General features: G+C 53.9%; 55 protein-coding genes (1 of these 55 running past the window's edge). 22 read left to right on the top strand and 33 right to left on the bottom strand.

What is annotated here, in order from left to right; genetic code table 11:
* Positions 1 to 207: the end of a shikimate dehydrogenase gene (gene aroE, locus PHF39_RS09705; protein ID WP_300223412.1), read on the top strand. It extends 1,185 nt beyond the left edge of the window; 207 of the gene's 1,392 nt are visible here — the last part of the coding sequence; its start codon lies beyond the left edge, outside the window; the stop codon is at positions 205 to 207.
* A complete protein-coding gene (aroC, locus tag PHF39_RS09700) occupies positions 204 to 1,193 on the top strand; it encodes a chorismate synthase (RefSeq protein WP_300223411.1) in 990 nt (329 codons plus the stop codon). The genes aroE and aroC overlap by 4 nt, the downstream gene beginning before the upstream one ends.
* Positions 1,194 to 1,562: 369 nt before the next feature.
* On the opposite strand, the gene PHF39_RS09695 is transcribed toward aroC, so the two are convergent.
* Together PHF39_RS09695 and PHF39_RS09690 are read right to left on the bottom strand one after the other, a co-directional pair.
* Positions 1,563 to 2,054 (bottom strand): hypothetical protein, encoded by a 492-nt coding sequence (locus PHF39_RS09695; RefSeq protein WP_300223410.1) that lies wholly within the window; start codon positions 2,052 to 2,054, stop codon positions 1,563 to 1,565.
* Positions 2,055 to 2,122: 68 nt separating this feature from the next.
* Complete coding sequence (locus PHF39_RS09690; protein WP_300223409.1) at positions 2,123 to 2,755, bottom strand: type I 3-dehydroquinate dehydratase; 633 nt, start codon at positions 2,753 to 2,755, stop codon at positions 2,123 to 2,125.
* A 176-nt stretch (positions 2,756 to 2,931) separates the two neighbouring features.
* Between PHF39_RS09690 and PHF39_RS09685 the strand changes: the two genes are divergently transcribed.
* The 3 genes from PHF39_RS09685 (at position 2,932) to tpiA (ending at position 6,875) form a co-directional block, all read left to right on the top strand.
* Entirely contained in the window at positions 2,932 to 3,474 is a 543-nt protein-coding gene (locus PHF39_RS09685; RefSeq protein ID WP_300223408.1) for a small multi-drug export protein, read from the top strand.
* A gap of 6 nt (positions 3,475 to 3,480) precedes the next feature.
* Complete coding sequence (locus PHF39_RS09680; protein ID WP_300223407.1) at positions 3,481 to 6,108, top strand: DUF3656 domain-containing protein; 2,628 nt, start codon at positions 3,481 to 3,483, stop codon at positions 6,106 to 6,108.
* Between the two features lie 98 nt (positions 6,109 to 6,206).
* Positions 6,207 to 6,875, top strand: a complete 669-nt coding sequence (tpiA, locus tag PHF39_RS09675; protein WP_300223406.1) for a triose-phosphate isomerase — start codon at positions 6,207 to 6,209, stop codon at positions 6,873 to 6,875.
* 264 nt (positions 6,876 to 7,139) lie between these two features.
* Here tpiA and PHF39_RS09670 read toward each other — a convergent pair whose 3' ends face one another.
* The gene (locus tag PHF39_RS09670) at positions 7,140 to 7,694 is read right to left on the bottom strand and encodes a CBS domain-containing protein (protein WP_300223405.1); all 555 of its coding nucleotides are present in this window, start codon (positions 7,692 to 7,694) and stop codon (positions 7,140 to 7,142) included.
* Between the two features lie 402 nt (positions 7,695 to 8,096).
* On the opposite strand from PHF39_RS09670, the gene PHF39_RS09665 reads away from it, so the two are divergent.
* From PHF39_RS09665 to PHF39_RS09645, 5 genes are all read left to right on the top strand, one after another.
* Positions 8,097 to 8,900 carry a RimK-like ATPgrasp N-terminal domain-containing protein gene (locus PHF39_RS09665; protein ID WP_300223404.1) on the top strand — a complete coding sequence of 268 codons (804 nt, stop codon included), beginning with the start codon at positions 8,097 to 8,099 and terminating at the stop codon, positions 8,898 to 8,900.
* The gene (locus PHF39_RS09660) at positions 8,897 to 9,766 is read left to right on the top strand and encodes a RimK family alpha-L-glutamate ligase (protein WP_300223403.1); all 870 of its coding nucleotides are present in this window, start codon (positions 8,897 to 8,899) and stop codon (positions 9,764 to 9,766) included. Before PHF39_RS09665 ends, PHF39_RS09660 begins: the two co-directional genes overlap by 4 nt.
* A gap of 7 nt (positions 9,767 to 9,773) precedes the next feature.
* Positions 9,774 to 10,283, top strand: a complete 510-nt coding sequence (locus tag PHF39_RS09655; RefSeq protein ID WP_300223401.1) for a YkgJ family cysteine cluster protein — start codon at positions 9,774 to 9,776, stop codon at positions 10,281 to 10,283.
* Positions 10,267 to 11,376 carry a glutamate-cysteine ligase family protein gene (locus PHF39_RS09650; RefSeq protein WP_300223399.1) on the top strand — a complete coding sequence of 370 codons (1,110 nt, stop codon included), beginning with the start codon at positions 10,267 to 10,269 and terminating at the stop codon, positions 11,374 to 11,376. Before PHF39_RS09655 ends, PHF39_RS09650 begins: the two co-directional genes overlap by 17 nt.
* Before the next feature lie 74 nt (positions 11,377 to 11,450).
* Entirely contained in the window at positions 11,451 to 13,517 is a 2,067-nt protein-coding gene (locus tag PHF39_RS09645; protein ID WP_300223397.1) for an acetate--CoA ligase family protein, read from the top strand.
* A 316-nt stretch (positions 13,518 to 13,833) separates the two neighbouring features.
* Here PHF39_RS09645 and PHF39_RS09640 read toward each other — a convergent pair whose 3' ends face one another.
* From PHF39_RS09640 to PHF39_RS09610, 7 genes are all read right to left on the bottom strand, one after another.
* Positions 13,834 to 15,516, bottom strand: coding sequence for a PAS domain S-box protein (locus tag PHF39_RS09640; RefSeq protein ID WP_300223395.1), 1,683 nt, complete (start codon positions 15,514 to 15,516; stop codon positions 13,834 to 13,836).
* Between the two features lie 181 nt (positions 15,517 to 15,697).
* Entirely contained in the window at positions 15,698 to 16,030 is a 333-nt protein-coding gene (locus tag PHF39_RS09635) for a MarR family transcriptional regulator (RefSeq protein WP_300223416.1), read from the bottom strand.
* 176 nt (positions 16,031 to 16,206) lie between these two features.
* Positions 16,207 to 16,443: an LSM domain-containing protein gene (locus PHF39_RS09630; RefSeq protein WP_300223393.1), complete on the bottom strand. Its 237-nt coding sequence runs from the start codon at positions 16,441 to 16,443 to the stop codon at positions 16,207 to 16,209.
* A 264-nt stretch (positions 16,444 to 16,707) separates the two neighbouring features.
* Positions 16,708 to 17,847: a class II fructose-bisphosphate aldolase gene (locus PHF39_RS09625; protein WP_300223392.1), complete on the bottom strand. Its 1,140-nt coding sequence runs from the start codon at positions 17,845 to 17,847 to the stop codon at positions 16,708 to 16,710.
* Between the two features lie 39 nt (positions 17,848 to 17,886).
* Complete coding sequence (locus PHF39_RS09620; protein WP_300223390.1) at positions 17,887 to 18,792, bottom strand: class 1 fructose-bisphosphatase; 906 nt, start codon at positions 18,790 to 18,792, stop codon at positions 17,887 to 17,889.
* A gap of 331 nt (positions 18,793 to 19,123) precedes the next feature.
* Complete coding sequence (locus tag PHF39_RS09615) at positions 19,124 to 19,585, bottom strand: Hsp20/alpha crystallin family protein (protein ID WP_300223388.1); 462 nt, start codon at positions 19,583 to 19,585, stop codon at positions 19,124 to 19,126.
* 22 nt (positions 19,586 to 19,607) lie between these two features.
* Positions 19,608 to 21,998, bottom strand: coding sequence for a CDC48 family AAA ATPase (locus tag PHF39_RS09610; RefSeq protein WP_300223386.1), 2,391 nt, complete (start codon positions 21,996 to 21,998; stop codon positions 19,608 to 19,610).
* A 256-nt stretch (positions 21,999 to 22,254) separates the two neighbouring features.
* On the opposite strand from PHF39_RS09610, the gene thiC reads away from it, so the two are divergent.
* The 8 genes from thiC (at position 22,255) to PHF39_RS09570 (ending at position 29,396) form a co-directional block, all read left to right on the top strand.
* Positions 22,255 to 23,532 (top strand): phosphomethylpyrimidine synthase ThiC, encoded by a 1,278-nt coding sequence (thiC, locus tag PHF39_RS09605; protein ID WP_300223384.1) that lies wholly within the window; start codon positions 22,255 to 22,257, stop codon positions 23,530 to 23,532.
* A 116-nt stretch (positions 23,533 to 23,648) separates the two neighbouring features.
* Positions 23,649 to 24,467, top strand: a complete 819-nt coding sequence (locus PHF39_RS09600; protein ID WP_300223382.1) for an anaerobic ribonucleoside-triphosphate reductase activating protein — start codon at positions 23,649 to 23,651, stop codon at positions 24,465 to 24,467.
* Entirely contained in the window at positions 24,421 to 24,969 is a 549-nt protein-coding gene (locus PHF39_RS09595) for a dephospho-CoA kinase (protein ID WP_300223380.1), read from the top strand. The genes PHF39_RS09600 and PHF39_RS09595 overlap by 47 nt, the downstream gene beginning before the upstream one ends.
* On the top strand, positions 24,966 to 25,742 hold the full coding sequence (locus PHF39_RS09590; protein WP_300223378.1) for a sugar phosphate isomerase/epimerase family protein: 777 nt from the start codon (positions 24,966 to 24,968) through the stop codon (positions 25,740 to 25,742). The genes PHF39_RS09595 and PHF39_RS09590 overlap by 4 nt, the downstream gene beginning before the upstream one ends.
* A gap of 13 nt (positions 25,743 to 25,755) precedes the next feature.
* Positions 25,756 to 26,694 (top strand): ribonuclease Z, encoded by a 939-nt coding sequence (gene rnz, locus PHF39_RS09585; protein WP_300223376.1) that lies wholly within the window; start codon positions 25,756 to 25,758, stop codon positions 26,692 to 26,694.
* 161 nt (positions 26,695 to 26,855) lie between these two features.
* Positions 26,856 to 28,706: an OB-fold nucleic acid binding domain-containing protein gene (locus tag PHF39_RS09580; protein WP_300223374.1), complete on the top strand. Its 1,851-nt coding sequence runs from the start codon at positions 26,856 to 26,858 to the stop codon at positions 28,704 to 28,706.
* 220 nt (positions 28,707 to 28,926) lie between these two features.
* The gene (locus PHF39_RS09575) at positions 28,927 to 29,178 is read left to right on the top strand and encodes a hypothetical protein (protein ID WP_015285620.1); all 252 of its coding nucleotides are present in this window, start codon (positions 28,927 to 28,929) and stop codon (positions 29,176 to 29,178) included.
* Positions 29,179 to 29,207: 29 nt separating this feature from the next.
* Positions 29,208 to 29,396: a hypothetical protein gene (locus tag PHF39_RS09570; protein ID WP_300223371.1), complete on the top strand. Its 189-nt coding sequence runs from the start codon at positions 29,208 to 29,210 to the stop codon at positions 29,394 to 29,396.
* 57 nt (positions 29,397 to 29,453) lie between these two features.
* Here PHF39_RS09570 and PHF39_RS09565 read toward each other — a convergent pair whose 3' ends face one another.
* Positions 29,454 to 30,122 (bottom strand): hypothetical protein, encoded by a 669-nt coding sequence (locus PHF39_RS09565; protein WP_300223370.1) that lies wholly within the window; start codon positions 30,120 to 30,122, stop codon positions 29,454 to 29,456.
* A 173-nt stretch (positions 30,123 to 30,295) separates the two neighbouring features.
* Between PHF39_RS09565 and PHF39_RS09560 the strand changes: the two genes are divergently transcribed.
* Positions 30,296 to 30,553 carry a hypothetical protein gene (locus tag PHF39_RS09560; RefSeq protein ID WP_300223368.1) on the top strand — a complete coding sequence of 86 codons (258 nt, stop codon included), beginning with the start codon at positions 30,296 to 30,298 and terminating at the stop codon, positions 30,551 to 30,553.
* 11 nt (positions 30,554 to 30,564) lie between these two features.
* Here the strand turns inward: PHF39_RS09560 and PHF39_RS09555 are convergent, their stop codons facing one another.
* The 5 genes from PHF39_RS09555 to PHF39_RS09535 all read right to left on the bottom strand — a co-directional run bounded on the left by PHF39_RS09555 (position 30,565) and on the right by PHF39_RS09535 (position 37,916).
* Positions 30,565 to 31,365, bottom strand: coding sequence for a protein-glutamate O-methyltransferase CheR (locus PHF39_RS09555; RefSeq protein ID WP_300223366.1), 801 nt, complete (start codon positions 31,363 to 31,365; stop codon positions 30,565 to 30,567).
* A gap of 81 nt (positions 31,366 to 31,446) precedes the next feature.
* On the bottom strand, positions 31,447 to 34,062 hold the full coding sequence (locus tag PHF39_RS09550) for a methyl-accepting chemotaxis protein (protein ID WP_300223364.1): 2,616 nt from the start codon (positions 34,060 to 34,062) through the stop codon (positions 31,447 to 31,449).
* Between the two features lie 59 nt (positions 34,063 to 34,121).
* Positions 34,122 to 34,595 carry a chemotaxis protein CheW gene (locus PHF39_RS09545; protein ID WP_300223362.1) on the bottom strand — a complete coding sequence of 158 codons (474 nt, stop codon included), beginning with the start codon at positions 34,593 to 34,595 and terminating at the stop codon, positions 34,122 to 34,124.
* Positions 34,596 to 34,599: 4 nt separating this feature from the next.
* Positions 34,600 to 36,963: a PAS domain-containing methyl-accepting chemotaxis protein gene (locus tag PHF39_RS09540; RefSeq protein ID WP_300223360.1), complete on the bottom strand. Its 2,364-nt coding sequence runs from the start codon at positions 36,961 to 36,963 to the stop codon at positions 34,600 to 34,602.
* Complete coding sequence (locus tag PHF39_RS09535; protein ID WP_300223358.1) at positions 36,954 to 37,916, bottom strand: AAA family ATPase; 963 nt, start codon at positions 37,914 to 37,916, stop codon at positions 36,954 to 36,956. Before PHF39_RS09535 ends, PHF39_RS09540 begins: the two co-directional genes overlap by 10 nt.
* A 230-nt stretch (positions 37,917 to 38,146) precedes the next feature.
* Between PHF39_RS09535 and PHF39_RS09530 the strand changes: the two genes are divergently transcribed.
* Together PHF39_RS09530 and ade are read left to right on the top strand one after the other, a co-directional pair.
* On the top strand, positions 38,147 to 38,509 hold the full coding sequence (locus PHF39_RS09530) for a hypothetical protein (RefSeq protein ID WP_300223356.1): 363 nt from the start codon (positions 38,147 to 38,149) through the stop codon (positions 38,507 to 38,509).
* 5 nt (positions 38,510 to 38,514) lie between these two features.
* Entirely contained in the window at positions 38,515 to 40,182 is a 1,668-nt protein-coding gene (ade, locus tag PHF39_RS09525; protein WP_300223354.1) for an adenine deaminase, read from the top strand.
* On the opposite strand, the gene PHF39_RS09520 is transcribed toward ade, so the two are convergent.
* The 6 genes from PHF39_RS09520 to PHF39_RS09495 all read right to left on the bottom strand — a co-directional run bounded on the left by PHF39_RS09520 (position 40,183) and on the right by PHF39_RS09495 (position 44,879).
* A complete protein-coding gene (locus PHF39_RS09520) occupies positions 40,183 to 41,103 on the bottom strand; it encodes a DMT family transporter (RefSeq protein ID WP_300223352.1) in 921 nt (306 codons plus the stop codon).
* Positions 41,104 to 41,109: 6 nt separating this feature from the next.
* The gene (locus PHF39_RS09515; protein ID WP_300223350.1) at positions 41,110 to 41,670 is read right to left on the bottom strand and encodes a cysteine hydrolase family protein; all 561 of its coding nucleotides are present in this window, start codon (positions 41,668 to 41,670) and stop codon (positions 41,110 to 41,112) included.
* Positions 41,667 to 42,152: a GNAT family protein gene (locus tag PHF39_RS09510; protein WP_300223348.1), complete on the bottom strand. Its 486-nt coding sequence runs from the start codon at positions 42,150 to 42,152 to the stop codon at positions 41,667 to 41,669. Before PHF39_RS09510 ends, PHF39_RS09515 begins: the two co-directional genes overlap by 4 nt.
* Positions 42,153 to 42,200: 48 nt before the next feature.
* A complete protein-coding gene (locus PHF39_RS09505) occupies positions 42,201 to 43,067 on the bottom strand; it encodes a hypothetical protein (protein WP_300223346.1) in 867 nt (288 codons plus the stop codon).
* A 258-nt stretch (positions 43,068 to 43,325) separates the two neighbouring features.
* On the bottom strand, positions 43,326 to 43,826 hold the full coding sequence (locus PHF39_RS09500; RefSeq protein ID WP_300223344.1) for a hypothetical protein: 501 nt from the start codon (positions 43,824 to 43,826) through the stop codon (positions 43,326 to 43,328).
* 9 nt (positions 43,827 to 43,835) lie between these two features.
* Positions 43,836 to 44,879: an XRE family transcriptional regulator gene (locus PHF39_RS09495; protein WP_300223342.1), complete on the bottom strand. Its 1,044-nt coding sequence runs from the start codon at positions 44,877 to 44,879 to the stop codon at positions 43,836 to 43,838.
* Between the two features lie 236 nt (positions 44,880 to 45,115).
* On the opposite strand from PHF39_RS09495, the gene PHF39_RS09490 reads away from it, so the two are divergent.
* Positions 45,116 to 45,409, top strand: coding sequence for a hypothetical protein (locus tag PHF39_RS09490; protein ID WP_300223340.1), 294 nt, complete (start codon positions 45,116 to 45,118; stop codon positions 45,407 to 45,409).
* 202 nt (positions 45,410 to 45,611) lie between these two features.
* Here the strand turns inward: PHF39_RS09490 and PHF39_RS09485 are convergent, their stop codons facing one another.
* The 11 genes from PHF39_RS09485 to PHF39_RS09435 all read right to left on the bottom strand — a co-directional run bounded on the left by PHF39_RS09485 (position 45,612) and on the right by PHF39_RS09435 (position 56,995).
* Complete coding sequence (locus tag PHF39_RS09485) at positions 45,612 to 45,815, bottom strand: hypothetical protein (protein WP_300223338.1); 204 nt, start codon at positions 45,813 to 45,815, stop codon at positions 45,612 to 45,614.
* On the bottom strand, positions 45,812 to 47,134 hold the full coding sequence (locus tag PHF39_RS09480; protein WP_300223336.1) for a DUF262 domain-containing protein: 1,323 nt from the start codon (positions 47,132 to 47,134) through the stop codon (positions 45,812 to 45,814). Before PHF39_RS09480 ends, PHF39_RS09485 begins: the two co-directional genes overlap by 4 nt.
* A 4-nt stretch (positions 47,135 to 47,138) precedes the next feature.
* Entirely contained in the window at positions 47,139 to 47,282 is a 144-nt protein-coding gene (locus PHF39_RS09475; RefSeq protein WP_300223334.1) for a hypothetical protein, read from the bottom strand.
* 199 nt (positions 47,283 to 47,481) lie between these two features.
* Positions 47,482 to 47,724, bottom strand: coding sequence for a type II toxin-antitoxin system MqsA family antitoxin (locus tag PHF39_RS09470; protein WP_300223332.1), 243 nt, complete (start codon positions 47,722 to 47,724; stop codon positions 47,482 to 47,484).
* A complete protein-coding gene (locus PHF39_RS09465) occupies positions 47,721 to 48,023 on the bottom strand; it encodes a DUF4258 domain-containing protein (RefSeq protein WP_300223330.1) in 303 nt (100 codons plus the stop codon). Before PHF39_RS09465 ends, PHF39_RS09470 begins: the two co-directional genes overlap by 4 nt.
* A 58-nt stretch (positions 48,024 to 48,081) precedes the next feature.
* Positions 48,082 to 48,369 carry a hypothetical protein gene (locus tag PHF39_RS09460; RefSeq protein WP_300223328.1) on the bottom strand — a complete coding sequence of 96 codons (288 nt, stop codon included), beginning with the start codon at positions 48,367 to 48,369 and terminating at the stop codon, positions 48,082 to 48,084.
* 37 nt (positions 48,370 to 48,406) lie between these two features.
* Positions 48,407 to 49,480, bottom strand: a complete 1,074-nt coding sequence (locus PHF39_RS09455; RefSeq protein WP_300223326.1) for a virulence RhuM family protein — start codon at positions 49,478 to 49,480, stop codon at positions 48,407 to 48,409.
* Between the two features lie 56 nt (positions 49,481 to 49,536).
* Entirely contained in the window at positions 49,537 to 50,247 is a 711-nt protein-coding gene (locus PHF39_RS09450) for a hypothetical protein (protein ID WP_300223324.1), read from the bottom strand.
* The gene (locus tag PHF39_RS09445; protein WP_300223322.1) at positions 50,247 to 52,610 is read right to left on the bottom strand and encodes a ThiF family adenylyltransferase; all 2,364 of its coding nucleotides are present in this window, start codon (positions 52,608 to 52,610) and stop codon (positions 50,247 to 50,249) included. The genes PHF39_RS09450 and PHF39_RS09445 overlap by 1 nt, the downstream gene beginning before the upstream one ends.
* Entirely contained in the window at positions 52,603 to 53,757 is a 1,155-nt protein-coding gene (locus PHF39_RS09440) for a hypothetical protein (RefSeq protein WP_300223320.1), read from the bottom strand. The genes PHF39_RS09445 and PHF39_RS09440 overlap by 8 nt, the downstream gene beginning before the upstream one ends.
* 97 nt (positions 53,758 to 53,854) lie before the next feature.
* Positions 53,855 to 56,995, bottom strand: coding sequence for an N-6 DNA methylase (locus PHF39_RS09435; protein WP_300223318.1), 3,141 nt, complete (start codon positions 56,993 to 56,995; stop codon positions 53,855 to 53,857).
* Positions 56,996 to 57,671 lie beyond the last annotated feature (676 nt).

Below are 57,671 nucleotides of genomic sequence, written 5' to 3'. Positions count from 1 at the left end.
CTCGCAGAGAGCCAGCTCTATCCCGATCTCACGGTCTATGACCTCGTGTACACGCCTCCCATCACCCCGCTCATCGAAATGGCGCGGGCGAAAGGCTGTACGACCATCACGGGCACAGGACTCTTCCTGGAACAGGCAAAAGAGCAGTTCTATCTCTGGTTCGGGATCGATGTCCCCGAAGAAACGATGAGGAAGTATCTCCCATGAACACCTTTGGAACCAATTTCCGTATCACCACGTTTGGCGAGAGCCACGGGGCCGCTGTTGGCGTTGTCATTGACGGCTGCCCCCCGGGCATGACCCTTTCCGAATCGGATATCCAGCCGGCCCTTGACCGGAGAAAGCCGGGCACCTCCCCGCTCGTCTCGCCCCGGCAGGAGAGCGACAAGGTCGAGATCCTCTCCGGGGTCTTTGACGGAAAGACCACGGGCACGCCCATCGCCCTCCTTGTGAGGAACCATGATGCGCACTCACATGACTACGAAGAGATGAAGAACCTCTTCCGGCCGGGCCACGCGGACTTCACCTTCCAGCAGAAGTACGGGATCCGCGATTACCGCGGCGGCGGCAGAAGCTCGGGGCGCGAGACCATCGGGCGTGTCGCGGCCGGTGCCGTTGCGGAGAAATACCTCAAATCACTAGGGATCACGGTCAAGGGACATATCGTCTCCGTCCACGGAAAGGCAGGAGCACAGGAGATCGAATCCGAGATCCTTGCAGCAAAGAACGCAGGCGACTCGGTTGGCGGCATTGCCGAGATCGCGGCAAAGGGCTGTCCCGCAGGGCTTGGCGATCCGGTCTTTTCCAAACTCGACGCGGCAATCGCGGGCGCTATGATGGGTATCGGCGCCGTGAAGGGCGTGGAGATCGGGGCCGGCTTTGCCGTGGCCGGCCGGTTCGGCAGCGAGAACAATGATCCGATCACAAAGAGCGGATTCCTCTCCAACAACGCGGGAGGTATCCTAGGGGGCATCTCGTCCGGGCAGGAGATCGTTGTCCGTATTGCGGTGAAACCCACGGCATCCATTGCAAAGCCCCAGAAGACGATCGATGCACGCAGGAACGATGCATCCATCACGGTAAAAGGGCGTCATGATCCCTGCATCGTCCCGCGGATCATCCCGGTGGCAGAGGCGATGCTGGCGCTGGTGCTGGTGGATGCGGTGCTGGAGCAGAGGAAGTACCGGGAGTAAAATTTATAATAAGAATTCAGGATTTTTCATTTTTCGTATCATAGTTGCCCCCCCTTTGCGCCATCCCAGCCCCCGAGGGGGCAGGGGGCGCAGATGATGCCTTCGTATTACCTGTACGAGAATTATTGTATAGAACCTTGCCCAGCGAGCACCCGATAGGAATCGAGCGTCACATCAGTGAGGTTCAATTGGAGAAGCCATCGGGCTTCGAATCGTGCGAGCGACTCCCCGCATCAGCGGGGAGGGGGTGGAATCGTGATTTCTGCGTTTTTGCATCTAGGCATTTCGAAGATATCGTAATGTTGTAGATATTCCCAAAAGCGTCAATATTCTGAAAAATTTCAAAATAAGAATATTGGATTCAATCCCTCAGATATCCGAGTACATCTTCTTGTCAATCACTTTGTACACGACACCACCGGACGTAACAAACACCACGCACCGGTCACCGCCCCGGGTCCCTTTGGCAACAATCTCATCGCCTGCAACAGGCCGCTTGCCATTGCTCATGAGATATTCCTGGTAGGAGCCGTCTTCATTATAGACCCACATCACGATCTTCTGGGTAAACTGGATCCCCGGGCCGCCCTGGTAGAGCAGGTGCAGTTCCGAGGTCGGGCGGTTCTTCGTGAGCTCAAGGGTGACTGCCTGCGCCGGCGGGGGCACATCGATGGGGACATCGGCGGGGCTGGTCGGCGTTGGCGTTGGTGTTGGTGTCGGGGCCTGCGTTGTCGGCTCGGGGGTTGCGGTGGTGACCGGAACGGGTGTTTCCGGCGCGGTCCCGCTATCTGAGGTGCAGCCGGCGAGGAGCACGGAGAGCACGACCAGCAGGCCGGCTAAGAGATTTGCAGATGGCTTCATACCGGAAGGTCTGCTGTTGCCTGTTTTATGGTTTACGCTGGGATCCTGATGGAAAAGAGTAACGGATGTCAGCAGCCCAGGATCTTCCGGAGCTGCACGAACTCCTCAACCGAGTACTGCCCCTCTGCCGTGGTGTCGCCCATGTGGCAGTACACGAACTCGGAGCCAACAAGCGGGAGCATGGCCCTCGCGTGGCGGAACTGCGCGCCCATGACACCGGTGCAGATCGGTTTGTTTGCTGCCTGTGTGAAGGTGAGGAGTTCGATCACATCCGCATCGCCCTGCGGGGTGACCACGATCTTGGGGATGTCGCCGTACGTCCGGAGATCGCGCTCCATGGCGAAGAGTTCGCAGAGTGGGACCATCCGGGCCGTATGATACGAGGCGATGATCTTCTTTCCCGCTTCACGAATCAGGGGGGCAGCTTGCGCGAAGGGCTGCTCGACATCAACATAGTCCGCGAAGGGAAGGAGCGGCTCAACTTTCTTCAACCACTCTTCAGCGGTTCCGAAGAAACGCCCGCCTTCCTGCGCGGAGCGGAGCGTGAGGATAACGGGAAGCGATGTTGCTGCTTTCGCGTCCCTGACCTGCGGCAAAAGATCGCCCTCGTAAAGGTCGACGCGCAGTTCCACCAGATCGGCACCCTGCTGTTCTGCCAGAGCTGCTTTCGCGGGGTCCGTGAGGGCGGCAACGATCTTCATGATGTTATCATTCTCTTGTCCCTTCACCCACAAAAGCGTACCGGAGTGAGGGCGCAACCTTTGGCCATCAAAGGGATTTCATGGATGCTGAACAGGAGAAAACCGGCACACCCGGGACATTTATGACGAAGATAACTGTTAATGGGAATGCACAGCAAATCCATTATCAGCAGCCCATGGATGACAAAAGCCCGACCCGCTTCTCCTTGCACAATACCGGTACGCTTGCAGTATCCGCAGCCATCGTTATCCTCCTCCCCCTCCCCGTTGCCTTCATCACCGGCCAGTCCCTGATGGTCACACTGGCCCTGATGGCGAGCACCTTCATCATCGAGTACGGGGCCGCACCGGTCGGGATCTTCGGCGGCCTTGACCGTATCTTCGTCCTCTTCGTGCTCTCCTGCATAGCACTCGGGGTCACTCTCCTCCTTTTCTGTCTTTGCGGAGCCCTGGAGGAGCGCTGGCCACGGGTTGCCCGCTTCCTGGAAAAGAGCAGGAGCAGGGCACAGTCATCCCCGTTTCTCGCAAAATACGGCATCGTTGGCCTCGTCCCCCTGGTGATAGTACTGGGATTCTATGTCTGCGCCCCGGCAGCATGCATTCTCGGGTGGCGGCGGGACCACGCAACGGCCCTTATCATGGCGGGGTACATTATCGCGAGCATCGTGACCATTCTTTTGACCCATGGTGCAACCATGGTGTTCCTTCCCGTGGCCTGATACGCTGTGTCTCCCCATGCCGGCTCCACAAAAACCGTATTACCCGAGCTCCTTGCCCCGGCAGGTTCTCCCGAAGCCTTCCGGGCGGCAGTTGCTGCCAGTGCCGATGCCGTGTACCTGAGCGGGAAACGGTTCGGGGCACGGAAGTACGCTGCCAATTTCTCGGACAAGGAGATTGAGGAGGCGGTGAGATACGCCCATTCGTACGGGATCCGCGTGTACGTCACGATCAACACGCTCATCCATGACCGCGAGCTCGACGGGGTGCTTGAGTACATGTCGTGGCTCTGGTCCATTGGCGTTGATGCGGTCCTGGTGCAGGACACCGGGCTTGCCGCGCTGGCACGCGAGTACCTCCCCCGCCTCACCCTCCATGCATCGACCCAGATGACGATCCACAACAGCGATGGAGTGCGGTGGGCCGCGGAGCAGGGGCTGTCACGGGTCGTTCTTGCCCGGGAACTTTCGCTGTACGAGGTGGAACGGATCGCGGAGGAGACACGTGACACCGGCACCGGGCTCGAGGTCTTCGCCCACGGCGCGCTCTGCTACGGGTACTCGGGCCAGTGCCTCCTCTCGTCCGTTATCGGGGGACGGAGCGGGAACCGGGGCATGTGCGCCCAGCCATGCCGGAAGCCCTATGCTCTTGTACAGGGGGAGACCGATGCGTATGGCAGGCCGGAGAAACTGACAGACGTCGCGCTGAAGGAGAAGTATCTCCTCTCGCCAAAAGACCTCTGCACGTACCAGCACCTGCCGGAACTGGTCAAGTCACTGGTCGCATCGCTGAAGATCGAGGGGCGGATGAAGTCGCCGGAATACGTCGCCATGGTCGTTTCCACGTACCGGCGGGCTCTCGATGCTATCGCGACAGGAACCTGGGAACCGTCCCGGGAAGCGTACCGCGATCTCCTCATGGCGTTCAACCGGGAGTTCACGGACGGGTACCTGTTCGGCGACCGCTACAGGAAACTGATGGGACGGGATGCACCGGACAACCGCGGCCTTGCTGTTGGCCGGGTAGAACGGTACGACGGGAAGAGCAAAACGGCATTTATCCGGCCGTCCTGTCCCGTTACTCCCGTGCCCGGAGACGGCCTTCTCATCACCCTGCCCGGGGAGGCGGGCCGCGAGCTCGGGTTTGCACTGAATGCTGCTGCAAAACCTTCCCCCCGGGGGTACCTGCTCCCCGTCCCGGCACCGGTGCCGGAAGGCGCACTCGTGTACCTCACCTCCTCTCCCGGCTTCGATGCCCGGGCACGGAGGATCATCGCGAAACCCCCCGCTGATGTGCTGCGCCCGCTGCCTGCCGACCTCGAAATCACGGTCAGCAGCAGCGGATCTGTTTCCATTGACGGCATGGTGACGCGCCCCGATGGCAGAACCATCCCGGTCTCGTACCGGCCCGAACAGGCACTGGAACCGGCTACAACCCGCCCCCTCACGGCGGGCCAGCTGGAGGAGCAGTTCAGAAAGACCGGGGGGACGCCGTTTGTTGTCCGGACATGCACCATCCGGTATGATGGCGGCCTGTTCGCTCCCATGGCCCTCCTCAATGAGATGCGGCGGGAGTTCTTCCACAAGGCCGGCGAACTGCTCGGTGCCTCGTACCGCCCGTCTCCTGAAGATGTCACGAAGGTACAAAACGCCCTGAAGGCCAGAAAATCCGGTCGTTCCCATCCTGCACAGAACGTTCGCGAAGCTGCTGGCAGGCTGCGGGTTGCGGTAATCACTGATACACCAGACAGCGTCATTGCCGCACGGGACGGAGGCGCTGATGCAATCCTGTTCGAACCCGCTATCCCATCGGACCGGCACACCTGCGGGAACAGGCTCCCTCACGATCTCCTCCGCATGCAGATCCGGGAAGCTTTAGATGCCTGCCGGAATACCAATGCCCGGTTCGTCCTGAAACTCCCCCGTATCCTGCACGATGGCGAGCTGGAAAGAATCCTTGTTGAGATCCGGGATGCAGAGCACAATGGACTTGCTTTCTGCATGTCCGAAAATTCCGGCACCTCGCACGCAATCGCCCGGGCTTTTCCCGGCATGACTCTCCATGGCGGTGCCGGGCTGAATATCTTCAACCATGCTGCAGCCACCCGGGGCGCACCGAAGTACAGTCTCCTCACGCTCTCGTCCGAGTTGTCCCGTACGGACATTGCGGAACTAACAACATCAGCCAAAATCTATGGGGAAGTTTCTGAGTTTGCCCTCATCGTGCAGGGGAGCAGCGAGGCTCTGGTAACAGAGGACTGCATCCCCCGGCTGGTGCGCCAGTGCCGCGGGGACCGGGGCAGGCTGTTTGCGCTCCGGGATGAGACCGGGCGGGTCTTCCCCATCCATCAAGCCGCGGACTGCCGGACACGGATCGCGAATGCTGCCGAGCTCTGCCTCATCGATCTTCTCCCGGAAATCCGCGATGCGGGCATAACGGAGATTGTCATTGACGCACGGTTCCGGCCGTCAGCGTACACTGCCGCGATGACCCGCCTGTACCGCGAGGCTGTCGATGTGCTCGGAGAACCCGGCTCGCACAGGGATGGAAAACTGCGGGACCTGAAGGAGCGGGTAAAAGCCCTCTCGCTTGGCGGCATCACCGCAGGCCACTTCCTCCGCGGGCTCAAGGAGTAACCTGGCGGAACCACCGGTCCCTGCAGCAATTCCAAATATTCATCATTCCCCAGCCAAAAGGTGTTATTATTCCCCTGAAAAAGCGGAGGACGTTTGGCATGTCATCACCACTGATTCTTGTTAACTTAAAGACGTACAAGGAAGGGATGGGTAACCGGGCCCATATGATCGCACAGGCTGCACAGGCCGTCAGCCAGGAGAGCGGGGTGAGCATCGGGGTTGCCCCGGGATACATCGACCTCCACCCCCTCTGCCACCACTTCTCCATCCCGGTCTATGCCCAGCATGTCGACGGCTGCGAGCCGGGCGCGAACACCGGGCATACCACGGTCGAAGCCATCCGTGCAGCCGGTGCGGCCGGGTCCCTCGTTAACCATTCCGAACGGCGCCTGACCATTGCCGACATCGAGGCAGCGGTCCGGGGCCTCCGCAGCCAGAAACTCATCTCCGTTGTCTGCTCGAACAACGAGAGCACGAGCGCAGGGGCGGCGGCCCTTGCCCCCGATTACGTTGCCATCGAACCCCCGGAACTGATCGGCAGCGGGGTCTCGGTTTCAAAGGCGAATCCTGATATTATCAAACGGTCCGTGGCTGCCGTCCATGCCGTGAACCCGAATGTCAAAGTGCTCACCGGGGCCGGCATCCAGTCGGGAGAGTGCGTGAAGATCGCCGTTGACCTGGGAACGGACGGTGTCCTCCTTGCATCAAGCGTGGTAAAATCAAAAGAACCGGCCGCGGTCCTCCGCGACCTTGTATCAAAACTCTGATCTTTTTTCACAAAGTTACTTCAGGAAGAGATACCAGACTCCCACGATGATGATGAACAAAACAACGCCGATTCCGATTACTGTCATGCTGCTGATCTCGGATGATTCTTCCGCCATGTAAAACTCCTCATCGCGGTCAGGTAACCACGATAATAATCGCTTGGTAATATACGTTAAATACTTTTGTGTGGTGCAGCACGCTTTTTTTAGGAAATGGTGCCTGTTCCACTCATAAAAAAAGAAGAAGAAAAAAAACCGGCCTTTTCACATGATGAGGGAGATGAGGTCGTGCTTGGTGATGACCCCCTTTACGATCCTCCCATCAACAACGAGCACCGCGTGGTTCTGCTGCAGGATGTTCACGACCGTCTCGACATCCATGTCAGGAGGGACGGTCGGGAAGCCGGGCTCCATGAAGTCCCGGACAAAGAAGAGGTGGGTCTTGTGGAGGCGCTGCTGCTCGATGGCCTTGACGATCACGGCCTCTGAAATGCAGCCCACCGGAATGCCGCGCTCGATGACCGGCAGCTGGGAGATGTTGTTCTTTTCGAAGATCTCCACTGCGCGGCTGATCGCGTCCTGCGGCTGGACCGAGAGGACGGGGGTGTGCATGATCTGGGCGGCGCGAATCTTCTTTGGTTCCGCGCTGTTGAGGACGACAATAATCTTGTTGAGCGTGCTGACCCGGGGGTCGACATTGCCTGCCTCAATCCGTGCCACCATGGACTGGCTGATGCCGGCGCGTCGTGCAAGTTCGGTCTGCCGCATACCGAGCGCCTCACGGCGTGCCCGGAGTTCCTCGGGAGTTGGTACGTGCATTGCTGATTACTACTGGTTATAAGATGATATCAACCTTGCCCCAGAACCGGGACATGTGCAGATTCCCCTCGGAAAACATGATGGGGCGGAACGGGCTCGCGATAGCAGGGACTCGCGGAGCGCTGATTTTTGTATTATTGGCAGTGATTTTTTCCAGTTCCGGCACGGCATTTTCCACCCGCATGCATAATTCTTTTAAACCTCTGCTGGTATAACGTTGGTAACGATAATCCGGCGTCCTGATGCCGGATTAGTGTTCTCTATGACAGAGTCCGAGACAAACGATGATGATGAAGAGAACCATCGGCGGTCCTCTTTTGTAACCGGTAGAGATGTTGACTGTTTTGTTTGCCTGCCCGGCAAACACGGGGCGCAAGCGGCAACGCGGGAGCGGATCATCCCATGAACTCCCGGTTCAATGGCAGCCACCGCGGGGAGGCTGCAAGCGTTCCCCCGGTTCCCGGCTCCTGCGTCCCGCTTATCCGGCCGGATACCCTGCTGCCTCCAGCCACCGCAGCAGAATCCCCGGTACCTCCGGCACGCCACCCTGCCCGGGGCACGGCAGCACGAAAAGAGCCTTCACTCTCGCATGACGCCCTCTACACAGTCTGGCGCGATCATGTCCTGCATATCGTGAGCGCGAACTATTCCTACAAGACCGAGCCCTATTACACGATCCTCCGCCATGAGCTGGAAGGCACGGCCGTTCTGCCATCCAGTGCGTCCGTGATCGATGCCTACGTTGTCCCGGTCTGCCTTGAACGTGCGCTCCTTGCCGGAATCCCGGTATGCGAATGGGGTATCTCGCAGGCATATACCCCCCTCCCCGCCATTCTCTACGGGTTGAACTACTATGCAACGGCTGCGGAATATGCGGTTGTCTGCGATACCAAGAAAGCAAAAGAGTTCGTGAAACATATCACGAACCGGGGGAAGTATCCCTTCTGCTACCAGAAACTGGCTGAAGATGCGGAGATCGGGTCGTGCACCGCCATATTCGGCAGGACTGCTGGCAGGTGCAGCCATGTTACGGGCCTTGCGCGGCAGGTCTACGACCTCTTCCATATCCCGCTTGTCACCATTGTGTACATACGGAGCGGGGAGCAATACCTCCTCTCCTCCATCTCCCCGGTCAAAAATTCGCACCTGTCCAGAGAAGAGCGCACGATCCTTTCCGCATACCTCTCGCAGCAGGAGTTTTTATGAGCCGGCTCGGGATCTTTGTTGACCGGAAGACCCTCTCGAACGCGGAGCAGCTGGGGGCACTGATCCGGTGCCGTGACGTAGCCGAAGAGATGGGACATGACGTTGACTTCATCTTCCCGGTGGATATCGGCAAGATCCCAAAAGAGGATGCACTTTTCATCCGGGCACGGACCGATCCGATGAATGTCACATACGTTGCCGCACGGATGGCCGCGTTCCACAACATACCGGTCATTGACGACCCGCAGTCGATCCGGATCTGCTCGGACAAGATCAATATGTACTCCCACCTCATCCGGGAGGGAGTCTCGCTCCCGAAGACGGTTTTTCTCTCAAAAACTGACCTCACTGTCGAATGTGTGACCCGGCTTTTTGATGAAATGGGCTCACCCCTCATTCTCAAGGAGCCCTCGACCTCGTTCTCGCTCCGGGTCGAGAGGGTAAATGACATTGCCGGATTCTTCCGGGTTGCACGACGGTTCATCAGGCTCTCGGACTGGATCGTGGTCCAGCAGTACATCGAGAGCAAATACGACTGGCGGGTCGGGGTTCTCGACGGGAAACTCCTCTATGCCTGCAAGTATACCATCCCCTCGGTGACCTTCAAGATCCAGGCATCGGTGAACGGGCATATCGTGTACTGCGGGGTCGAGAGCGTACCGGAAAAGGATGTCCCGCCCCATGTTCTCAGGCTCGGGATCGAGGCTGCTAATGCCATCGGCCACGGGCTGTACGGGGTTGACATCAAGAATACGAACGGCGATGCGTACGTGATCGAGGTGAACGACAATCCCTCCATCGAGAGCGGAGAGGATGACTGTTATCCCCGCGTCTTCGAGCAGATCGTAGAACACCTTACTGCCTGATGACACCATGACTGACGACTGGATGACACGTGCAGAGGCTATCTGCATGCTCTGCGGAGGGAACTGCTGTAATGGTGCACAACCCCCGATCTCGGAAGAGCGTTACAAAAGGCTGGTTGCACAGGGAGTTCCTGACGCAATATTCGGGCAGGACGGGTACCGCTTCGTAAAGACCCGGGATGACGGGACCTGCATGCTCTGCAAAGGGGGGAAATGCAGCATCCATGCCTTCAAGCCGGAGACCTGCATCGCAGGCCCGTTTACCTTCGATGTGACAGCCGACTCAATCCGGATATTCCTGAAATACGAGACAATCTGCCCGATGGTGCGGTTGTTAAAAGAGTTCCCGGAAGCATACGACCAGCAGTATGCCACAGCAGTCGGGAACATCACCCGCCTCGTTTCGGATTTGCGCGAAAATGAACTGGCCGTAATCTGCCAGATAGAGGAGCCGGAGACAGAGATTGTCGCGGAGATCCCGCGCGTATACCAGGCGCAGCATGACGATCGGCACTGAACACGAATTTTCCATCAACGACAGCGGCTTTCACGCGCTCCCGGTCTCCGATCTGGTCCTGAAAGAGATTTGCGGCAGCTATGAGAGCGACATCCTGTTCGGGGACGTCAGGCTTGCAAAGGAACTCCAGAAGACCGTGATCGAGATGGTCCCGCGATCACCGGCAGAGGAGATCATGGCGCTGGAATCGCAGCTGACAGGCGGCTTGTCACGGTTTTACCGGATCTTCGGCAACCGGTACCGTCTTCTCGGCCTCGGGATGCACCCGACGGCCCGGGTCCACGAGATCCCGGTCTGGGACCATGACGAGGGGGAATATTACCGGACCTATGACCGGCTCTTCGATATCCGGCAGCACGGATGGCTGAACATCCAGGCCCTCCAGATCAATCTCTCCTTCCGTGACAGCAGGGAACTGATCTCCCGGTTCAACCGGATCCGCTCGCTGCTCCCGTATCTTATTGCGGTCACGGCCTCATCGACGGTAGTGGAAGGGAGGCTGACCGGGTCCTGCGACAACCGGCTCCTCTTTTACCGGCAGAACCAGAAAGAGCTCCCGGCGATATGCGGCGGGATCATTCCGGAGAAGATCCGGACGGTTGCCGATCACAAACGCCGGATGGAGGGCATCTGGCGCGAACTCCGGTCCCGCGATGCGGGCATCCTCTGCGAGGAATGGGTGGACTCAGCAGGTGTTATCGTACGTTTCTCGCGCAGGTGCCTGGAGATCAAAGCGCTGGATGAACAGGAGTCGATCCGTTCCGATATGGCGTTTGCCGCGTTTGTTTGCCCGCTCCTGCGATGCCATTCCCTCCCAGTGGAGACCGGGCAGGACGCGCTCCTGGACATGACAGAACGGGCAATCCGGCAGGGGACTGCGGGGCTCAAAGACGAACTGCGGCAGTTATATGACCTTGCGTGGCGGAATGCGACCCCTGATGAACGTAATTACCTCCCGGTGGTAAGGGACAGGATCGAGAACGGGTGCCTTGCAGAGAGGATCGCCGGGCGGATTTCCCGGGGGGAGGCCCTGACAACCGTGCTTACAGACATGGAGACCTGCCTGCGGGAGAACCGGGCGTACGGGATCTGATGTGCCGGAATGGGGGGCCTCAAGCGATCACCCTTTAATCCGTTCCACACTATTCTATTTCAGGACAGGTTGCTATGACCCGGACACTCCTCTCTGAAGCCGAAGGCTATGCTCTGCTTGCCGCCCACAAGATTCCGGTGCCGCAGCATTCGCTCGCTACTTCACCGGAAGATGCCGCCAGGGCTGCCGATACCATCGGGTATCCGGTTGTCATGAAGATTGTCTCACCGGAGATTGTCCACAAGAGCGATGTCGGCGGCGTCGTCACTGGCGTCCGCTCTGCAGAGGAGGTGCGGGTTGTATTTGAACGGATCATAGAGAGTGCGCACTCCCGTGCCCCGGATGCCCGTATCACCGGGATCCTTGTCGAGCAGCACCTGCCGCCCGGGCTGGAACTCATCATTGGCGGAAAGATCGATCCGGCGTTTGGCCGCATACTCACGGTAGGGCTTGGCGGGAAGATGGTGGAACTGCTGCGGGATGTCTCCCTCCGGGTCCTTCCGGTCAGTAATGACGAGATCGAAGAAATGATTGGTGAATTGAAAGGGTACCCCCTGATCGCCGGCTTCCGGGACGAGCCTTCCCGTGACAGAAAGACACTTGCCGCGATCATCCGGTCGGCTGCGGACCTCTTCCTCTCCGATCTCACGCTCTCCGAGTTCGATATCAATCCCCTGGTCCTGTATACGGACGGGGCATGTGCTGTCGATGCCCGGTTTTACCGGGAAGAGCAGGAAATCCCTCTGGAAACAGTATCTTCCGCAGGGATGGACAGCAGCCTGCTCGACATTTCATCTATTGCTGTTGTCGGGGCATCGCAGGACCCGGGCAAGATCGGGTATGCGATCTGCCGGAACCTTCTCACGTTTCCCGGCTCGCTCTACCCGGTCAATCCAAAGTCACCCATGATTCTCGGGCAGAAGGCATACCCGGACCTGGCATCCATACCTGGCAGGGTTGACCTTGCCGTGATTGCCATCCCCGCCGCCGGTGTGCCGGGCGTCATCGAAGATGCAGGAAAGAAGAAGATCCCGCTCTCCATCATCATCTCCTCCGGATTCCGCGAGGGTGGGGGCGAAGGCAGGAACCTGGAAGAGGACATTCTTGCCATCGCCCAGCGTCATGGCATGCGTATCATGGGGCCGAACTGCCTCGGGCTTATGCTCCCCCACAAGGGGATCAACACCACCTTTGACCCGGTTTCCCCCCGGCCCGGACAAATTGCTTTCATCTCGCAGAGCGGCGCCATCATCACCACCATCGTGGACTGGAGCCTGCCGGAAGATATCGGGTTCTCCACGGTCATCAGTGTCGGGAACCAGGCAGACCTCACGTTCGAGGACTTCATCCGGTATGCCGGAAACGATCCCCAGACCCGCTCGATCATCCTCTATATCGAGCAGATACGGTTCGGGAAGAGGTTCATGGATGTCGTGCGGCGCGTCTCGCTCACAAAACCGGTTGTCGCCATCAAGTCCGGTGCTTCCCGGCTGGGGCAGAAGGCCGCATCCTCCCATACCGGATCGCTTGCCGGAAGTTACGATGTGTACATGGCCGCGTTCCGGCAGGCAGGGGTCATACCGGCCCGGTCCATCCGCGAGGCGTTCCAGGCTGCGGAGCTGCTTTCCTCCGAGGGATATCCCCGCGGCACGCGTGCCATCGTCATCACCAATGCAGGCGGATTTGCGGTTCTCTCATCGGACTATGCGGAACGGTTCGGCATTGAAATGGTGGAATTCCCTCCCGATCTTGTCTCGGAACTGGATATTGTGCTTCCCGCCAACTGGAGCCGGGCAAATCCCATCGACATGGTCGGGGATTCCAGCGCCGACCGGTTCGCCCGCACGTTCGACATCATGATCCGGCGCCAGGACCTCTGGGACATCGCGTTCATCGTAGCCGTCCCTTCGGCCATCTCCGATCCGATCCGCGTAGCAAACGAGATCGTCCGCTTCTCAAAGCATACCCACAAGATGATCGTGGGTTGCATGATTGGCGGCGACAGCATGAAGACCCCGCTCCGCATCCTCCGCGACTCCCGGATCCCCAACTTCCCTGATCTCGAGGATGCCTTCCGGACGGTGGGGAATATCTGCCAGCATAAGTGCAGCTCGGGCTTCCCGGGGTGCAGGCATGGATAGAGAAGAGCGGGCATTATTGGCAAAGATTTGAATAAACGGGCTCTGTAGGAAACCTGTGTGAGATAGTATTAGTTAGGGATTGGACCACGGGCGCTCGGGGTCTGTCGATCCTCGCATCGCGAAGAATCCTTCGGATTCTTCTCATCCTCACAGTCTGCCAACCGTTCGGACCGTGGAGCAGGGTCGCAGATGGACACCCAAAAATGAATGATTGAAACCGGGGTTCACTTTCGCAATTCCATAAAAAGGACGCTGTGGAAATGATTTCAACAAAGCGTTAATTTCGGAAAAATGGAGAATACGAGAAAATGGAGATTTACAACATAATCTTCTTCAGTATCCGGCCTTCGCGGAATACGGTAATCCCACCTCCGCTCTGGGATACCACGATCCCCACAGCGTTGGTCACAGCGGTGATCGCCGCCACTGAGTTGTGCCTTGTGCCCATACCGGGCGGGAGGGACACATTGCTTGAGTCCACCGTGATGTAGCGGCCGACCGATTCGATGAAGCCGTCGCCCGTGAGAACAAAAGCGCCGTCAAGCTGTGCAAGGGCCTTGATGTTCTCGTTGATTCCCGGGTTTGTGACCATGCGCAGTTCGGGTTTGTGCCCCTCGAACGGGTTTAAGATGATCTGGCGGGACTTCTCCAGCACGTTCTTGGTATCCCCGATAAGGAAGGTCGTCCCAACGGGCTTTCCTTCCCGTCCCTCGATGGTTATCTCCGTGCAGATATGGAAGACCGCATCGAAGACTTCCTCCTTTATGTCCGTGTCGGCAACGACCATGTCCTTCCACGTATCGGTGCTGATCCGGACCTCTCCGCTGCCACGCCTCCGGTCTGTGATGTCATGGCCGATGCAGAGGATCTCGATGAGACGGCCCTGTTCATCGCGGATCGCCTTGTTGATCCAGGCGATCCAGACCCGGTCACCGTTCCTGCGGATGTTCTCGTTGATGTTCACTGCATAGCCCTCGGCGTTGAAGCCGATGTCGTTAGCCATCATCGAGAGCCCGTGCTGGATCCGGGACTTCTCGGCAACGATGGTGCCGACCAGGTTCTTCCCGATCACGTCCTCGGCACTGTAATCGAAGAACGTGAGAGCATAAGTGTTGAAGAAGGTAATGGTGCCCTGCAGGTCCATCCGGATAATGATACTCTGGCTGTTGGTCTGCACCTCGCGGTACTTTGCCTCGCTCTCGCGGAGGGCGTCTGTGAGTTTCTGTTTCTCGGTGTTGTCCGTGACCACAAACGTCCCGCCACGGACAATGTCCTGAGGATCGAGTGCCTGGGCCTGGATATGGCAGGGAATTGCCTTACCGTCCCTGCGGACGAGCCGACAGTCTGCATGAGCAAGCCCCTGCGGATCCTTCCGGATCTGGAACTCACGGGCAAGCTGGTCGAACTCTTCCGGGGTCCGGATCAGGGTGTGAAGCTCCTTCCCGACAAGAGATCCCTCATCAGTCCCGAGCATGGTGACAAAGGGGCGGTTCACCCATTCGATGACCCCGTTCCTGACCTGGAATATTCCCAGTGGGGTTGCAGACAGGATAGTTGCGAGCTGCTCGGTCTGAGCTTTCTGTTCGCGTTCGGCCTTCCGCCGGAGCATGGTCTGCTTGATAAGGGTGACCATCTCCATCAGCTGTGGGCGGAGATCTCCGGAGGAGGGGAGGGTGATCTCCGTGGCATTGCTCACTTCCTCAAGGGAGATTTTGTTTGGCCCCCGGCGCCCGAGCAGGATGACGGGCGTCGTATTCCCCTGGCTCTTGAGGTACTTGAGGAAATCTATCCCGTTCATGTCCGGCACAAACTCGATGCCGTTGACTGTGGGAAGCTGCTCGTAGGAGATGATGACATCATAGGTCCTCCCCCGGAGTTTGTCTGTTGCCTGCTTGATGGAATGAGCCTGCTCTATCCGGATATCGCCGGTCTTTTCAAGAAAAGTACGGATGCGGGTGAACAGGTCGGTATTGTCATCGACAAACAGGATCGAGATCATCGTACATCGTCCGGAGCTGGGGATCCGGGGTAATTATTATCAGGTGGATGCCAGAGCGATAAATAGTTGTTGAGAAAACGGGAAACCCGGGCATTTCCTGAACGCGATCCACCGAGATCTGCCCGTATCCGCGGGGATTTTCCTTGGATCAAAAAGAGTATCGGTTGGGCAGAAAGCCCGGTCAGTCTTCGGAATGGGAGACAATAGCGAGCTGGTACATCCAGTCCATCAGCGGGTGGCACTCCTCGACAACACATTCGAGGTCGCACCCGATGCAGGGGATCAATTCGTCGCCGGCAAGCAGGTGTAATGGATTGACCGGCATCTGTTTTGCCTTGAGAAGATAGGTCTTGAGCCCCTCTTTCTTGAACTCGATACGCTCGATGAGACCGCTCTCCTCCAGTTTCTTGACAATCCGGGAACACTTCCGGCTGTCAACCCCCAGCTCCTTCCAGAGCTCGCTCTGGAGAACTCCTTCGGGCCGGGACTGGATCAATTTCAGCCCTTCCTCTATAGGGCCTTCATGGGAGTCGTTTTCCCGGACCTCTTCTTCACGCGGAGCTTCTGTTTTCTGCTCCTTCTTCGGAGATCCCTTCTTTGGGAGTTCCTTCTTCGGAGATCCCTTCTTTGGGAGTTCCTTCTTTGGGAGTTCCTTCTTTGGGAGTTCCTTCTTTGTGGCTGGTGTCTTGCTCATAATACCGGCGCAATGGTGAGGATATTATTCCCACGGATGACAACCATCCCGAGGCTTCTCCCGCGCTGGTTGTCGACATACTCAATGGTCTCATCCATGTGGATGTTTAAGTATTCGTCCACCGCAACGAGGCGGCCCTGCAGCTTCCGCCCCTCATCCTTGATCTCGACGGAAATTTTTGAATCAACGAGTGCAAACACTTTCTTTATCGGCAAAACAATTCCGTTAACCATCTGCCCTAATTTGGGGTGGTAGAGTATTAAGGTTTGTGGATTCTGAGGGCCATCAGACCCGAAGAAGGAGAAGAATTGCATAGCTATTCTTCGACCTTTCACGGCCCATCAGGCCTGAAGGTCGGCAATCGCCTCCCTTCAGGTTGTCGAGATTCGAAGATTTCTGTTGAAATCTTCTCATCCTCAGGATTCTGATGAACCCTTCGGATTCTCTGACCTCTCCAATCCCGAAAATCTGCCCTGAAAACAAAAAGACTGAGGGGATTACTTCCTCGCCTTCCGCACAACCGACGCCGAGCCATATGCCCCAAACGCCCGGAAGAAGACAAGGCTCTCGGCATAGGCCATGGACTGGATGGCATGCTCGGTCTTCTCGTCAAGGGAGTAGAGATCCTTGAAGAACTCCTTGATCGCCATCTTGCAGTTGCCGTCAAAGATCTGGCAATCGGACTTGCCCTGGTTGAGCGGGCGGTACTTCTCCAGCGTCCAGTCCTGGATGCTCTTGTAGAGCGCCGGTTCGTAGACTTTCAGGGTGCTGAAGACAACATCCTGCCAGAACGTGCCAACATTCCCCTTGATGATATCCCCTTTCGGGAAGTGGAGGTTGATGAGGTCGCGGGGCGTGCCGGTGATACCGTGCTGGGCTATGCCGACGTTGAGCTTATTATCCCGGAGCGCTTGGGCAATCTCCTTTGTCTGGGGGATGTCGATGGAGAGCTGCTCGACAACATTGCCGGCAGCGTCATAGGTGTGCCCATGTGTGCTGCCGTTTGCGATGGCAAGGACATGGGGGTTGACTCCATTCTCGTTGAGGGCTTTGATGAACGTAACCGCCTCTTCCGGTTTGGTGAGGACGAGCCCGCTGTTGTCCTTCCTCCCGATCTCGCCGACTTCGACCTCGAGCCCGAACTCCTTATTGTTCATCTTCTTACTGATGTACTGGGCAAGCTCCGTAGTGACACGGATGTTCGGATCGAGTTCCTCGCGGACATTCTTCCCCTCAAAGTTGAAGAGGTGGGAGGCATCGATGGCAAACGAGGTATACCCGGCGGCGATCTGCGCATCGATGAGCTGCTTCGTGCTCTCGATCTCGGCTGCATCCCCCTTTTTGATGGTGATATGGTCCGCGTGGAGTGCCCACATATCGAACCCGACCGCGGCTGCCGCATCGTTCATCCGTTTCGAGAAATCCGCCGGGGTCATCCCGGTATACCCGCCCTTTAAATCGCACTCGGACCGCGCCAGTTCCATGAAGACGGCCGAGTCCGTGTCCTTTGCTGCCCGGAAGATCCCCTTCGCAACCGAGGCAACGCGTACGTTTGCCGCCATCACGATAGTCTTCTGGCCGGCAAGCGCTGAAAGGATTGCCGAACCCGGCATTGGACTAAAACTCTTCACCGACATACTGCATCACACCAGTGTATTCATCCTATCTGCTTAAATTCATCCTTCCCGGAAACATTTCTCAATGAGAGCAATCTCTTTTTTCCCGCCGGCATAGATAGGCGTTACGACATCATGGGCCTGCGGGACGATCCCGAGGATATCCGTCTTCCCGTTGCTGATCGCGCCGCCGGCTTCGTGCAGGATCTTCCCCATGGGATTTGCCTCATACAGGAGGCGCAGCTTCCCCTTCTCCTTGCCTTTGATACCCGGGTAGCTGAAGACACCGCCCTTGTGGAGGATCTGGTGGACATCCGCGACAAAGCAGCCGCTGAACCGGAGCTTGTAGCCTTCCCGCTCAAGTTCTTCGATCCACTTCGCATGGGCCGGGAGCCAGTCCTTCCGGAGAGCACCCGGGGCGAATATCTTCCCCTCGGGAATCTTCAGGTCACGCTGACGGAGGATGAACTCGCCCGATTCATCAAGGACAAACTCGTGGACGCCTTTGCCCGTTGTATAGGTCAGGCTCGTGAGCGGCCCGTAGAGCAGGTACATGGCCGCAACCATCGTCGATCCTTTTGCCAGGACGTGGCCGGGATAGATCCCGATGATCGTACCCACGCAGAGGTTCACATCAATCAGGGAGGACCCGTCAAGCGGATCGATCACAACACCAAACTGCGCTTTTGGATCTTTCACCTCAACAATAGTCTCCTGCTCTTCGGTAGCGACATAGCGGGCAAGCCGGGACTCCCGTATCCCATCCACGAACACAGAGTCCGCGTACTTGTCGAGCGGCTGCTGCTCCTCGCCATAGACGTTCTTTGTCTTCCCTCCATCCTTTGCCTTTCCGCCGGCAACGAGGAACCCCTTCCTGATAGAAGGAGCGCGGCTTGCCAAAAAGAGGATCAGTTCTGCGAGGTTCTTCTCCGTTCCTTCATGTTCAAGGAATTCTTTTAGTTTCATGGTGTACCGCCATCCAGATCAAAAGAATATTCAGCCGCAGGGGGGTCCGATTTTAACCCCTCAGGTATGTAGTCGTTTGGTTGCGATCTTTATCAGGATTATTATTGATGAAAAACGCGAAGGTCCACGGAAATGGTGGGGATGTGGGGGGGGGAGGCTGCCCAAGGGGGTAAGCTCCCTTGACCACCCTTTTCATTTTTTCAAGGGTCGCATACAGCCAAGTTCCACGCGGCGAGGGTCGGCAGACCCCGAGCGCCCGTGGCTCCTCCATCACCATCTAACACATTTTTACACAGGATTTACGCAGAGATAAAAAAAAGGATCCTCCCGGTCACTCGCCGGGAGCACCTGCTCCTTTCTCACTCTTCGGCAGGTTGCTGAAGGTTACCTCCAGCACGCCGTTTTTCAGCGACTTTCTCATGGTCGCAGAGTCCACTCCCGGGACCTCGGCAGTGGAATGGTAGTGGTTATCCGCATCACCGGCATCGATCACGAGGGTCGTGCCCTTCATGTCCAGCCGGACCGATTCCTCCGTTATGCCGGGTAGTTCCGCGATGACCATCGTCTCGTCGCCGATATGATGGACTTCGGCAACCGGTTCGCCGGCACTGCGGGAGAGTGCGGGCTGGAATTCCGTCACTTCCCCGGGCCCCTCACCATTGTTGATGACAATATGATAGCCGTATACTTTCGGTCCCCCGATTGACATGTCCCGGCTCATCTGCGAGAAGAGCCGTGCGAACATCTCGTCCATCTGGTCGAACATATCCATGGGATCTCCTTTCATTTTCATCACCTCGTTTCCTGTTGTTGTCTTACGCTTTCTCCAGTTTCTTCTCCAGCGATTCTGAGAGTTTCCTGATCGCATCAAAGTCCTTCTTCCGGGAATACACGGCAGCTCGGAGTTCCGCAGCAAGTTTCTCGTCGGCCTTCTTGTGGACCATGCCTGCCTGGCGGATCAGGATTGCTGCCTTGTCCAGGACCTCCCGCTGCTCCTGGTTGTAGAGCATCTCCCATGCCTGCCGTTCGGACTTCTCCAGGGTCTCTGCGTCAAGCGATCCCTTCACTTTCAGGAGCGCGGCATCGAAGTGCGCCCGGGTGAGCATCACGTTCTTGATGGCATCCTTCCGCTCCTGCTCGTTCCGGCCACCCATCTGCACGATGAAGTCGCGCATCGCGGCCATCTTGGCCTCGCGGACCAGTGCCTCGATATCGGCGCCGACATAGCCCTCTGTCTGTTTCACGAGCGCATCGACGTCAACGTCCTTTGCAAGGATATTGCCGGTCTCGCCGCCCAGGTAGACCTCGAAGATCTTCTTCCGACTCTCTTCATCGGGAGCAGGCACCCAGATGTGCCGTTCCAGCCGGCCCGGCCGGAGCAGGGCATCGTCCAGCATGTCCGGGCGGTTGGTTGCCGCGAGCACCGTGACATTCTTGAGCTCCTCCATGCCGTCGAGCTCGGTCAGGATCTGGGAGACCACGCTCTCGGTCACGTGCGAGGAGCCCTGGTAGCTCCCGCGCTTGGGCACGAGGGCATCGATCTCATCGAAGAAGATGATCGACGGGGACGCCTGTCGGGCTTTCCGGAAGATCTCCCGCACACCTTTCTCCGATTCGCCAACCCACTTTGACAGGAGCTCGGGGCCCTTCACGGCAATGAAGTTGCACTCGCTCTCGTTTGCAACGGCCTTTGCAAGCAGGGTCTTGCCGGTGCCGGGCGGGCCGAACATCAGGATGCCCTTGGGGGGCTTGGTCTGGAGCCGCTCGAAGACATCAGGGAACTTCAGCGGCCATTCGACCGCTTCCTTCAGTTCCTGCTTCACGTCCTCGAGGCCTCCCACCTGCTTCCAGGTTATGTCGGGCACTTCTACCAGCACCTCGCGCATGGCCGACGGCTCCACGTGTTTCCGGGCCTCGGCAAAGTCTTCGTTTGTGACACGGAGCGCATCCAGTACCTCTGTCGGGATATCCTCATCGATCTTGATCTGGGGGATGATCTTCCGGAGCGCATGCATTGCGGCTTCCTTGACCAGCAGGGCGATGTCGGCACCGACAAAGCCATGGGTGGTGTTGGCGAACTCCTCGATCTTTACGTCTTCGGCAAGGGGAACACCGCGGCTGTGCACCTGGAAGATCTCCATCCGGCCTTTCTTGTCCGGGATGCCGATCTCGATCTCCCGGTCGAACCGGCCGCCACGCCGTAACGCGGGATCGATCGAGTCCGGGAGGTTGGTTGCCGCGATGACGATAACCTGGCCGCGGCCCTTGAGTCCGTCCATGAGCGCCAGGAGCTGGGCAACGACACGCCGCTCCACCTCGCCCTGGACCTCCGCACGTTTCGGTGCGATGGCATCGATCTCGTCAATGAAGATGATCGCAGGCGAGTTCTGCTCGGCTTCCTCGAACTTCTCGCGCAGCCCCTTCTCACTCTCGCCATAGTACTTGCTCATGATCTCCGGGCCGGAGAGCGTGATGAAGTGGGCGTCGACTTCGTTTGCAACCGCCTTTGCTATCAGGGTCTTGCCGGTGCCCGGGGGACCATAGAGCAACACGCCCTTGGGCGGCTGGATCCCCAGGCGCTCGAAGATCTCCGGGTGGCGGAGCGGGAGCTCGATCATCTCGCGGACGAGCTGGAGCTCGCGGCCAAGGCCACCGATATCCTCGTAGTGGATATCGGACATCTCCTGCTTGCCCTCTTCGGGCTTGTAGGCCTCTTCCTTGAGCTCGATCTCGGTGTCATCGGTAACGATGACCATGCCCTTGGGGGCGACCTTCGTGATGACCAGCGTGATGGAGTTCCCGATTGCGTCAACGCGGACAGCCTGGCCTTCGATCACCGGCCGGCCGCGAAGCACCCTCGAAAGGTACTGTTCACCCCCGATAAGACGGATGGGCTGGGTAGGCTGGACAACGATCTTCTTTGCATATTCCGCCTCCGACTTTTTGATCCTGACCTTCTCGTCGATACCGGTCCCTGCATTCCCACGGACATTACCGTCGATGCGGAGGATGCCAAAACCGGTATCCTGGGCAAAACCCGGCCAGACGATCGCGGCGGCTTTTTTCTTGCCCTGGATCTCGATTACGTCACCGGAGACCAGGCCAATCTTCTTCATCACCTCGATGCTCAGGCGTGCAATCCCGCGACCGGCATCGTCGTGGGCCGCTTCCTTCACCGTAACTTCGTAATAATCCATATCTGTCATCGTAAAACACCTCGTTCAATCAAGGTTTACCATTAGTTAGTGCGCTACTATATATAAATGTTGTGCAAGAAGAAGGCGCCCGCGAATCTGAAAAACACGGGGAGGTCAGGCCACTTGCGGCATTTCCGGGGCAGGATGGAACACAAAATAAACTGCGTTATTCCAATTCAACTTTACTTGTTTTCATAACAAGCCAGATTTAGTCCAGAATCGAAAAAACAAGCCTTTATCTGGTCTTTATTGTAACCAGTAAGCCATGAGTATTGTCGCGGATGCCAAGAAAGGCATCGTTACCGAAGAAATGAAGATCGTCGCAAAGCAGGAAGGGGTCACCGAGGACTTCGTCCGGCGCGGCGTTGCCGGCGGGCATATCGTTATCCCGACCTCCCCTTACCGCAAGGTGAAGATCTGCGGTATTGGCGAAGGGCTCCGGACCAAGGTGAACGCATCCATCGGGACCTCGACCGATATCGTCAACATCCCGGAGGAAATCGAGAAGGCACGGCAGGCCGAGCTTGCCGGTGCCGACACCCTGATGGAACTTTCTACCGGCGGGGACTTTGTCGAGATCCGCAAGCAGATCATCGCAAATACCCAGCTTTCTGTTGGCTGCGTTCCGCTCTACCAGGCATTCATCGAGGCCGCAATCAAGGATGGCGCCGTTGTCCACATGAAGGAAGACGACCTCTTCCGTATCACCGCTGAACAGGCCAAGCTCGGGACCAACTTTATGGCCATCCACACCGGCATCAACTGGGAAACGGTCAAGCGCCTGAAACACCAGGGCAGGCACGGGGGCCTCGTCTCCCGGGGCGGCGCATTCATGACCGCATGGATGCTCCACAACGAAAAAGAGAACCCGCTTTATACGGAATTCGACTATCTTCTCGAGATCATGAAGGAGCACGAGGTCACCCTCTCGATGGGCAATGGCATGCGGGCCGGGGCCATCCACGATGCCACTGACCGGGCGCAGATCCAGGAACTGGTCATCAATGCCGAGCTCGCTGACAAGGCGCACCAGGAGAACGTGCCAGTGATTGTCGAGGGACCGGGCCATGTGCCGATCGACGAGATTGCGGCAAACGTCACCTTAATGAAGCGGATGTCCAACAACAAGCCATTCTACATGCTCGGCCCCATCGTCACCGACATCGCTCCCGGATACGACGACCGGGTAGCCGCCATCGGCGCAGCCATCTCCTCCTCCTGTGGTGCGGACTTCATCTGCTACGTCACCCCTGCCGAGCACCTGGCCCTCCCGACCCCCGAGGAAGTATACGAGGGCGTCATGAGCTCCCGCATCGCGGCCCATGTCGGCGACATGATCAAGCTCAAAAAGACCCGCGAGCTCGACCTCGAGATGGGCCATGCCCGCCGCGACCTTGACTGGGAACGCCAGTTTGCCGTTGCCATGAACCCGGCACGGGCAAAGAAGATCCGGTCGGAGCGCATGCCCGCAGATACCGACGGGTGTACGATGTGCGGCGACTATTGCGCACTCAAGATCGTCAGCAAGCACTTCGATTTCTGATCACCTCCCCAAATTTTGCCACGCACTTTTTTTGACTACGGACTGTTGCCTCCGACGGTCTCAATACACTCAAATAACCCCGGCAATAAATATTCCGGCACGGTGATCATATCAGGGTGAACTTCGGCGGCTTTGTCCCCATCTCGACGATTGACTGGCGGGGCCGGGCTGTCTGCACGGTCTTTCTTCGCGGGTGTCCCCTGCGGTGCTCGTACTGCCAGAACGAGGCCATCCAGACCGGGCAGGACTTCCGCGACATTGACGAAATACGGGAGATGATTGACGGGTCCGCCCCCTTCGTCTCCGGCATCGTCATCTCCGGTGGCGAGCCCACGCTCCAGAAGGATGCCGTTGTTGAGATTGCCCGGCATGCCCGCTCCCGGGACCTGAAGGTCGGTCTCCAGACAAACGGCCTCTTCCCCGGGACACTGGAGAGCCTCATCAAGGAAAAACTCGTGGACCGCGTTGCCATCGATTACAAGACGCGGTGGGAAGGCTTCTCCGGCTGGCAGGGGGGGTACAGCACGATGCCGGCAGAAAGCTATGAGAAATGCCTCAAGAAATCCATCAGCCACTGTAAGAACGCGGCCCGGGAAAATGTTCACTTTGAGTTCGAGGTCGTCATCACGACATTCTACGAGAATGCCGATTATATCGAAAAGATCTCAAAAGAGATCGGCACGGCCCCGCTCGTCCTCCAGCAGGGAGAGCATAAGATCATCCGGATGCGCGAGACTGCGCCTGACATGACCAATGGGGAATATATCTGTAAACGTCGAACATTACAGGAGAACCATCCTCCCCTGACCTTACCTGAGCTCAAGGCAATCGCCGATGAACTGGGGCGGACAGTACGAATACGGACACGGGAGATCGGGGAGATATCATATGAGAGTGATTGGCGTCGTAGGAATGCCGGCAAGCGGAAAAGGTGAATTCTCCCGGATAGCGCAGGAAGCGGGGATCCCGGTCATCGTCATGGGTGACATGATCCGGAAAGCCGTCCGCGAGGCGGGGCTCGAACCGAACGATACAAACTTCGGGGCAACGGCCAACCGGCTCCGGGCCGAGCGGGGGATGGACGCCATCGCCCAGCTCTGCGTCCCTGAAATCCGCCGGCTCAATGCGCCTCTCGCCCTGGTGGACGGCATACGGGGAGATACCGAAGTTGCCTTATTCAGGAATAACTTTGACGGCTTTACCCTGATCAGCATTGAGTCGCCTTTTGAGAAGCGCCTCGAACGAATAGCGGCCCGGGCCCGCTCCGATGATTTCACGACAGCTGATGCGCTCAAAAACCGCGACCAGCGGGAACTTGGCTGGGGTCTGGGCAAAGCCCTGGAACAGGCAGACATCCGGATCCGGAATGAGGGCAGCCTGGAAGAATTTGAACGGGACGTACGGCACCTTCTCGTGCAGCTTCGGGGTGATCCGTGAACGTAAAACTCTCTTTCTCCTCATCAGCAAAGGTCTGGGAAGACATTACCTGGGTCTATGGCATCGAAGAGGCGGGCTTTGACGGCTGGGAGATCGTCAGCGACGGCAATTACCGGTTGGAGAATCCGGACAGCTTTCGGAACGTGCAGGAAGTCCTGTCCACAACCCGGCTCCTCGCATCCGTCCATGCCCCGTACGGCGACCTGAATCTCGCCACCCTCAACGATCCCATCTGGCGGGAGTCGGTCCGGCAGATCAAGACCTGCATCGAACACGCCGCCCCGCTGACCGATCGCGTCACCATCCATCCCGGGTACATATCACCGGTTGGCAAGATGATGCCGGAGAAGGTATGGGCACTCCAGAAGGAGGCACTCCGCGAGATCGGGAAGTGCGCCAGCGAACACGGGGTACTTGCCTGCCTCGAGAACATGATCAGCTACAAGGAGTTCCTCTGCCGGTTCCCCGAGGAACTGATCGGCATGACCGAAGGGATCGAGGGAATCGGCATGACCTTTGACTTCGGGCACGCAAATACCGTGGGAAAGGTCGGCGAGTTCCTCCGGTACGTGGACCGGGCAGACCATATCCACATCCACGACAACCATGGCGTTACCGATGAACACCTTGCCCTCGGCGACGGTACGATCGACTGGAAGAGTACCGGCCGGGCCATCGCTTCCGGCTTCAAGGGAAAACGGATCGTGATCGAAGGTCGCTCGATCGAGGAGGCAAAAAGGAGCCTCGCGGTTTTCCGGAGGGAATTCATGTGACGGGGGAGACCTCATGAGCGGCGAGACCCTCCAGGTCTATTTCCTCGGGACAGCCGGGGCCCTTCCCACCCCGTCACGCAACCCGCCCTGTATCATGGTAAGACGGGGTTCAGACACGCTCCTCTTCGACTGCGGCGAAGGCGCCCAGCAGCAGATGATGCGGGCCCGGTGCGGGTTCACCGTGAACGCCATCTTCATCACCCACTGGCATGCCGACCATTTCCTCGGGATCTTCGGCCTTGTCCAGACCATGTCCTTCAATGGCAGGACCGAACCCCTGGCCATCTATGGCCCGGAATGGGTGCACGAGTTCGTCAAAACCCTCCGTCATGTTGCACGGTTCAATCTCAAGTTCCCGATGGAATCCGTTGAGCTTGCTCCCGGTTCCTGGGTGCGCTTCGAGGGGTATACCGTCACCGCATTTGCCGCGTCCCATGGCATGCCTACGCTTGGTTACATCCTTGAAGAAGACCCGAGGCCGGGCAGGTTCGACCGCGAGCAGGCCATCGCCCTTGGCGTGCCCCCGGGCCCGCTGTTCGGGAAACTCCAGCGCGGGGAAACCGTCACCGTAAAAACCGGTGAGACGACTGTGGAAGTCAGGCCGGACCAGGTCATGGGCCCAAAGAGGCTCGGTCGGAAGATCGTCTATACCGGGGACACCCGCGCCATCCACGAGACCATCGCCGATGTTGCCGCCAATGCCGATCTTCTCATCCATGATGCCACCTACGATGAGGCTGAATCCTCACGGGCAGCGGAGTTCTATCATGCCACCGCTGCGCAGGCCGGCGAAGCCGCAACAGTGCTCAATGCCGGAACGCTCGTCCTCATCCACACCAGTTCACGGTACCCGGATGCCAAGACCCATATCGCCGAAGCGCGGAGCCGATATGCAGGAACCATCGTTGTTCCCGATGACCTGGATATGATCGAGGTCCCGTTCCGGGATTGATGCAATCCCTCCCCGGCCAAAAACACCCTTTTCCTGATAACAAGTAAATTAACCTTTCAGGCACCCATTGATATCATATCAACCATTTCGCGGAGCGTTGACGATCCAGAATACACAATCGCAACCATTTTTCCGTACGTCGTGTGTGGTGAGAGAGAACCATGTCTAATACCAGTGATGATATCCTTGTGTACCGGCTTGGCGCAGCCTGCGACCTTACCGACATTGAGGAAGGGAACGTATACCAGGGAAAGGTCCAGGGCTTTGCCAATTTCGGGATGTTCGTCCAGATGAACGACCGGATCAAGGGCCTTGTCCACAAGAGCAACATGAAGGCCGAGCACAAGGAGCGGGACTCGATCCTTGTCCGTGTCCGGCAGATCCGCCCCAATGGCAACATTGACCTTGAAGAAGTGCAGATCCAGGTCTACCAGGTGCAGAACATCGAGCGGAAATCAACAACAGTCCGGATTGCCGATCTTGCCGGCAAGATTGGGAAGACCGTTGCCATCGAAGGAGAGGTTGCCCAGATTAAACAGACCAGCGGTCCAACCATCTTCACGATTGTCGATGAGACCGGGACCCAGAATGCAGCCGCGTTCATCGAGGCAGGTGTACGCGCATTTCCGGAGATCGAACTTGGCGACATTGTCAAGGTCATCGGGGAAGTGATGCGGAGAAACAACCAGCTCCAGATCGAGGCGGATCTCATAACCGCGCTCGAAGGGGATGAATCGGATGCGGTGAAAGCCCGGATCGAGCAGGCACTCGACAAGCGCTCCGAGCCGGAGGATATCCCGCTCCTCGTAAAAAGCGAGGTCATGGAGAAACTCCGTCCCGAGATGAAGAAGGTCGCAAAGATCATCCGGAAGGCGGTCTTCACCTCCCAACCCATCATCCTCCGCCACCACGCGGACGCTGACGGCATCTGCTCGGCTGTGGCCATCGAGCAGGCCGTGGTCTCGCTCATCCGGGAGTCCGGCGGCGACTTCGATGCCGATTACTTCCTCTTCAAGCGGGCTCCGTCAAAAGCCCCGTTCTACGAGATCGAGGACATCACCCGTGACCTCGACTTCTCGTTAAAGGACCATGTCCGGTTCGGCCAGAAGATGCCGCTCGTCCTCCTCACCGATAACGGTTCAACGGAAGAAGATGAACCGTCGTACAAGATAGCGAGCGTGTATGACATCCCCTTCGCGGTTATCGACCACCACCACCCTGATGCGACCATCGACAAGTACCTTGTCGCTCATGTCAACCCGTACCATGTCGGCGGGGACTTCGGGATCACGGCAGGAATGCTGGGCACCGAGGTGGCACGACTGATCAACCCGAAGGTCGAATCCCTGATCCGTCACCTCCCCGCCATTGCCGGTGTGGGCGACCGGAGCGAGGCGCCGGAGCGCGCACTCTTCCTTGAGCTTGTCCGTGACCAGTACCCGGAAGAGGCCTGCAAGGACATTGCGCTTGCCCTTGACTACGAGCAGTTCTGGCTCCGGTTCAATGACGGTCGGGAAATTATCAAGGATATCCTGAACATCAACGGCCGGACCGAGCGTCACAAGAAGCTTGTTGCCCTGCTCGTTGAGGGGGCAAACACCATGATCGAGGACCAGATGAGTGCCTGTATGGCGCATGTTGTGCCCCGTGTGCTCAAAAACGATGCACATCTCTTCCTTATCGATGTCGAGATCCATGCGCACAAGTTCACCTTCCCGCCACCGGGCAAGACCAGCGGCGAGGTGCACGACCGGCTCTGCCGCGAGCATGCGGGAAAACCGGTTGTCACGATCGGCTTTGGTCCCGACTTTGCCGTCCTCAGGTCCCGCGGCGTTCTCATGAACATCCCCCGCATGGTGAGGGAACTCCGGGTCGAGCTCCCGGGCGGCGGCATCAGCGGTGGCGGGCACCTGGTCGTGGGCAGCATCAAGTTTGTTGAAGGCATGCGCGATGCTGTCCTTGAGGCACTCATCACAAAGATAGCGGATGCCCGGGTCCAGCCACCCAAATAAGCCCCTTCACCTTTTTGGGATCTCAATGAATTTTACCTGAAAATGCAGAAGACGCGCGTATCGGGAATCTTTGAAAAACCACGCCCATGTCGGGCGAGATATAATCTTTCTGGTCGAAATTTCAGCCGGGTGAAAAAAAGAAGACTGAATTTTTGTCAGGAAGATTAGATATTTATATATAGCAATTGATCTATATGAGTTTTTAATGCTGAGGCACAACATGTCAACCACTAAAAAATTACGTGAGACGTATAACGAGACCCAGCACAAGATCGTGACGTACCTCAACTCGGGCATCACCAAGGGCAAGCACTATTTCAAATCGAAATACATTGCAAAAGACCTTGGTCTCTCGCCCAAGGAAGTCGGTACCAACATGGCAATTCTTGCCGAGATCTGTAAGGAACTGGATATTATCCGGTGGAGCTACTCGAACAGCACTACCTGGATGGTCACCTCGCGTGCCATCTAGGCCTGGTGCCACTAATCCCCCCTTTTATCATGACCAAAGTACTGGAATTTGAATCTGCAATCGAGTTTATCGCAAACATCAATGAACACAAGGACTGCCTGATGTCCCAGGACTCAAACCAGGAGAACCCGGCAGCGCTCTGGTTCAACATCGATATCCCGAAAGGGCACCTCCTGAAAAACGGGGACCGTGTCCGGATCACTGTCGAGAAACTCTGATCTTTTCATATTCCCCCAGGGGACATGGAACAATCCTTACGGGAACGTTCTCAAAGATTACCGATCCTTATACTCGAAGTAATAGTCCTTCGGGGTCTCAAGATCTATCTGGTAACTGTCGATATATGCAGTTGTTATGATCATGTACAGGTCAGCACCGGATACCTGGACATTCCGCGTCATCGATCCGCGGTTGAGGATCTCCATACCATCGATGACCGTGCCGTTGTCCGCGTAACAGAGGACCACCTTGAAGTTCCCGTACTGGGGCGTCCGCTCAGCTGTTACCGTTGCATTCAGGGACCAGACCGGGTACGGAACACGGAACCTCTGGCTCAGTCCCCCTCTTGACTCGTTGATGAAGGCAAAGGTCACCATCTCGCGGCCGCGGAACGGGATGTCGCCAGCGCCGTAGATATAGATGTTGTCCGGCATCTTGAACCGGGGATAGGAGAACGGGCTGCTGTTGTAAAAGAGCCGGTAGGGCGGGGCAATGGTCGGCTCAGCCATGGGGGTTATGGTAACCGCAGCAGTGAGCGGGGTTACCGTGACGACCGTCTGAACAGGAGTACCCGGTACAGTGGAAGGCACAACAGGGACCGGGGTAGCGACCTGCTTTCCCCCAACTTCAGGTATGCCCGAAAGGTAATGGGGGTTCATGACAAGGGCGATGACAAAGACCAGGACGACTCCGCCGATGAGGGTGATAAGATCTCCTTTCTCCACAGGATGTAATTGGGCCCGTAAGAAAAAAAACGTGACGGAACAAAAACATGGAATAATCCTGCCCGAAGAAATGTTTCCGGCGTTGACAAAAAACCTCTGTTGCCAGCGGGAATTCCATAAACCGTAACCCGTACTCCGTATGGATTATATCCTCGCCGGGAAAAAGGATGTACATGGAGTTGCCCGGGCTTCGCACATGGGTGGTCTTTTACCTCATCTCCTTTGTTGTCCTTCTCTGGGCAGCATTCCTCTCCTCACAGGGAGCAATGCTCTGGGTGAGCCTGCTCCTTGTCCTCATCATCATCGGCCTGAACTTTGTCACGGTGATGAACCAGCTCAAGGCCCATGCTGCACGAAAGGAGTTGCAGCGGAGCCTGACAAGCAGTTTCCAGAGAAGTCCGGGGGGAGCGGAAGAAGAGAAGAAAGAGTGATCCCTGAACCGTTACGGCTGCTCTTTTTTCACAAAGACCTTCTGGACGGAATTTCTTGCAGTGAACAGGTTCTCCACCTGCCTCCCGAGATACTCGGTCTTGCCCATGATGTAATACCCGTCACTGACGAGCGCCCCGTGGAAGAGCCGGGCAAGATCGTCTTTCTGTTTCTCGGTAAAGTAGATAGTGACATTGCGGCAGGTGATGAGGTCAAGCCAGCGGGATATCGGGGCGCCGCTCATCAGGTCATGCGGCCGGAAGCGGATGAGTTCCTTTAAGTGATCCTTCACCTGGTAGTTCCCGTCAGGCATCTTCGTGAAATGACGGCGGATCTGGCTTTCCGATAACTTTGCCATGGCTTTCGGGGAATAGACCCCTTCCTGCGCTTTTGCAAGCACAACCTTGTCGATATCCGTTGCAAAGATCTGGCCGGAGATTTCCTTGTTCTGTGCCATTATCTCGTGAATGATCATGGCGATCGAGTAGGGTTCCTCACCGGTCGAGCACCCGGCACACCAGATCCGGAGCCGTTTGCGCTTTGCGAAGAGATCCGGGAGAACTTCCTTTCGTAAGATATCGTAGACATCGCCATCCCGGAAGAACTCCGTCACGTTGATGGTGAGTGCCTTTCGGAGAACCTCCAGTTCCGGCGGATTTGCCTTGAGGTACCTGAGGTATTCGTTGTAATCTGCAGTATTGGTTGACCGCATCCGCGAGAGGAGACGGCGCTTGATGTAATCTTCCTTGTAGTTCCCGCACTGGATCTTCAGGGTTTGCTCGATATAGCGCTTTAAGAGGTCAAAGCCATCCATTGGTTCTCCTCAGTACCTTTGTGGTATCGTAAAATGGTGTCTGCCTGTGATAAATAATTATCAGGGCGGGTGAGGCCCGGGTTACTTGACCCGGAACTGTCCCATCTCTGTCCTGCAGTGCTCTGCCATGGCCGAGAGCTCGGCAGAGGCGCTCGCTATCTCCTCGGTGGAGGCACTGGTCTCTTCGGCAAGGGCGGCCATGTCTTCCATGCGCTGCTGGTTCTCGCTTGTTATGGTGCGGAACGACTCGATACCGGACATCAGCTGGTTTGTTGCTTTTGCCTGGTCCTCGGTGGCCCGGGTGATCTCGCCAACTCCCGCGGAGACGATGGTTGCCTCCGAGACGATCCGGTTCAGCGACTCGACGGTCTTGTTCACGCTCTCGATACCGCCCTTGATCTCCTCGAAGGATTCCTGCATCGATGCTGCGGTCTGCTCGCTCTGAGCCTGGATCGAACGGATGAGGGTCTCGATCTGGTTGCTCGCCTTCTTGGACTCCCCGGCAAGGTTCTTCACTTCACCTGCAACAACGGCAAAACCCCTGCCGTGTTCCCCGGCCCGGGCTGCCTCGATGGCAGCATTCAGGGCCAGGAGGTTCGTCTGGTTTGCAATATCCGTGATGAGGTTGACGATCTTGGAGATCTCCTGCATCTGCTCGTTGAGTTTGGTGATCTCGTCGACACTCTGCTTGGAGATCTTCTCCACGATTTGCATCTTGCCCGTTGCAACCTTTCCAATGCCTGCGGCTTCCTCGCCTTCCTGGGAAGCTTTTTCGGCATGGCTCATGACATCATGCGAGGTGCTGGCAATCTGCTCGATGGATGCCGAGATCTCGGTGATATCGCTTGAGATCTTCTCAACGCCGCCCAGCTGCGCTTTCGCGCTGTCAGTTGACTTCTGGCTGGAGATAGCGACCTGCTCGGTGGCTTTCGCAATCTCTTCGGTGCTCTTGATGGTGTCGCGGATCGTGACGTCAAGTTTACTGACCGCGTCGGCGAGGCTTCCAAGGACTCTCTGGATGGCATCGGCCGATGTGTTGTAATCAACTTTAAGGCTTGCCAGCGGGTCAGCTTCGTCAACACTGACCCGGTGGGTGAGATCTCCGCTGGCGATCTTTTCAAGAGCGGTCTTCAGCTCTGCCGCGCTGACCGTCAGGAGCTCTGCATTAGACTTCGCCTCGTCCATCATCACCTTGATCTGGTTCTCCTGTTCACGCTGGCGGGTAACGTCATTGTACACGCAGAGGATAGTTGACAGGTTGCCGCTTGCATCAAGGATTGGTATACCGTACTGTTCAAGAATATGTGCACCTGACGGGAACCTTATCGAAATCTCGCCGAAACTGCGTTTTTTCTCGGTGAGAACTTTCTTTAACCCTTCGCCTTTCTGGCTGTCGATCTTGAAGTCACGGGCATTCAGCCGCAGGAGTTCATCTTTTGAGACTCCGGTCATTGTGATATAGGCATCGTTGACCAGGATGATTTTGAACTCCGGGTTCATCAGCATCATGGACATCGGGTTCTGCTGGATAATGGTATCGGAACGCTTCTGTAAAACAGCAACCTCCGCCATGTTCTTTTGGATCTCCGCCTTTGTCTTCTCCTGTTCTAGAACGAGCGCATGGATCTCATCGAGTTTTTTGCGTTCTTCCGTGATGTCGTTGTACACGATGAGGATGCTTGTAATCTCACTGGAACCATCCGTGATGGGAATACCGTACTGCTGGAGCCTCTTTATCCCTGCGGGGAATTCCACCAGTACCTCGCCCTTCGAGCGGTGGTGCTCGGTGATGACACACTTCAGGCCCTCGCCCGACTGTTCCAGAACTTTGAAATCGTGGAGGGTCTTTTTCTGCAGTTCATTCCGCGATATCCCGCTGAGAGTCACATATGCATCGTTGACAACCCGTATGTGGAACGTTTTGTCGACAAGAATGATTGGCATCGGGTTCTGCTGGACGATCGTCTCCGAACGGTGCCTGAGCTGCTCGATCTCGGTATTCTTCTTTCTCTGGGCAGTGACATCGTTATAGACAAAGAGAAGGGAAGTGACCGTGCCATTGTCGGTGACAGGGATGCAGTACTGTTCGAGAATATGCCTTCCTGAGGGGAGCTCGATCGTGACTTCCCCGAAGGAGCGGCGCCGCTCATGTAAGGCGACCTTGGCACCTTCACCGGACTGGGAGATAAGGGTAAAACGCGACAGGCTCGTATTCATCAGGTCATCCCGCCTCATCCCGCTCATCTGGAGAAACGCATCGTTTGCCTCGGTAATCGAGAACGACGGGGTAGCAACAAGCATCGGCACCGGGTTTCGCTCAACCATGAGCTCAAGGCGGTGTTTGAGATCCGTGATGATGCCTTCCGCCTCCCTGCTGATCCCTTCCGGAACGGGTTTTTCAACAACAACAGGTTCCGGGGCTGCGCGCACCGTAGCCAGTTCTTCGAACGTTGCATTGATCGCGCCGATCAATGCGGTGTATTCCGTACCGAACTTCATCGCATCCAGCGGGCCTGCTGCCTGGCCGGCAACCGCTGAAGTAAGAGCCGACGCGATCTCCTCGTTGAGCTGGCGGACGTGGGCTGCGATCTCCTCCGTTGAGGTGGTTGCGGGTGCAACAGGCGCAGCAGGTGCTGCCGGTACCGGCGGTGCTCCGGCACCGCTGAACAATGCTTTCCTTCCTGGTCGTTCAGACACTAGTATTCCTCCCAAAAACTCCTACAATCCGCCGGTGACCGCATGCACATTCACTCATTCTACTTTTCCACAAGATCCTTTATGACTTTCTCCATGTCAATCCAGATGATCAGGTTCTTCTTGGTATCGGCTGTTGCATCCTCGGTCTTCATCTTGATGATCCCTTTCACAAAAGTGGAACTGTCGGAACCGAACCCTTCGCCAACCTTGTCGACATCAGAGTCAGACACCTGGATGACGCTGCTCACATCGTCGACAATGATCCCGACATTGCTCCCGCCGGTCGCTTCCGGTACAAGGACAATGATCTTCTGGTTGGTCCTGACTTCCTGGTCGGGCAAACCGAGCAGGGTGTTTAAGTTCATGATGTTCGTTATCTCACCACGAAGGTTGATAACCCCGGAAATATATGCCGGAGCACGGGGGATGGGGGTGATGGGGATCATCTCTACGATCTCCCGTGCCAGCTGGATATCGAGTGCATACCGCTCGCCACCCAGCTCAAACTCGACAATATCGATGGTAGACGCCATCGTCCTACCTCAGCTTGAACGCACCCATCTTCGTCTTCAGGGTTTCGGCCATGTTGGCCAGTTCCGAGGACGCGCTCGCGATCTCTTCGGTTGATGCGCTTGTCTCTTCCGCGAGTGCGGCCATATCCTCCATCCGCTCCTGGTTCTCCCTTGTGATGGTGCTTGTCTCTTCCATTCCCTGCATTACGCGTGTTGTTGCCTCGGCCTGTGCCTCGGTCGCCTTCGTGATCTCGCTGACACCCTGCGCCACGATGTTGGATTCCGCGGTGATCCGGTTGAGGGCATCCACGGTCTTGTTCACGCTCTCGATCCCGGCCTGGATCTCCTTGTAGGAGCTGTTGATAGCTGCGGCGGTCTTGTTGCTGCTCATCTGGATGGTGTTGATCAGTTCCTCGATCTTGCCGGTGGCTGACTTGGACTCTCCTGCAAGGTTCCGGACTTCGCCGGCAACAACGGCAAAGCCCCTGCCGTGCTCGCCTGCTCGTGCAGCCTCGATGGCCGCGTTCAGGGCAAGGAGGTTGGTCTGGCTGGAGATGTCGGCGATCATCTTGACGATGTCGGAGATCTTCTTCATCTGCTCGTTGAGCGCCGTGATCTCGTTCACGCTCTCACCGGAGATCTTCTCGACAACCTGCATCTTGCCGGTTGCAACCTTGCCCAGTTCCGCTGCCGAGTTGCCCTCGGTAGCCGCTTTGCCCGCGTGCTCCATGAGGGTGTGCGACGTGCTGGCAATCTCCTCGATCGATGCCGACAGGTCGGAGACATCCTTACTGATCCGCTCGATCTGGTCCATCTGCTTCTTGGCGCCGTCGGTGGACTTCTGGGACTGGATTGCAACCTGTTCGGTGGACTTGGAGATCTCCTGCGTGCTCTTGCTCGTGTCGTCGGTCGTGACCTTCATCTGTGTGGCGGCCTTTTCGAGTTCGACCATGACCGGCTGGATGGACTCGAGCGCCTTGTTGAAGTCGGCCTTGAGTTTTGCCAGCGGGTCGCCTTCAATAATGTCGGCACGTGTCTGCAGATCACCCTCTGCCATGTGGTTGAGTGACTTGCCCAGCTCAGCCGCACTTGCGGCAAGGGCTTCCTGCGCCATTTTGGAGTTGTCCATGAGCTTCTGGATCTCCTCCATCTTGGTGTGGGCATCTGTGTAGTCCACCCACACGTAGAATGCACCGTCAAGCTCTCCCCGTTGGTCCAGAATCGGGATTGCATTGAGGGTCAGGTATTTCTGTTTGCCGCCGGGGAACGTTACGAGCGCTTCGGTGATTGCCAGTTTCTTCGTGGTGAAACAGGCATAGAAGTCTTCACCGGAGAGAACCTTGATGTCGAAGTCATAGAGTTTCTTCTTCATCAGCTCTTCGTGGGTCCCCTCCCAGGCGATCTCGTACTGCTTGTTGATGGAGATCCTGCTCTTGTCCTTTCTCAGGACCGCAATCGCGAGCGGGTTGTTCTGGATCATGCTGTCAACGCGGTACTCCATTGCCTTGACTGCATCCATCTTCTCATGGAGTTCAGTGTAGTCAACCCACACGTAGAAGGCCCCGTCAATCTCGCCCTTCTTGTCAAGGATCGGGATCGCATAGAGCGTCAGGTACTTCTTCACACCGTCAGGGAACTTTACAAGCGCCTCGGTGACCGCCAGTTTCTTGGTTTCGAAACAGGCATAGAAATGTTCACCGGAGAGGACCGTGATATCGAAGTCATAGAGTTTCTTCTTCATCAGCTCATCGTGGGTTCCGCGCCAGGCAATCTCGTACTGCTTGTTGATGGACACACGGCTCTTGTCTTTTCTTAAGACGGCAATCGCAAGCGGATTGTCCTGGATCATCGCGTTGGCCCTGCGCTCAGCTTCCTGGGCTGCTTCGACCTTCTCGTGAAGCTCGGTGAAATCCGCCCAGATATAGAAAGCCCCGTCAACCTCCCCGGCCTTGTCGAGAATGGGAAGCGCATAGAGCGTCAGGTACTTCTGTTTGCCGTTTGGAAACTTCACGAAACATTCAGTAACGGAGAGTTTCTTTGTCGTGAAACAGGCATAGAAGTCTTCCCCGGAAAGGACTTTGATATCAAAATCGTAGAGTTTTTTCCTCATGAGTTCATCATGAGATCCTTCCCACATAACCTCGTACATCTTATTGATCGCAATCCTTGACTTGTCCTTTTTCAGGATGGCAATAGCCATAGGATTATGCTTGATCATAAGATCGGCGCGGCGCCTCAGCATATTATTGAATTCTGCCTTTTCCAGTGTGCTGTTCAGCATTTTTGCCAGCGAGCGATATTCCGAAGGTACCTTATATTCATCCACGCGGACGGAGAAATCACCATCACGGGCTTTGGTCAGTGTCTTTTCAAATTCCTCTAATTCCATCTCAGCACCTCTTCTGTGATGTTCTTGTACACAATACCGGCAGCACTCTCCGGCGCATACTGCGAGATCGGGAGTCCCCGCTTCTGCGATTCGTAAATCTGGGGAGAGTACGGTACGGTATACACGGTCCTGAACAGCCGCTCCACTTCTGCGCGCATGGAGAGCAACCGCTCGTGTTCAGTCTCCTTTTCTTCCCGTGCCCGGATCTCTTCGGGCGTTGGTTCCGGTTTCTTGTAAAAAAGATCCCGCAGCTGGGTGAAAATATCCTTCTTTTCAGGCTGTTCGATGCCTGGCTTTTCAGGGTTTCCCTGTTCGCCCCAGCGGGTCACTACAGCCATGTCAGGAATAATCTCCCTTTCCAGGTCTTCTTTCATGTCCCCGAAAATGGTTGAAAGTGTTGATACTCCTTCAAGCGCAAATGTACCGGAATCTAAGGTGACAATAACATGATCAGCGGCGAAAAGACCGTTGATGACAAGTTGTCCCAGGCTCGGGGGCGTATCCACAAGGATGAAATCGTAGCGGTTCTTCACCGTTTCAATTGCATTTTTGAGGATCGCTTCCCGGTTCTCCATGCGGTACAGGAAAGGGTCCGCACCAACCAGATCAAGGCTGGAGGGTGCAAGATCGATTCCTGACGGCGTTCCCTGGATGATCTCAGACAGACTTGTTATCGGAAAATCCTCAAAGCCGCTTAAGAATACATCGTAAATGTTCCTGCCGGGAGTCGTCGGGGTGAACCCGAGACCAACGGTAGCGTTTGCCTGTGGATCGCAATCGATAACAAGTACCTTTTTCCCGGCCTGTACCAGGAAGCCGGCAATGTTCAGACAGCTTGTCGTCTTGCCGGTACCGCCCTTGTGATGGGAAAAGGTAATTACGGTAATACTATCACCTTGGATGGAATTTCTGTGTATTAAGTATTTAATAAGATATGTCTGTCTTACAATCACTTAAGGTTATTATTTTGAATATTTCAGAAATTTTTACGGGAATTAAAATTTTTTTGAAAAATTCACGCACAATACAGGCATACGCGGGTTTTCCCTGTGGTGTTGCGTGGTGCAGCCAGACAATACGCTGATATAATGCAAGATCACCTGCCATGGCTTACCCCTTTCATCGCTTGAAACCGGTCTTGTCCCGGCAGGATTTTTATGGTTGTACGCGTTACATCTGCTTGATGTCCGGACGAATACATCTGGTAACAGCAGGACTTCTTTTCATGCTCGTTATCTGCCTGTCTCTTTGTTCCGGATGTATTTCTACAACGGTGGGCAATACCTGGTACGAGAACCAGTCCGTCAGGACAACGATCAGCCATGCCGGAGAACCGGCAGACCTCACCGTGCAGGTCACCGTGTTCAAAATCGGCCACATTGACCAGCACATCTATACCGTGCTCAGTACTCCGGTTTCGCTCTCCCGGGGGGATACGCTTGTCACCATCCCCGTGGATCTGCCGCCCGGATCCTACAAACTCTATGTCTATGTCCTGGGAGACAATGACCGGAAGACGGCGGTAATCCGTGACATAACCGTGTGATCCTCATGACGCTGTTTGGGAAACCTCTTATCGATGCAGCCCGGGGCATGGGACCCGCCGACATGATCTTCGAGAACGCCACGATCTTCAACCCGTTCAGCTGTTCCTGGGATGAGGGGACGCTCGCGGTAAAAGACGGGATCATCCTCGGCATTGGCGAATACGAGGGAAAAGAGACCCGCGACTGCTCCGGGAAGTACCTCATCCCCGGCCTGATCGATGCCCATGTCCACATCGAGAGCTCGCTCCTTACGCCTTCCGAGTATGCCCGGCTGGTCGCGCTCCACGGTACCGGCACGGTCATTGCCGACCCTCACGAGATCGCGAATGTTGCTGGTGTCAAGGGCATTGAGTACATGCTTGCGGCCCGGAATGGCGCAGCGATTGACATCCTGTATATGCTCCCTTCCTGTGTGCCGGCAACACCCGCTGATGCGGGCGGGGCCGTGCTGGATGCCCGAAGCCTCCGGCAGTTCGTGGGCAAAGAGGGGATCCTCGGCCTTGGCGAGATGATGAACTTCCCCGGTGTCCTTGCTGCTGATCCCGGGATTGGCGAGAAACTTGCGCTTGTGAAAACCCGTGACGGGCACGCCCCGATGCTCTCTGGAAAGGACCTCAACGCGTATATTCTTGCAGGCCTCCAGAGCGACCACGAGTGCACCACGCTTGCAGAGGCGGAAGAGAAACTAAAGGCTGGCATGCACATTTTCATCCGCGAAGGCTCGACCGAGAAGAATATCGAAGCGCTCATCCCGCTCGTGACCCCCAAAACCGTCTCCCGCTGCAGCTTTGCAACCGACGACTGTCATGCCGACCTGCTGATGGATGACGGTCACATCGACCGGTGCATCCGCTCCGCCATCGCTTCGGGTCTTTCACCGGAACTTGCCATCCGGATGGCAACGCTCTCTCCCGCGGAACACTTCGGCCTCCATGACCGCGGTGCGCTCTCTCCCGGGCGGAGGGCGGACTTCTGCATGATCGATGACCCGGAGAAGTTTGTTGTACAGGAAGTTTTCCGGCATGGAACCGCAGTGACGGCCGCCGCAACGGTTCCGGCTGCTGCGTTCCCGCCCTCCATCCGCTGCAGGCCACCGCAGCCGGAAACGATCCAGGTCTCCGGCAGCGGATGGGCACGCGTGATTGGCCTTGTCCCCGGCCAGATCGTCACTGAGGCGCTCGCGTATGAATTCAGTCCCGCCGGCATTCCTGACCGGGCGAGGGATATCCAGAAGGTGGTTGTCTGCAACCGGTACCACGATGCACCCCCGGGCCTCGGGCTTGTGCATGGCTTCGGGTTCCAAAACGGTGCGATTGCGTGCAGTATCTCCCATGATGCGCACAATATTGTTGCGACCGGCACAAGCGACGATACGATCCTCCGGGCCATTCGCGAGGTTGTCCGTGCACAGGGTGGCATGGTCGCTGTCTGTGGGGATGAGACAACAGTCCTCCCGCTCGACGGTGCCGGCCTGATGTCCACGCTTCCGTACCCGCAGGTTGTGGAACGACTCAGGGCGCTGCACAGGACAACGGAAAAGATCGGTGGGATTGACAACCCGTTCATGTATCTCTCGTTCCTCGCGCTCACGGTCATCCCGGCCCTCCGGGTCACCGACCGGGGCGTCTTCGATGGCGTTGCGTTCCGGGACGTGCCGCTCTTTGAAGGATAATCAGGGGAAGAGGAGGATCAGGATGGCCCCACCGACCATCAGGACGGCACCGGAGATCCTCCGGAAAAGATCTTTTTCACGGAACACGAGTGTGCCGTAGAGAACCGTGATGAGGATACTCATCCGCTTGATGGCAATGACATACGGCGCAATCTGGTCAAGGTATGCCGTGTTGATCGTGATTGCTTCGATCGTTATGATCACGCCGATAACGATTCCGGGTACAAGAAGATCGCGCAACGGGATGTTAATGAATCCAGTTCCAGAAGCCGAACTGATGGATAGCGTACCAGTCCCCACTGTTGTGGACAAACGTTTCAGCAGGTGGATTAGGAGAAATGCACTCCCGAGGACAAGAAATACCACGCCAGACCCGAACACCACGTCGGAATTGAGCACGACCATCTTGTCAAACCCGATTGCAATCGCGTAGAGGAATGAAACCACAAACATGGAGAGGATGCCGGGGTGTGAAATCATTGCCCGGAACGGGTCCAGGAGGTTAGTGTGTTCAGCGGAGGTATTGAGGACATAGGATCCAGCAACAATGGTGATAATACCGGCGATCCCTATGAAGGAAGGGACCTCATGCAGGATCAGGGCCGCCGTAACGACAAGAAAGAGCGGCGTGAACGAGAGCATCGGTACCGCAAGCGAGATGTCTGTGGATTTCAAAGCCCGTAATGTGAGCGTGGTGGCGACAACATTGATCGCGGATGTGACAAATACGGCAAGAAAAAAATCAGCACCAAGAGTCGGGATACCCCGTACGGTTACAATGGTTAAGAGAAAGAGCGACGTGAAGAGGAAACCGGATGCTGCCAGTATATCTGGCTCAACGGTCTGGAGGAATTTCTTGTTTGCGATAAAATATGCAGCATTGGCACACGCACCGATACCGGAAAAAAGTGCCCAGAACATGGTTGTCTATTGATACGATATTGGCAGCGATTGTATCCATTCCTGCGTTGTCATCACCTGCGAGAACCGCATCTGCTGGGTGACGAGGATTGCGCGGTGGAGCTCCTCGGCGCTGACCGAGCCGGCACGGTTCGTGATGGCAAGGGTCCCGGTTGCATCTGACAAAAATTTCACCGTGTACCCGCGATGGAATGCCTGCCGGGCGGTTGTGTCGCAGCACATCTGTGTCATGTAGCCCGCGATCGTGACCGAAGTGATCGTATGCTCTTTTAACCATGCTTCGAGGTTTGTCCCGGTAAAGCTGCCGGGCAGGCTTTTTTCTACCAGGACGTCACGCGGGCGCTTCTTTATCTCAGGGCGGAGTTCCCATCCCGGTGTCCCGGGAACAAAGGTTGCAGCACCGGCGGCCCGGTTTGAATGCTGGATCACAACAACAGGGATGCGGGCAGCATGCGCGGCATCCATTGCCTGCAGGATGTTGACAAAACTCCCGTACGGGAAGGTTACCGGGAGTTTCCCGGAAAAGTATTCGTCCTGCACATCGATGACCAGTAATGCTTCGCTCATGACTCTTTTTCCTCTTCAAACGTATTCCGGTCAATTTCCATGCAGAGGAACGGAACCTGTTCGCCGTTCACCAGTTCCGTGCATTCACCACAGGGCCGGAAGTGGAGTGATTCGTACAATCGCTGCGCCCGGGGATTATTCTTTCTGACGATCAGGACGATCTTCCAACAGGCAGCATCGGAAAAACCGCGTGAGAGTACCAGGAGCGCGACCAGTCTTCCATATCCCTGCCCGAGCCGGTGGGGGTGGAGGGCGATCCGGAACTCTGCGCTGCTGTCGTCGTTTTTTGCAAGGAGCGCGAAGCCGATAATCGCATTCCCGTCTTCCGCAACCAGGATCTCCGTGTTCTCTCTGTCCCGGTATTCATCGATCCAGCCCTTGTCACGGAGGGCGTAATCGAGCATGCTGAATTCACTGGGGTATGGCGGCCATGATCGGATACAGGGAACATCATCCGGCCGGAGCGGGCGAAGGGAGAGCATACAATGGATATCCTGGTTGTCTACTACAAGAAAAATCCGGGCGAGGGTTCATGAAGGGAGGACAAGGAATTTCCGGATCGCGGAGGGGGTTTTGTCTGCTCCCATGATCCCGATGGCGAATTCGCCCGATGCCTGGATCTCGCCATGCGCTTCCCACGTGTTGATACCGCACGTTCCTTCGATAACGGTTGTCCGGAACGATCCCTGGTTGTCAAGGCTGACACCGGCATCCATCTCCCCGACAGCAAAGATCGTGTACACCATCTCCTTTCCCGCGGGAAGGTTTGTCGTTCCCCGGATCGTGAATGGCTGGTAGGCAACCGGGCTCCCGATTTCATCGATCGCAATCCACGGCGTGGTGTTTGTCGTGTTGGTCTCCGGGCAGGCATCCGCCACGGGTGTCAAAGAGGGGGTCACTGAGATCGTTGCTGATGGCAGTTCCCGCACAAGGAACTCGCGCTCAACCCCGCAGTCGTGCACGATGCGGTACCGGCCCGGTTCCCAGCCGGTGGTGACGAAGGTATACTGGCGGGTTGACGCACCCGGTGCAAGCGATGAGCCTGAACCATTGTCCGGCCTGGAGTTACCCATCTTCGTGCTCCAGGTTCCCCTCGGTGTCTGCGTTATCACGGAAAACGCCGGGGGATCCCCGGCACACTGGAGCGTCCCGCTGCCGTCATTGGTCACCGTGAACTCAACCACTTCCCCAATGTTGTAGATGTCCGTGTCCATCTTCACGTAACCGGACAATGCATCGGGCTGGTTGATCGTGGCCCGGTAAGAAGCGACGATGGAGCCGGGATCGGATATTGCATTTTCACTGGCATTGAGCGTCCCGGCCGGGGCAGTGCAACCTGCGGTAATCGCGAGGCTCATTGCAAGGAAAAAAACCGCAACGAGCAACGACCTCTGCATCTGGTTCACCGGTTTTTTTGTTATTAACACGTGTCATGACTTTTGTGTATGGCGCGATAAATCTGTTTGGTTTTTTAGAAGGGGGCTAAGCGTGACAATGCGGCCGTGCCGGACTGTTCAGCGGCATGCGAACCCGGGCTGCAGGTTTCCGTATAATGGGGGGAGGGGGAGGTGCAGGGATGGATCTTTTAGGGATTTTATGGTGAGAGAGAAATGTATCATTGAATTGATTATGGTATCTGGGTGATCAGTCTTCGGCTATTCCTCATACTCCCATTTTTTGATCAAGGTTTCGCATTCCGGGCGGGGAAGCCAGCGTTTGTTATTCAACATGAATCTCAGTGCAGACGCAGCTTCTTGTGGCCGCAGGATTTCTCCTTTGATTATTTCATCGAGAAGCCAGAGCGTCCCGTGATACTCGATCCGGGAAGCGTCAGCCAGTTCCCGTAACGGGCCGTCGTTTGAAAGGAGCAGTGTATGGTGTTTCTGGCTCAAAAAAAGAACGGATATATCTTCGAGAGAGAGTTCGATATGATCCTCTTGCAGGACGAGTATTTCTTGAGTCTCAATATCATTGAGTGCCAGAATTTTGAGTCCTAATGAAGCAAGTTGTTTTTCGGAATATGTGTCGGAGATCTCATACGCGACGATATCGGATGTATGAAAGTCAAATGGCAGGAGAAATAGAGTATCGAAGATCTTCCCGGCCAAGAAATCGAAGAGGATATTTGTATCGATACAGCATGGTCTCCTGCTCATTCCCATTCCTCACTCACACGGCACGGCTAAAAGGGGAGATTCGTCTCCTTTCAGTTCATTGAACCGGGATTGTGAAATCTTATTTTCAGTCAGGGCCCGGAGAAGGAGGAGTTCGAACTGGGTTGGAATCTCAGGTTTTACCGGTCTGCCGGGCTCCTTCACATGCCAGCCATGCGAGCGCATCTCGACCCAGTGCCGATCGGCCGCCGCTTCTGAGATTATCCCGAGGTTCCTTGCTCGGTAGATCAACGCGCCCATGCTGATCCCGTACTTGTGTTTCAAGACATAGAGCTCCCGCAGGTCGAGCATCCTTCGCTTCGGACCAAGCTCAGCTATCGCCACCTGCCGGGGGAACAGAAAGGCACCTGCAAACCGGAAGGCAGCTGCCTCTTCATCAATCCCTTCATCAAGGTTCAGGAGCAGATGCCCCAGTTCATGTGCGAGGTTGAGGCGGCGCCGGTCTCCGGGGAATGCTTTATTGACAATGATGAGCGGGTGTTCATTGTTATATTTCATTGTCAGTGCATCGAATTTTACCGGTCCCTGGACAACTCCGACCTTGATCCCATGCTGTTCCAGTACGTCCATCAGGTTTTCAATAGGGTTGAGCCCCAGATTCCAAGCCTCGCGAACCCGGACGACAACGTCTTCGATCTCGTCGATTGATGACGCACGGCATGATTCTGGATCCGGCAGGTCGAGCGGTTTTTCCGATCCGGTGATCTGCTCGACCAAGAGATACCTCTCCAGCCAGTCTGAGGTCTTCCCGAGGATATGTGTCTCATCCTTTTGCGACAGTGCCTTCCGAGCACGGTACACGGGTTTCGTAAGCCGGATCGTGGAAGCCCGGAAGAAGTACGCTGGCCTGACTTCGAGCGCTTTCGCTAAAGCGATAAGAACTGTCGAGTTTGGCGCGATGGTCCCGTTCTCGTATTTCGAGATCGCCATCTTGGTAACTCCAAGCTTTCGCCCGAGCGCTTCCTGCGTTAACCCGGCATTAATCCTGGCTGATTTTATGCGTTCACCGAATGCCATCTCAACTACCCCTCTCATCTCTGGTTTACAATCTGCTGAAAATTTGCCAATAAAGTAAACTATTCAATAACATATAAATTCGATGGATGAAACCATACCATATTGAACAACATTTAACGACATTATTAGAAGAATTGTATCGGCAATCTAACCAGATGTAACACTTTCAAACCATGAAGCAAAGATTTAAATGATTTTGATTGGATCTTAAGATCTAAGCAGTTCATAGCTGAACTGCTGCGGAGTAATAGACAATGACATCAAAAGATGTTAAACGCGGAATCGCATACGAGAAAAGAAAAGCGGACGAGCACGGCGCCCGGCATATTGGCGGCCCCGGTATGCATGATTATGAGCGGGGTGACAAACTCGGCGAGGTCAAAAACAGAGGAAGCCCGGTTACTAAACCTGAATTACAGCGGTTGATTCACGACAAATGTGTGAGCGAAGTTGACAGCAGGGGCGGGTTCACCCAGCCGGCAATCGATTATCGCAACCGCTATCAACCGGATATTAAACTGATCAGTCAACGAAAGGTCATCCGATAACAGTGCACGTTTCTTTAAATGGGGTTAGCCGGGAATATCCCGCCCCCTACCTGTAGCCAACCCAGTGTCTGAAAATATTGGTTTGGGTTCATAAACAATAACGCGGTTATAATCCGTTATGCTATTCTTACAAGGACTGGATATTTCTTCATACTCAACGCCAGTCAAAGGAACCTATCGATTTCTCCTCCGACGTTCGCAGTCATAATTTACCAGCAAACGCCTTCCCCAGCACCGCCTGCGTCATCCGCTCGCACCGCCGACCCGCCGCAGCAACCTCGCGATCAATGGCATCCGCACGCTCGAACAGCAAACCGACACGCCGGACGATCTCGTGCTGCTCGGCAAGGGGCGGGAGGGGGATGAAAAAGACAAAATATGACAATAGTGAACTCCTTGAACTCAATTTTTATCTCCTTTTACCTGGTTGCATAATTTACATAACCACTGCCCATTTTCAATCGTAGTTGCTCCCCCTTTACTATGTGGGATTATGTGATCGGCATCCCCTTTATCAAAAGGAGTGACTTTTTTACAGATTTGGCATACCCCTGATCCTTTGTGATAGATTGCTATTCGTTCCCATTCATTGAAATCCCGTTTTGGATCTTTTGGAGTAAGAGACTGGTTATATTCTAAAAATTTTGAGATTAGAATATCAGTTCGTTTTTGAATCGAGATTCTGGAATCTGCCGATGTTTTCCGGTATGTTTTATAATCATAATACGGAGCGTTTCCTTCCCCCTCACTGGATTCAACCTGAGTGAATTTTGCAATAAATTCACGACTGAACTCTTTCAAATTAATTGTCACATCATTGGTCGCATAATTGTCAAGAATATGTTTTGCGAGCAGGTAGAACGAGATGAAATCTGCACTGCGTCGTATCAGCTTTGCATCTTCGCCAAATTCACTATCAAGGAAATTAAGGACCCGAATGATTCTCTTCTTATTTGATTCAGGGGGATATGCGTGCTGATATGCGGTATACAATTCCTGAAGTTGCGGATATTTTACATCGGTTATTTGATCTTTTAATGTCAGGACGTATATTTGAGCGATCATGTAGCGATGAGCGAACCGGTAATTGTTGATCCCAAGGTGTGAAAAGAATGGGTGAGTTGTCAGGTCAACGATCTCATTTCGTAAAAAGCCGATCATTGCATTGAGTTTTTCAGCTGCATTTAGTGGCAGACCTTCCTGTAACCGTAAAAATACTTTACATGTCTCTTCATCATCCACGGTGTAGAGAATGACTGCGTAGATTGGATAGGTCAATATCTTGTTTTTCAGGTACTCGTGCAATTCGGAGAAATATTTCTTATCTTTGAATTCTGGGGTAATTTTTGGATTTATTGGATATTTGTCCTTTAAGAATTCCTGGAGAATTGTTTTCAAGCGTTGCTGACCATCCAGACATTCGTACCGACCATCAGATATCTGCCGAAAAAAAATGGTATTGATATTGTAACCTCTTAACATCGAATCAATGAGCTTTTGTTTCCGTGTGATGTCCCAGACTTCTCCCCTTTGAAATTCCGTATTGAAAATAATTTTATTGGCGTCATTAAGTGCTTGTAATTGCCCGACGACAAAGGGTGACGGCGGTGAACATGGCAATGCCTGTAAAAATTTTATCGAAGAGGCGTCTACCATTTTTTCTGGTTCCGTAACGATTTCTGTTGTGGTTTCCGGATTTTGATTTGCCATCGCTGATCGCTCCATATTATTATTTTTCCGCCCCTTCAACGATCTTGATCTCCTCGTCCGTCAGCCCGTACAGCTTGTACACCAGCTTATCAATCGCCGCATCCGTTGCCTCGATCTGCCGCTGGAGCAGCGTCTTCTCGTGATCAACGCGGGCGTCCTGCAACTTTTTGTTCAGAGGCGAAGAATCATTGTGGGTTCTTCTCGAAATCCATTTCTGATCATCAGGTCAGATATGGATTGCAGCATCTGCGTGACGAGCGAGACCATGCGATCGTGCCGGGCTTTGTCGGAGGGATCGGCGAAGTTGATGGTGCGGATGGGGAGTATAACGATCGAAGGTTGTACAAAAAAAAGCGATATGGCTAACATGGCATCGCAGAGCCCGGCACGTACCGGCGGACATCAACCTGTGCCCCGCTCTTTGCCATGCGCTCTGCGATAGTCAGGATTTCGTGAGCGATATGCTCATCAACATAATCCTCACCGCAGTTTGTGCAAATACGTGCAGGGACATCTTTTACGACAAGAGTCATTCCATCCCGATCAAAGGTGACGGTCGTCGTGCCTTCTTTGGTTTCCCCGTGTTTGCAGATTACGCACTTCATGATTTCCTCCGCGTAAAATTATCAGACCATGAATGTGGGTCCGGTTCGTATGCTGTGATAACAATTGCTTCACGATCTACATTATTGTATGCCATGACGACATGAAGCGGACGATTACTGACGGTTCCTGAAACAAGACAACTGGGGTAGGGGGTGTCATCAGGATAATCTTCTATGACGGTACCAAGTCCAAGCAATTCATGGATATCAGAATCCGTAATTCTCCGCTGGAACATTTGCCGGAGTGCATGGATACGGAACGTCAGATGCCGGTATACCGGATATTTTTTCGAGGTCATTTCCCGCTCCTCGAAGAACTCCTAAGAGTTCTTCTCATGCCAGCAACTGCCCGTTCGGTCACTTGCTGCCACCCTCCACAATCCCAATCTCCTCCTCCGTCAGCCCGTACAGCTCGTACACCAGTTTATCGATAGCCGCATCCGTTGCCTCAATCTGCCGCTGGAGCAGCGTCTTCTCATGATCGACGCGGGCGTCCTGCAACTTTTTGTTCAAATCAAGCATCTGCGTGACGAGCGAGACCATGCGGTCGTGCCGGGCTTTGTCCACGGGGTCGGAGAAGTTGATGGTGTGGATGTCGACATTATGTCTCCATTGCGCGGGTGTGCAGAGTTGAGTTGCCGGCATGTTCTAAAGTTCCTGATTATTGAATGTTCTCGTCATTTCATCGGTCTGCAGGATTATCCGGTTCATCGTTCCGGTACATTTTTTCCGGCAGTTTTGTCTCTTTGAGCATCCGGTCAAAATCGCTCTCAAAAAGCCGGTCCTGAACAATACGGTATTTTTCGAATTCCGTCTCCGCAAACTCTTTTGCCATCTCTGCGGTTACTTTTCCGCCACCTTCAAGCAGGTTTCGGTCATCAGATTCAAGGAACCGGTCGAGACGTTTTGCCCAGTCTTCCATGGTCATGGGAATCTTTCGTCTGGCACGGTCTTCGGCAAGATCGAGCCATGCGTTGACAATCCGGCCAAGCGATTCAAGCTCTGTTGAGGTCAGGTAATTTTTTGCAACCACGACATCGATCTTCAGGATCTTTCCGTCCGGACTATTCTCCCATGAGGTCAGACCCATGTGATCGTTTCTGCTGTCAGCCCGCAGTTGGATCAGTTCAGCTGCGGTGTGGCCGTGAATTGCATAATGTAATTTGTTCTGGACTGTGGCAAAAAAATCCCGGGTTGTCGGGGCATCCCTGTTGTAGTCAAGGCTTGTTGCATAGATATCGGTGATCTTCTGGTAGAACCGTCTCTCGCTGAGGCGGATCTCCCGTATCTCGGCAAGCAGGCGCTCAAAGTAATCCTCGCCAAGGAACGTACCGTTTTCCATCCGCTTTTTATCCAGTACGTAGCCTTTTATCGCAAATTCCCGCAACACCCGGGTTGCCCACTGGCGGAACTGGGTGGCTCTCTTTGAATTGACGCGATACCCGACCGAGATTATGGCATCGAGACTGTAGTATTCAAGATTTCGCGAAACTTCACGACCGCCTTCAGTTTGAACTGTTCGGAATTTCCGAATAGTTGCCACCCGGGTCAATTCACCGCTCTCGTAAATATTTTTCAGATGTTCATTGATATTTGGAAGACCCACATCGAAGAGCGCTGCCATCATCTTCTGGCTGAGCCAGACTGTTTCATCCTCGTACCTGACTTCGATTGATTCCTCGCCAGCGGTTGTTGACGTAAAAATCAGGAATTCTGCTGTGCTGTTTCGTATCAGGCTCTTTTCCTGTCCGGTCATTTCCCCCCACCTTCCACAATTGCAATCTCCTCGTCCGTTAGCGTTCTTGACTTTTCTTAACTAGAAATGATTAAAAATGTTGTCCAGACATTTTCAGAATATCGATCTGCTGCTGCTTTCGCTGACAAAGGTAGATAGTACCATCCTGCTATAATCGAACAAATCACTTCAGTAGAACATAAGAGCATTCCGAAAAATAACAACTTCTCGCCACCATTCAACCACAAATTTGTGAATATTATCGTTCCAATGATGGAAAAAAATAGCCATATCCATCGGCTTCCCATCAAATTTCGGTTAAATCCATACTCCATATTATGTTTTTTCCAGATTCCCTCGGGATCATTGCGATAGAGAAATGTTTTAACGCGTAAAAAAGCAGCATCGATTTGCTTATCACCTTCAACTGGATTCATTTTTTCCAGCTCCGTAGATAACAAGGAAATTCCAAATTGTTTTTTAAGAGAGTTATGGATTTTTTCTTTGAATTTCGAATCAAATTTTGAATCACTCCAGCGTAGGAATCGGGTTGATGGTGCCCCACCCCATTTACTCCAAAGATCCGGTTCAATTTTTTTCCCATGATGTTTTATAACAAACGAAAGGGCGTAAATAAAAAAAACCAGCACAACGGTTTCGCCCAATAGATAATTTAGAGAGCTGATAAGTTCGGGCAAGATGAAAACTGCCAATAATGCAAGAGGGGAAAAAACAATTATTGAAGGAGCAAATCGTGCCCTAATTTCATACGAATCTAGCCAGTCCATTATTTCCCGCCATATGAATCAAACATGTATGGATGCAGTCCTTCCTTGGTTACGATCATCATGAATGTTGAGAGGGGCACCGGATCGAAAACTGTTTTTATGTTTTTTATCTCTTGCCTATCGATTCCACTCATTTTTTTTACGCCGTTAGGATGAGAATGCCAATCACCAATATAATTGATCAAACCACCGGTAAGATTTGCAATTTCTGAAATTTTTTCACGAACCCCCTTAACACCTCTCACGAATCGATGTGGCTCACAAATGCTATCCGGGGGTGCAGGCAAAAAACGCGTTACATACACAATTTTGTTCTTTTCTTCAATGTGACCAAATAATAGCCCGCCAATTTCGTTTCGACCCGAATCACGAGCATATTGCATCATTGATCGTTTAACCTCCTCCTTTACCCTTATCTCCCATTTCGGATTGTTTTCACAAGGGATCCTTACAATAGGCGAGATTTCAAATATCCGATCTGAATGGTTTCCAGATTCTCTATTGATGTATGAAATTTGTAAATATCCCGATTTCATCTGTTTGTTTTCTTTGATTATTTTCCGATAACTGAGAGAAAATGAAGAACTATGCAATGAGACAGTGTCGTCAGCTAGCCTCATCGTATCCGAATTGCAACTAATTCCTATATTTATTTCTTCTAATGTAGCGTCAGAATTTGAATTGCGTTGCTTTTCAGTTGTCTTCAGCCAATCAGATATTTCTGGATGATCAATAGCTGAATCAAAAAGATAGTATAAGATGTCATCAAGTCTGGGATTTCGTTTTGGGCCCTCAATTGACATGAGTCCAAGATTCCCATTATCGGCAATCTCACAACGACAGACCGATAGGGCGGAGGGTAAGTTTTTACAGGATACTAATGCGTTACGGATTATGGGAGATGCTGTTGCATCGATTAACAAAGTATGGTTGCATAATATTCTGTTATCTCTTCCTACAATCAGATCCAATGCATTTTCTTGTATTGCCATTGCGTTGATTGAGTCATGTTCTCCATAAAATATCCCCTCCGTTACCTGCTTCAGCGCCTGCGCTTTATTCAGGCCCAATTGTTCGTGCAAAAGACCGTGACGGATCAAATTATGCGGTGAAAGTTCATCATTATCAACGAATGTTATCTTTTTGCATTGACCACTTTTTATTAGGTGTAGAGCAAATTTTGAACCAATGGCTCCACATCCTAATAGTAATATTTTTCCAATATCGTAATCCGGAGGCGTGGAAGAAATTTCTCTTGCACGAGCCAATGTAAGCGGAGATCTATGACTCATACACATTACCCTTTCATCAAGTTTACTAGTTTCACGAAGTTTATTTCCACATGTCTTAAACGATATTACAAAATTTAGTAATTCAAGGTGTGAATCAGTGTAAATTATTTTTTGAGGCCGAGGAATAACAATTGTCACAGGGATACCTCCAAAAAGCTGGAGATTTTTTGACAAAAAGGTGTTTATCGCTTCTTTAAGAGGAATTCCCAAATCTTCAGATAAAGTGATAAGATCGGTGAGTGTGTCGGGTAATTCTGCACAATACTTGGATTGAAATGGATCTTTTGAAGGCCAGGCAAGAATCCCAAAACAATAGCGATCTGCATTAAATCCTTCCTGGAAATTGACTATCTTTATTTGAGCTTCTTTGAGATCTGCAATGATGGAACCCGTTGTAGAAATTTTCTCCAGTCTTATCGCATAATCGGTACGGTTCCCTACCAATGGATCCTTCTCCGGATTATTTAGCAAAACATAACGTAAATAGCAAAATCCCGATTTTCCTCCTTTTAATTTCCATTCGTTGGCAATTTTGTTAAATATTTGAGTACGTTCGAATATGCAAATTCCCGTAGCTTGATCAATTCTTGTGAATTCAAATCCATCTTCTTTGATTAATCGGTTACTTGCGGCGTCGGTTAGCCAATCTCGAACTCTTTCAATGTAATCGATAATGTCGTGTTCAGAGAACCATGTGTCAATACTTCCACGGTGTAAACAAAAATTTGCAGGACTTCCTGGACGTTTAGGATTCAGATGGGGGAGGCGATCTTTCGGAAAATCAGTACGATTCGACCAAGCAGTTGGGGCTTTATACGGATAGTATCTTTTGTCCAATAATAGGAAACTTGGTTCAGTTCTTTGAATATCAACACCGTTAACCGGACCGCGTGACGGAAGATTAATTATTAGCTCGAACGGGATTGCAACCAAATTCTCTTCATATTGCAACACTGGAATTTTTTGGTCAGGAAAATATGATCTGATCTCAGCAAGTGCCAGTTGTATATCCTTACTTAGATCAGCCTCTTTTTCTGGAAGTCGGGATGACGTGAATGAGAAATCAGCCATAGGTACGAGGGGTCCCACTTATCTTACGAATGGCCGATCTGTAGATGTTTGGTTGAGACCGCGATGTTGTCTTTTCTCGTGGCCCATTTTTAGTCATAATAAAGGTTAATGGAAGGGGAGATTTTGATCCTGGTGGATATTCACTTGTCACGAAAAAATTTTCCGCTCCAACAATTTTTACATACTCCTCTTTTGCAGCAAAGTGGGGTGGATTGATGTCGTCATCTTTAATCGGATTGCACGACGCCACAATTTTTGCTCCGTCACGTTTCTTGTTCAGGAGATCGATGGCAGATTTGCAGGGCTTGTTGTTATCTTCCTGAGGGGTTTCATTGAAGAATGTCCACGAACAGTGATGAGGTGCCATGAAAATATCCCATTTTAAGGTGTTTTCATCGTCACTTCGTTGAAGAATTTCATCCCAAATTTCATACTCAGAATCCCCACCAAAAAATGCCAAGGCAGCATTTTTCTCCCCATCGATATCGAAACGAGCTTGGAGAACGACGCTTGTATCGTTTCTTTCACCCCATTTTGAGTCAGTATCTTTTTTAAATGGTGCATGGACGAAGAATGAGAAATCCTTCAACACGTTCCCGTTTACAAAATTGATTGAGTTTCCGGGGATTGTAATTATTTCATCAAGTCCTTCAAGATCGCTTTTGTCAGAATCGCCAATAATACGAATCCGGTTGCCCGGTGTTTTCTCGGTTTTTTTATCCAAGTATACTTTTTTTCTTCGTTCAGCTTCCTTACGAATGGCCTTGGCGGTATCGCACATATCTTTCTCATGAGGAGAGAATATTCTTGGTGTAAACCATAACTCATCGATCCGAATTAATCCATTCTTTTTGTCAGTTTCAGAATATTTTGATGGGTCGCCTGTATAAAAGGTCTCACTGAATCCCCGACAATGATCTTCGTCGGGGTGTGTTAGAATGAACACATCTACGAATGGAATATTATTATCATCTTTTTTTAAATTGGATAACAGATATTCGTGAACATCATATACGGATTCTTCATTTTCATCTCTGGAATCGTTCGTTATGTTACAATCGATGAGGATAGTACTTTCATTAGATAATTGAATCAAGCTTGTATCCCCATTTCCAACCGGAAAATATGTGATCGATGGATCTATCATGGAATACCTCCCAAACGATCAATTGCTGATATAATATATAAACTAAAAAGTGGGCGGTGTGAAACTGAACAATTAGTCCAATCATCCATCAGTTCGATCACTCTCTGTTTTCAATTACAGCAATCTCCTCGTCCGTCAGCCCGTATAACTCGTATACCAGTTTATCAATCGCCGCATCCGTCGCCTCGATCTGCCGCTGGAGCAGCGTCTTCTCGTGATCGACCCGGGCGTCCTGCAACTTTTTGTTGAGGTCGAGCATGGCAGTGACGAGTGTTACCATGCGGTCGTGACGGGCTTTGTCAGCAGGGTCGGTGAAGTTGATGGTGCGGATGGGGAGCTGCTCGATATATTGGGTCATGTAATGCGAATATCCTTCTCGCATCACGGTGCAAATTCGTTGATAATACCAAAACAATAACTTTGAGTTGAGCAATCCGAGAATATATTCGTAGGATAAATCTGTATTTTGAAGAAGAATCCCATATCCGGTTTTAAAATAATAACCATCACGATCAAATGCATATGCTGATGTGATGTGATAGAACGGACAGATGATCTTTGGTTTTTGGAATAAAATCATGCTCTTTGGATACCCAAACGCCCACCAATCTTTTCCCTCAAATTTTCCCTTTTCGCGATTTGTTAAGAATTTTTTATGTCTTGTAAAATACTCGAAAGCCAAGGGAAATTGAGAAGTCATCTCCTCTTTTGAGTAGAGCTTGAAATTCGTATCTGTTATCTCATAAGGACTGATGAGCGCAAAATCAGTTTTCAAGGGTTCGAATCTACGAATGGAACGCCCTTTCAAAAACCATTTTGTGATATTTTTTTCAATCGTAATTTCCTGATTTTCTGCTTTAGAATAACCTGTGATCAGATTATCTTGAACTTTACATTTTTGAAGAACAAAAATATCTTCGCCACTTGTCTGAGTCCCAACAAAAATATGAGCAATCCTCTTGAAAATAAAATCCATTTCCTTCAATTTTTCAAACAATGAATTTCCTGATCCTACAACTAGATTCCAATCTGCCGCTCCAACTTTATCTGAGGGCAAATTACCATCGACAGCAGAACCGGTATTTTTCCATGTCTCTATGTCATCCACTTTAACGAAATGAAATGCAGTATTCTGACAATTTTTTAAAAACAACAAACATGTGTAAGTCGTTGCACCAGTGAAAATCTGCTGATGACCAAAATGAACAATTTCTTTGAGACTGTTGTCTTTGGAAATTAATGTCCGTAAGGCTTCGCCATATTGTGCTGTGAAAAACTTGTGGGGTAAAATATATCCGAGCAATCCGTTCTTGGTAAGAAGTGACCGTCCCTTCTCCACAAACACAACGTAAATATCATAATTCCCTTTACCAGCAGTGAGGAATTTTTTCTTGTAGAATTCCACTTCCGTTGGTGCCCATTCTTTCAACATCTGGATGCGGATATACGGCGGATTCCCAATCACCGCATCGAACCCGCCCGCCTTCATCACATCGGCAAACTCCCGGTCCCAGTCGAACGGGTTGATCCGCTTCACTTCCTCCGCAGGCATCTCCGGTGTAATGATGTCCGTCCCGATCAAAGAGTTCCCGCACTTGATGTTCTCGTGCAGCGAAGGAAGCGCCCGTTCCGCGAAAAGCTTCAGCTGCTTATCGATGTTCTCCTCGTTCTCCTCTTCGAGAACTTTTAAGAGAAGCGAGAGTTTCGTCACCTCGACTGCGGCCTGGTCGATGTCCACACCGTAGATGGTGTTTAAGAGAATGCGCTTCTTCTCGGCCGTAGTCAGGCGCCAGTCGCTCCGCGAGCGTGTTGCATCGCCGGTCGTGCCGGCCTTGTACACCGGGAGCTCGACCTGCGTCAGTTTCTTCTTGCCCCGCGGCGTGGGCTCGGGAAGCAGGGCGAGGACGGCCGGGTCGGTCACGGATTTCTTATCGATAAAGACCGGGACGAGGTTTGCGATGTACCAGTCGCGGTGCCAGTCAAGGAGGAACTGGTACGCCCCGATCAGGAATGAACCGGAGCCGCACGCCGGGTCGAGGACGCGGAGCTTTGCCACGTCGCGGGGGGTCTTGTCCTTCACGAGTTCACCGACCGTGTGCGCAACAATGTATTCCACGATATACTGCGGGGTGTAGAAGACGCCGCCCGCCTTCTTCACTTCCGGCTTGAACTCCACCTTTGCCTGGTGGCCTTCCGTGAGCCGGATAACTTTCCCCAGGAACTGCTCGTACACGTGACCGAGGATCGCGGGCGGGATGACCGAGAAGAGGTACGGGGTTTCGGGATAGTAGAGCCGTTTGATGATCCCTTTCAGGACCTTGTCGTCCACGGAAACGGAGAGCGAGAGAGTGTCCGGAAGTTCGTTCCTTCCCGGCTCGTCATCGAAATGGAAGAGGCCGGAGTTGTACTTCGCGTCAGCGTTCCGGAACAATTCGCAGAGCCGGGCATACACGTTCTCGCCTTCGAGAAGTTTGTGGAGCGTTGTGTACTCCTCGATCCCCCGGTCTTCGCAGATCCGCAGGAAGAGGAGCCGGTCGATGGTGCGCTGGACAACCGTGTTGAGCTCGGCAACCGAGAGTTTGTCGTTCCGGATCGCGATGTTCTTTGCGAGTGCGTCCCGCCATGACTCGATCTCGGAAAGGATATCGTCATCAACCGCAGCCGTCCCTTTCTTCCCTTTGTGCGATGCAGCGTACCGGTCGAATGATCCTTTCAGGATACAGTCCTGCGAGAAGACACTGACCAGATAGTCCCACTTGGCCGGGATATCCTTGTACGTGAAATACTCGATCCGTCCCTTCGCAGCCGTGTCGCCATTCTCCGGCTTGATTGTGCAGTCATAGATCGCCCACTCTTCAAAATTCGTCAGGATAGAAAGCGGGAGTTTTGCGTTCCAAGCATACCTTCGGAGCTGGAGAGCTGCATCCGCATCATCCCTGATGTGAACGGACGGCTTCTTGGTCTCGACAATGAATTTCCGCACGCCCCCGATCCGGAACGTGTAGTCAAAATATTTTGTTGTCCCCCGGATCCTGACCGGCTCTTCGTGCAGCACTTCCCGGTACGCTTCCGAATGTCCCTTGTTGTTGTTCACATCCCAGCCAAGTGCGTGGAAAAACGGATCGGTGAAATCCTGGCGGAGTTGTGATTCATTGTATTTCTCCTGCCCGCGGATGTAGGCTTCGCGATGGTATGTGTACTTTTCAACAAGGGGCTGGATGGATTCGGGGACTGCCATTAAAAGAAAGTGGTGCGCTCAATCGCGTTAAAGATGTTGAAATATATTTTTAGATTATTCGGGTCGGGAAATTCAAATTGAAAATGCGATTCTACCCTCTCCTCGCTTATGCTCGGAGTTGCTCTGGGGTCTGCCGACCCCTCGCTGGGCAACGGCATGTCCGCATGTTCGCATACAGGTAAGTGCGTAGCGGAAAAGTCGGCAGACCTTTTCCGCGTCTGCCTCCATACTCACATGAGCGTAACTTTTCATAACCAAAGTCTACTCAAAAATTTTTCATTATGGTCCGCTTGATCCGAATAAACATTTCAATCATGATCATGATCGCGTTTGAAAAATTTTGAGTGGAGTCCGACAAAATATTTTCCGGCAAGGTCTGCTTGAAAGCAGATCAATAATGGTCTGCTCAAAAAAATTTCAGCAGGGTCTGCTTGCATAAATGGATCGATTTATGACGGTGAGCAGATTTGCATTTTTCCGGTTAAGACAAATCCGTTTAACTTTTCATGAGCAAAGTCTGCTAACATTTTTTCAATCAAAGTCTGCTCAAAAAATTTTGCTCTGTAGAAATGCTTTGAACGAGAGAAAAGAGAACGGCGAATGACCAAAAGATCTAAGGTACATTGTCTCCATACCAAGATGTGTGCTCAACTAGTAAGGAGACAAATAAAAGATC

The sequence above is a fragment of the Methanoregula sp. genome (genome assembly GCF_028712425.1).
GTDB lineage: Archaea > Halobacteriota > Methanomicrobia > Methanomicrobiales > Methanospirillaceae > Methanoregula.
Note: the sequence above shows the minus strand (reverse complement) of the source record. Positions and strands in the feature narration are given on the sequence as shown.

Coding starts and splice junctions, on each gene's coding strand:
- PHF39_RS09505 (WP_300223346.1), bottom strand. CDS start 43,067: ATGCAGAGGTCGTTGCTCGTTGCGGTTTTTTTCCTTGCAATGAGCCTC.
- PHF39_RS09495 (WP_300223342.1), bottom strand. CDS start 44,879: ATGAGAGGGGTAGTTGAGATGGCATTCGGTGAACGCATAAAATCAGCC.
- PHF39_RS09640 (WP_300223395.1), bottom strand. CDS start 15,516: ATGATCTCGATCCTGTTTGTCGATGACAATACCGACCTGTTCACCCGC.
- PHF39_RS09655 (WP_300223401.1), top strand. CDS start 9,774: ATGACTGACGACTGGATGACACGTGCAGAGGCTATCTGCATGCTCTGC.
- PHF39_RS09465 (WP_300223330.1), bottom strand. CDS start 48,023: ATGACCTCGAAAAAATATCCGGTATACCGGCATCTGACGTTCCGTATC.
- PHF39_RS09520 (WP_300223352.1), bottom strand. CDS start 41,103: ATGTTCTGGGCACTTTTTTCCGGTATCGGTGCGTGTGCCAATGCTGCA.
- PHF39_RS09645 (WP_300223397.1), top strand. CDS start 11,451: ATGACCCGGACACTCCTCTCTGAAGCCGAAGGCTATGCTCTGCTTGCC.
- PHF39_RS09660 (WP_300223403.1), top strand. CDS start 8,897: ATGAGCCGGCTCGGGATCTTTGTTGACCGGAAGACCCTCTCGAACGCG.
- PHF39_RS09610 (WP_300223386.1), bottom strand. CDS start 21,998: ATGACAGATATGGATTATTACGAAGTTACGGTGAAGGAAGCGGCCCAC.
- PHF39_RS09480 (WP_300223336.1), bottom strand. CDS start 47,134: ATGGAGCGATCAGCGATGGCAAATCAAAATCCGGAAACCACAACAGAA.
- PHF39_RS09575 (WP_015285620.1), top strand. CDS start 28,927: ATGTCAACCACTAAAAAATTACGTGAGACGTATAACGAGACCCAGCAC.
- PHF39_RS09650 (WP_300223399.1), top strand. CDS start 10,267: ATGACGATCGGCACTGAACACGAATTTTCCATCAACGACAGCGGCTTT.
- PHF39_RS09625 (WP_300223392.1), bottom strand. CDS start 17,847: ATGTCGGTGAAGAGTTTTAGTCCAATGCCGGGTTCGGCAATCCTTTCA.
- PHF39_RS09450 (WP_300223324.1), bottom strand. CDS start 50,247: ATGGACTGGCTAGATTCGTATGAAATTAGGGCACGATTTGCTCCTTCA.
- PHF39_RS09545 (WP_300223362.1), bottom strand. CDS start 34,595: ATGGCGTCTACCATCGATATTGTCGAGTTTGAGCTGGGTGGCGAGCGG.
- PHF39_RS09595 (WP_300223380.1), top strand. CDS start 24,421: ATGAGAGTGATTGGCGTCGTAGGAATGCCGGCAAGCGGAAAAGGTGAA.
- PHF39_RS09560 (WP_300223368.1), top strand. CDS start 30,296: ATGGAGTTGCCCGGGCTTCGCACATGGGTGGTCTTTTACCTCATCTCC.
- PHF39_RS09490 (WP_300223340.1), top strand. CDS start 45,116: ATGACATCAAAAGATGTTAAACGCGGAATCGCATACGAGAAAAGAAAA.
- PHF39_RS09540 (WP_300223360.1), bottom strand. CDS start 36,963: ATGGAATTAGAGGAATTTGAAAAGACACTGACCAAAGCCCGTGATGGT.
- PHF39_RS09440 (WP_300223320.1), bottom strand. CDS start 53,757: ATGATAGATCCATCGATCACATATTTTCCGGTTGGAAATGGGGATACA.
- PHF39_RS09685 (WP_300223408.1), top strand. CDS start 2,932: ATGGATGACAAAAGCCCGACCCGCTTCTCCTTGCACAATACCGGTACG.
- thiC (WP_300223384.1), top strand. CDS start 22,255: ATGAGTATTGTCGCGGATGCCAAGAAAGGCATCGTTACCGAAGAAATG.
- PHF39_RS09435 (WP_300223318.1), bottom strand. CDS start 56,995: ATGGCAGTCCCCGAATCCATCCAGCCCCTTGTTGAAAAGTACACATAC.
- tpiA (WP_300223406.1), top strand. CDS start 6,207: ATGTCATCACCACTGATTCTTGTTAACTTAAAGACGTACAAGGAAGGG.
- PHF39_RS09580 (WP_300223374.1), top strand. CDS start 26,856: ATGTCTAATACCAGTGATGATATCCTTGTGTACCGGCTTGGCGCAGCC.
- PHF39_RS09620 (WP_300223390.1), bottom strand. CDS start 18,792: ATGAAACTAAAAGAATTCCTTGAACATGAAGGAACGGAGAAGAACCTC.
- PHF39_RS09555 (WP_300223366.1), bottom strand. CDS start 31,365: ATGGATGGCTTTGACCTCTTAAAGCGCTATATCGAGCAAACCCTGAAG.
- PHF39_RS09615 (WP_300223388.1), bottom strand. CDS start 19,585: ATGAAAATGAAAGGAGATCCCATGGATATGTTCGACCAGATGGACGAG.
- PHF39_RS09470 (WP_300223332.1), bottom strand. CDS start 47,724: ATGAAGTGCGTAATCTGCAAACACGGGGAAACCAAAGAAGGCACGACG.
- PHF39_RS09630 (WP_300223393.1), bottom strand. CDS start 16,443: ATGGTTAACGGAATTGTTTTGCCGATAAAGAAAGTGTTTGCACTCGTT.
- PHF39_RS09460 (WP_300223328.1), bottom strand. CDS start 48,369: ATGCCGGCAACTCAACTCTGCACACCCGCGCAATGGAGACATAATGTC.
- PHF39_RS09515 (WP_300223350.1), bottom strand. CDS start 41,670: ATGAGCGAAGCATTACTGGTCATCGATGTGCAGGACGAATACTTTTCC.
- rnz (WP_300223376.1), top strand. CDS start 25,756: ATGAGCGGCGAGACCCTCCAGGTCTATTTCCTCGGGACAGCCGGGGCC.
- PHF39_RS09690 (WP_300223409.1), bottom strand. CDS start 2,755: ATGAAGATCGTTGCCGCCCTCACGGACCCCGCGAAAGCAGCTCTGGCA.
- PHF39_RS09570 (WP_300223371.1), top strand. CDS start 29,208: ATGACCAAAGTACTGGAATTTGAATCTGCAATCGAGTTTATCGCAAAC.
- PHF39_RS09500 (WP_300223344.1), bottom strand. CDS start 43,826: ATGAGCAGGAGACCATGCTGTATCGATACAAATATCCTCTTCGATTTC.
- PHF39_RS09695 (WP_300223410.1), bottom strand. CDS start 2,054: ATGAAGCCATCTGCAAATCTCTTAGCCGGCCTGCTGGTCGTGCTCTCC.
- aroC (WP_300223411.1), top strand. CDS start 204: ATGAACACCTTTGGAACCAATTTCCGTATCACCACGTTTGGCGAGAGC.
- PHF39_RS09670 (WP_300223405.1), bottom strand. CDS start 7,694: ATGCACGTACCAACTCCCGAGGAACTCCGGGCACGCCGTGAGGCGCTC.
- PHF39_RS09665 (WP_300223404.1), top strand. CDS start 8,097: ATGAACTCCCGGTTCAATGGCAGCCACCGCGGGGAGGCTGCAAGCGTT.
- PHF39_RS09455 (WP_300223326.1), bottom strand. CDS start 49,480: ATGACCGGACAGGAAAAGAGCCTGATACGAAACAGCACAGCAGAATTC.
- PHF39_RS09510 (WP_300223348.1), bottom strand. CDS start 42,152: ATGCTCTCCCTTCGCCCGCTCCGGCCGGATGATGTTCCCTGTATCCGA.
- ade (WP_300223354.1), top strand. CDS start 38,515: ATGACGCTGTTTGGGAAACCTCTTATCGATGCAGCCCGGGGCATGGGA.
- PHF39_RS09530 (WP_300223356.1), top strand. CDS start 38,147: ATGTCCGGACGAATACATCTGGTAACAGCAGGACTTCTTTTCATGCTC.
- PHF39_RS09445 (WP_300223322.1), bottom strand. CDS start 52,610: ATGGCTGATTTCTCATTCACGTCATCCCGACTTCCAGAAAAAGAGGCT.